We start from the raw sequence: 57,671 nt of genomic DNA on the forward strand, positions 1-57,671 counted from the left end.
TTACAGAAGTATTCGGTGGAGCGGTAGTTCAGTCGGTTAGAATACCTGCCTGTCACGCAGGGGGTCGCGGGTTCGAGTCCCGTCCGTTCCGCCACCTATTTAAACTAAGCCTGCTTTATTAGCAGGCTTAGTGGTAAGAAATTTAGGGGCGTAGCTCAGTTGGTAGAGCACCGGTCTCCAAAACCGGGTGTCGCGAGTTCGAGTCTCTCCGCCCCTGCCATATAAAGGATCCTTTGCTTCGGCAAAGGATTTTTTTTTGCGTCTAAGAAAGCCCAAACTTCCCTTTTTTAACCTCTTTGCGTTGCGTCCCTGCAACATTTCTCTTAATCCATCACATTGATTTTAAGCAGATCTTTAATTTGCCCTTGCTTGTCACTGTTCTGTAGCCAGATGGCATACAGTGGCCTCTGGAGCAGGACTGAATCCGTCACCGTATACAGGCCGGATTTCTGACTCGCCCAGCGCTGTGGTAACCAGGTGCAGCCTTTTAGCGATGCCAGTTGCTGGCAGGCTATCTCAGCGGAACTGGTGGTCAGGACCGGCACATCATCAATGGCAATCAAACCCGCCTCATGCGGCTGGAAATCAGGTCCCCACTCTAGTCGCAGATAATTCAGGTCGCTCTTCATGGCCGAAGGTTCAGCCGCATAAAGCCCCAAGGTAAATTGCCCGAGGATCTGGCTGCTAAATTCATCCATTTTCGGTGCTTCGGTGGTGATCAGCAGATCCAGCTGTCGTTCATGTAACTGCTTTACCAGCGACTGCCGCTGCGCAATGCGCGCCTCGAACTGTAGCTGCCCATAAGAGCGATACAAACGGCTAAGCCAGGGGCTTAGCATGCATTCCCACAAAGAGGCACTGGCACCAATAGAAAACTCATTATGCTTTGAGGTATGAGCTACTTCTTTACGCGCGGCCTGCCAGGTGTTCATCAGAGTCTCTGCATAGGGCAGAAGTTTTTCACCTGCGGGCGTTAAGCGAATGTTGTTGCGATGACGAGTGAAAAGGTTCACCCCAAGCTGATTTTCAAGCTGACGAATACGAAAGCTCACCGCCGACTGAGTCAGATAAAGCGCTTCTGCGGCGCGCCCGAAGTGGCGAGTTCTGCTCACTTCGAGGAAAGTTTTTAGCAATTCCGTATCCACGGTTTTCTCCGCAAAATAATTTGTCGTTATGATTTAAATGTTTTGTTGGACGCTCTGTCAAGCGTAACTAATACTCCGCGCCATAAATAGCTCGGCCAAAGATATAGGAGCGTGTAGGATGGCGGAAAGCTTTACGACGACTAATCGTTTTTTCGACAATAAAAATTATCCACGCGGATTTTCTCGCCATGGTGATTTCACCATCAAAGAAGCACAACTGCTTGAGCGCCACGGTTATGCCTTCAATGAACTGGATTTGGGAAAACGTGAACCCACCACTGAAGACGAAAAATCGTTTGTAGCCGTCTGCCGTGGCGAGCGTGAGCCGGTAACGGAAGCGGAGCGCGTATGGATCAAGTATATGGGCCGTATCAAGCGTCCAAAACGGTTCCATACTCTGTCTGGTGGTAAACCACAGATGGAAGGTGCAGAAGACTACACCGAGTCAGACGATTAAGAAAAAGGGGCTACGGCCCCTTTTTTCATCTCAGCATCTTTTGCAGGTGCAGCAGCAAGCGATCGATAGCGCGATAGCTCAGGGCTTCCTGCAGGTGCCTGCGTTCAATCGTTTCACTCTCTTCCAGATCGGCAATCGTACGGGCCACCTTCAACAGCCGCTGCCAGGCACGCACCGACAGGCCAAATCGGGTAAGGGTCTCTTCCAGCCACAGGGCGTCTTCTGCCGCAAGTAAGCAATACCTGCGTATCTCCGCATTATCCAGGTGAGCATTGAGTTTATGTTGTCTTACCCGCTGTCGCTCCTGCGCAGCAATCACTCTGTTTCGCACGGTGATGCTGGATTCTCCTTTGGTATGCGTCTGGCTTAATAACCCTGGCGGCGGTAGCGGAATCTCAAGCGATAAATCGAAGCGATCCAGAAATGGCCCCGATAAGCGCCCCAGATAGCGAAGCGTCTGCTCTGGCGAACAGCGATTATGGTTGCCTTGATAGTGCCCCGTTGGGCTGGGATTCATGGCGGCGATAAGCTGAAAGCGAGCGGGATAACTGATCTTTGCGCGGGTGCGGGAGATATTTATCTGCCCGGATTCGATAGGCTCGCGTAAGGCATCCAGTACACGTCTTTCAAACTCAGGTAACTCGTCCAGAAAGAGAATGCCGTTATGCGCCAGTGAGATCTCACCCGGCACGGGAATCGCGCCCCCGCCCACCATGGCCACGAGCGAGGCGCTGTGGTGCGGTGCGCGAAAAGGGCGCTGACGCCACTGCTTATACATCGATGAGGCGTTAACGAGGCTCAGGATTGCCGCACTCTCCAGCGCTTCATGGTTGCTGAGTGGCGGGAGCAGGCCATCAAGTCGGCTCGCGAGCATGGTTTTACCGGTACCAGGGGGGCCAATCAGCAGCAGATTGTGCGCGCCAGCCGCAGTGATCTCCAGCGCCCGTTTACCTTGTTCCTGACCGATGATATCTCTGATGTCCCGGTCGCTCTTTTCTATCGCGAATGGCTCCTGAACGGGCGCAGCCAGCTCGTGTCGGCCTTCAAGAAAGGCGCATACCTCCTGCAAATGCCCGGCCACCAGACAGCCTTTTTGTTCAATAAGGCTAACTTCGGCAGCATTATCATTGGCGACAATAATCTCTCTGCCAGCCTGAATGGCCGCCAGGGCACCCGATATTGCGCCGGGAACCCCTCTTAATGCGCCTGTAAGCGCCAGCTCACCCACGAACTCGTATGTGCTCAGTCTGGAACAGGAGAGCTGCTCAGAGGCAGCGAGAAGCGCAATGGCGATAGGTAAATCATATCGCCCGCCTTCCTTGGGTAAATCGGCAGGCGCCAGGTTGATGGTGATCTTTTTGGCCGGAAAGGTATAACCGCTATTGATGATTGCGCTGCGTACCCGGTCTCTGGCTTCCTTGACGGTGGTTTCTGGCAGGCCGACCAGGGTTAAGCCCGGCAGGCCATTACTGAGGTGAACCTCAACGGAAATCAGCGGCGCTTTGACGCCTAACGCAGCGCGGGTATAAACAACCGACAGTGACATAAAGACCCTCCTTGAAGCGCCACTATGTCACGGTGATGTGATGACTTTTACCGGCAAAGGGTGTTTTTACACGGCCTGTTCCTGAATATTTTTACGAAATTGTAATCTTTTCATCGTCATGGAAGCCCGCTCGCAGATCGTAATAAGCATTTCTTCTCGCCTCTCCTGCGCACAAAAAAGTGAAATTAATTCATTTTCTATTTTTGTCATAAAAAACAATGATATTTATCTAAATTATTAGCGAAATAAGAAAGTGGATTATAAAAAAATGTTGTGTTCGGTTCGATATCTGTGATAACTCTTTAGGTATTCCTTCGAACAAGATGCAAAAAGAACAGAAAATGACAGCCCTTCTACTAGTGATTAGCCTGGTCGTGATTAGCGTGGTGGTGATTATTATCCCACCGTGCGGGGCTGCACTTGGACGAGGAAAGGCTTAATAATCAAGCCTTAACGAACTAAGACCCCCGCACCGAAAGGTCCGGGGGTTTTTTTATGACCTTAAAACATAAGCGAGGAGCAGAACATGAGTAGTAGCACAAAATTCTGTTTCTCTCGATTTACGACGGGGAAGTAACTATGAATGGCGCACAGTGGGTAGTACATGCGTTGCGAGCGCAGGGAGTCGATACCATCTTCGGTTACCCGGGCGGCGCAATTATGCCGATTTACGATGCTTTGTATGACGGCGGCGTGGAACATCTGTTGTGCCGACACGAGCAGGGTGCAGCGATGGCGGCCATTGGCTATGCGCGTGCAACCGGGAAAACCGGCGTCTGCATGGCGACCTCCGGCCCGGGCGCAACCAACCTGATCACCGGTCTGGCTGATGCACTGCTTGATTCTGTTCCCGTGGTGGCCATCACCGGCCAGGTCGCTTCCCCTTTCATCGGCACCGATGCTTTCCAGGAAGTGGACGTTCTCGGTTTGTCACTGGCTTGCACAAAACACAGCTTCCTCGTGCAATCCCTGGAAGAGCTGCCGCGCGTCATGGCGGAAGCCTTTGAGGTGGCAAACTCAGGCCGTCCAGGCCCGGTGCTGGTTGATATCCCGAAAGATATCCAGGTTGCGTTAGGGGATCTGGAGCCGCACTTCTCCACCGTTGAGAATGATGATGCGTTTCCATTTGCAGAAGTCAGCGAGGCCAGCCAGATGCTGGCCCATGCGCAAAAGCCGATCCTCTATGTAGGCGGCGGAGTAGGGATGGCGCAAGCGGTTCCGGCCCTGCGCGAATTTATTGCCACTACCCGGATGCCCGCTGCCTGCACGTTAAAAGGGCTGGGCGCGGTGGATGCCGATTACCCGTACTACCTTGGCATGCTGGGGATGCACGGCACGAAAGCCGCCAACCTCGCCGTGCAGGAGTGTGACCTGCTGATCGCCGTGGGTGCGCGTTTTGATGATCGCGTAACCGGCAAGCTGAATACCTTCGCACCGAATGCCAAAGTCATTCATATGGATATCGACCCGGCAGAGATGAATAAGCTCCGCCAGGCACACGTGGCCTTGCAGGGCGATCTCAACGCACTGTTACCTGCGTTACAACAGCCTTTAGCGATCGATGCGTGGCGGCAGCATGCGGCAGAAATGCGCCGCGAACACGCCTGGCGTTACGACCATCCTGGCGACGCGATCTTCGCGCCGTTGCTGCTCAAGCAGCTGTCGGATCGCAAACCGGCCAACAGTGTTGTGACCACCGACGTGGGCCAGCATCAGATGTGGTCAGCGCAGCACATGACTTACATGCGCCCGGAAAACTTCATCACTTCAAGCGGCTTAGGCACGATGGGCTTCGGTTTACCAGCCGCGGTAGGTGCCCAGGTGGCGCGCCCGGACGATACGGTGATCTGTGTCTCTGGTGATGGCTCCTTCATGATGAACGTGCAGGAGTTGGGCACCATCAAGCGCAAGCAACTGCCGGTGAAGATCGTACTGCTGGATAACCAACGTTTAGGCATGGTGCGCCAGTGGCAGCAGCTCTTTTTCCAGGAGCGTTACAGCGAAACCACCCTGACCGATAACCCCGATTTCCTCGTTCTGGCCAGCGCCTTCGGCATTCCTGGCCAGCACATCACCCGTAAAGACCAGGTTGAAGCGGCACTTGATGAAATGCTGTCAAGCAAGGGGCCTTACCTGCTTCATGTCTCAATCGACGAACTTGAGAATGTCTGGCCGTTGGTGCCGCCCGGCGCCAGTAACTCACAAATGCTGGAGAAATTATCATGATGCAACATCAGGTCGCCGTGCAGGCTCGCTTCAACCCGGAAACGTTAGAACGTGTATTACGCGTGGTGCGCCATCGTGGGTTCCAGATATGTTCGATGAACATGGAAACCGCCACCGACGCGCAAAACATAAATATCGAATTGACCGTTGCCAGCCAGCGCCCCGTCGAATTACTGTTTAGCCAGTTGAGCAAACTGGTCGACGTCGCCCGGGTCGATATCCAGCAGCGTGCCGCTACATCACAAACACAACAAATTCGCGCCTGAGCGCAAAGGAAGAAAAATGACGACGAAAAAAGCTGATTTCATTTGGTCCAATGGTGAGATGATTCGCTGGGAGGACGCTAAAGTCCACGTGATGTCCCACGCGCTTCACTACGGTACGTCTGTTTTTGAAGGCATCCGTTGCTACGACTCACACAAAGGTCCGGTTGTGTTCCGTCATCGCGAACACATGCAGCGTCTGCGTGATTCAGCCAAAATTTATCGTTTCCCGGTTTCCCAGAGCGTGGATGAGCTGATGGAAGCTTGCCGCGCCGTCCTGCGCAAAAACAACCTGACCAGCGCCTATATTCGTCCTCTGGTATTTGTGGGCGATGTGGGTATGGGCGTCAACCCGCCAGCCGGTTACACCACTGATGTGATCATCGCCGCGTTCCCGTGGGGAGCCTACCTCGGCGCAGAAGCGCTGGAGCAGGGGATCGACGCGATGGTTTCCTCCTGGAACCGTGTGGCACCAAATACCATCCCGACCGCAGCAAAAGCGGGCGGTAACTACCTCTCTTCCCTGCTGGTTGGCAGCGAAGCCCGTCGCCACGGCTATCAGGAAGGTATTGCCCTGGATGTGAACGGCTATATCTCTGAAGGTGCAGGTGAGAACCTGTTCGAAGTGAAAGATGGCATTCTGTTCACGCCGCCGTTTACCTCCTCAGCCCTGCCGGGCATCACCCGTGATGCCATCATCAAGCTGGCGCAGGATCTGGGCATCGAAGTGCGCGAGCAGGTTCTGTCCCGTGAATCGCTGTACCTGGCCGATGAAATCTTTATGTCCGGTACCGCGGCAGAGATCACGCCAGTGCGCAGCGTTGACGGCATCCAGGTGGGCGAAGGCCGCCGTGGTCCGGTGACCAAACGTATCCAGGAAGCATTCTTTGGCCTCTTTACCGGTGAAACCGAAGATAAATGGGGTTGGTTGGATCAGGTTAATCAATAAGCATAAATATGGGACGGCACGCACCGTCCCATTTACCAGATAGACGGGAGTAAATAACGCATGCCTAAGTACCGTTCCGCCACTACCACTCACGGCCGCAATATGGCGGGCGCCCGCGCGCTGTGGCGCGCCACCGGAATGACCGACGCCGATTTCGGCAAACCGATTATCGCCGTGGTCAACTCTTTCACCCAATTTGTACCGGGTCACGTGCACCTGCGCGATCTCGGGAAGCTGGTTGCCGAGCAGATTGAAGCCTCTGGCGGCGTAGCGAAAGAGTTCAATACCATCGCCGTGGATGACGGGATCGCAATGGGGCACGGGGGCATGCTTTATTCACTGCCGTCGCGCGAGCTGATTGCCGACTCGGTGGAGTACATGGTTAACGCCCACTGTGCCGATGCGATGGTCTGCATCTCCAACTGCGACAAAATCACCCCGGGGATGTTGATGGCCTCCCTGCGCCTGAACATCCCGGTGATCTTCGTCTCCGGCGGTCCGATGGAAGCGGGTAAAACCAAACTGTCCGACAAGATCATCAAGCTCGACCTGGTTGACGCGATGATTCAGGGTGCTGACCCGAAAGTCTCCGACGAGCAGAGCGAGCAAGTTGAGCGTTCGGCGTGTCCGACCTGCGGCTCCTGTTCCGGTATGTTCACTGCGAACTCAATGAACTGTCTGACCGAAGCGCTGGGTCTGTCTCAGCCGGGTAACGGCTCGCTGCTGGCGACCCACGCCGATCGCAAAGAGCTGTTCCTTAACGCCGGTAAACGCATTGTTGAGCTGACCAAACGCTACTACGAGCAGGACGATGCCAGCGCGCTGCCGCGCAATATCGCCAGCAAAGCGGCGTTTGAAAATGCCATGACTCTGGATATCGCCATGGGCGGTTCCACCAACACCGTTCTGCACCTGCTGGCCGCGGCCCAGGAAGCAGAAATTGATTTCACCATGACCGACATCGACCAGCTGTCCCGCAAAGTGCCGCAGCTGTGTAAAGTTGCGCCGAGCACGCAGAAATACCACATGGAAGATGTTCACCGTGCGGGTGGCGTGCTGGGGATCCTCGGGGAGTTAGATCGCGCAGGGCTGATGAACCGTGACGTGAAAAACGTGCTCGGTCTGACGCTGCCGCAAACGCTGGATCAGTACGACGTGATGCTGACCAAAGACGAGTCCGTCAAAAAAATGTTCCGCGCCGGCCCGGCAGGTATCCGTACCACGCAGGCGTTCTCGCAGGACTGTCGCTGGGACACCCTGGATGACGATCGCGCGGAAGGCTGCATTCGCTCGCTGGAAAATGCCTACAGCAAAGATGGCGGCCTGGCGGTGCTTTACGGTAATTTCGCGGAAAACGGCTGTATCGTTAAAACGGCAGGCGTGGACGACAGCATCCTGAAATTCACCGGTCCGGCAAAAGTCTACGAAAGTCAGGATGATGCGGTGGAAGCGATCCTCGGCGGCAAAGTTGTGGCTGGCGATGTCGTGGTGATCCGCTACGAAGGACCGAAAGGCGGGCCGGGGATGCAGGAGATGCTCTACCCAACGACCTTCCTTAAATCTATGGGTCTCGGTAAAGCCTGTGCGCTGATCACCGACGGTCGTTTCTCAGGGGGGACATCCGGTCTCTCAATCGGTCACGTTTCGCCGGAAGCGGCCAGCGGCGGTAACATCGCGATCATCGAAGATGGCGATCTGATCGAAATCGACATTCCGAATCGTGGTATTCAGCTGAAACTGAGCCCTCAGGAAATTGCTGCCCGCCGTGAAGCACAGGACGCGCGTGGGGACAAAGCCTGGACGCCGAAAGATCGTCAGCGCGAAGTCTCCTTCGCCCTGCGTGCTTACGCTACCCTTGCCACCAGTGCGGATAAAGGCGCGGTGCGCGATAAATCCAAACTTGGGGGCTGATGATGGCCGAATCCCAACCTTTATCGTCTGCCCCTGAGGGGGCAGAATATCTCCGGGCGGTGCTGCGTGCGCCGGTCTATGAAGCGGTGCAGGTTACGCCGCTGCAAAAAATGGACAAGCTTTCTTCGCGGCTGGATAACGTCATTCTGGTGAAGCGTGAAGACCGTCAACCGGTACACAGCTTCAAACTGCGCGGTGCCTACGCGATGATGGCCGGGTTGACCGACGAGCAAAAAGCGCGGGGTGTGATCACGGCATCCGCGGGCAACCATGCCCAGGGCGTGGCGTTCTCTGCTGCGCGACTGGGGCTGAAAGCCCTGATCGTCATGCCAGTGGCAACGGCAGATATTAAAGTCGATGCGGTGCGCGGATTTGGCGGCGAAGTGCTGCTCCACGGTGCCAATTTTGACGAAGCGAAAGCCAAAGCCATCGATCTGGCGCAGCAGCAGGGCTTTACCTGGGTGCCGCCCTTTGATCATCCGATGGTGATTGCTGGCCAGGGCACGCTGGCGCTGGAGCTGCTGCAGCAGGATGCCCATCTCGATCGGGTGTTTGTTCCGGTCGGTGGGGGCGGGCTGGCGGCAGGGGTCGCGGTGCTGATCAAACAGCTGATGCCGCAGATCAAAGTCATTGCCGTGGAAGCGGAAGACTCTGCCTGCCTGAAGGCGGCGCTGGATGCCGGTCATCCGGTGGATCTCCCGCGCGTCGGGCTGTTTGCCGAAGGCGTGGCGGTGAAACGCATCGGGGATGAAACCTTCCGCGTCTGCCAGGAATATCTCGACGACATCATCACCGTTGATAGCGACGCTATCTGCGCGGCGATGAAGGACCTCTTCGAGGATGTGCGCGCGGTGGCAGAGCCATCCGGTGCGCTGGCGCTGGCGGGGATGAAGAAATACATCGCGCAGCACAACATTCGCGGCGAGCGTCTGGCCCACGTGCTCTCTGGCGCGAACGTTAATTTCCACGGTCTGCGCTACGTTTCCGAGCGTTGCGAGCTGGGGGAGCAGCGTGAAGCGTTGCTGGCGGTGACCATCCCGGAAGAGAAGGGCAGCTTCCTGAAGTTCTGCCAGCTGTTGGGTGGTCGTTCGGTGACGGAGTTCAACTACCGCTTTGCCGATGCCAAAGACGCCTGCATTTTTGTCGGGGTGCGCTTAAGCCGCGGTCTGGACGAGCGAAAGGAGATCCTCTCCTTGCTGCATGAAGGCGGTTACAGCGTAGTAGATCTCTCTGATGACGAGATGGCGAAGCTGCACGTTCGCTACATGGTAGGCGGGCGTCCGTCGAAACCGTTACAGGAGCGTTTGTTCAGCTTCGAGTTCCCGGAATCACCGGGTGCATTGCTGAAGTTTTTGCATACGCTGGGCACGCACTGGAACATCTCCCTGTTCCATTACCGCAGCCACGGCACCGATTATGGCCGCGTGCTGGCGGCGTTCGAACTGGGTGAGCATGAACCGGATTTCGAAACGCGCCTCAATGAGCTGGGTTACGACTGCCATGACGAGACCCATAACCCGGCGTTCAGGTTCTTCCTGGCAGGGTAAACGGCTCGTAGCCGGATAAGGCTCCGGCTAGTGGTTGGGCAGAATTTTCCAGAACGCATCAATAAGCGGCTCATGCAGCCGCTTTTTTTGTGCGCACACGCCAAGCTCGAACGGCGTTTTCTCGTCGCTGCGCTCTAAAATCATCACGCGATTGCGCACCGGTTCCGGGCTGTTCTCCAGCACCACTTCCGGCAGCAGCGCCACGCCGCAGCCGAGCGCCACCATCGAGACCATCGCCTCATGCCCGCCCACCGTCGCGTAAATCGAGGGATTACTGATTTTCTGCCGACGAAACCACAGCTCGATGCGGCGGCGTACCGGTCCCTGATCGGCCATGATAAAGGGCACCGTTGACCAGTCTGGTTTTTCCACCGAGACCTGATTGCGCACCGGACAAGGCAGCGCCGGGGCAATAAGCACCACCGCCAGATTTTCCAGCATCGAAAACGCCACTGCGCCCGGCAGGGTTTCCGGTTTCCCGGCAATGGCCAAATCCGCTTCGCCTGTGACCACTTTTTCCATCGCGTCGGCGGCATCACCGGTGGTGAGTTTGATCTCTACCGACGGATGTTCGGCGCGGAAGCGATCGAGAATAGGCGGCAGGTGGCTGTAGGCGGCGGTAACGGAACAAAAAATATGAAGTTCACCGGAAAGCGATGGCCCTTGCTGGTCGATGGTGTGGCGCAACTGCTGATACTGCAACAAGGTTTGCTGGGCGAACGTGCGCAGCTCTTCTCCGGCTTCGGTAAGCGTCACCGTGCGGTTGTCGCGCACAAACAGCGGCTGGCCAAGATCCTCTTCCAGGCGCTGGATCTGGCGGGAAAGCGTGGAGGGGCTGACGTGCATGGCGCGTGCGCTGCGGCCAAAGTGACGGCTTTCCGCCAGATGCAGGAACAATTTCAGATCGCGTAAATCCACTGATTCCACTCCCCGTTTTTACATTGCAGAAATTGCAACATGACGTTGTGAATATATCAATTTCCGCAATAAATTTCCTGTTGTAATGTGGGTACATTCTCGCTGAAAAGCGAACCGAACAATAAGACACACAACATCACGAGGTATCACCCATGGCTAACTACTTTAATACACTGAACTTGCGCCAGCAGTTGGCGCAGTTGGGCAAATGCCGCTTCATGGCGCGCGATGAATTTGCTGATGGCGCGAGCTACCTTCAGGGTAAAAAAGTGGTCATCGTCGGCTGTGGCGCACAGGGTCTGAACCAGGGCCTGAACATGCGTGACTCCGGTCTGGATATCTCCTACGCCCTGCGTAAAGAAGCCATTGCTGAGAAGCGCGCTTCATGGCGTAAAGCGACCGAAAACGGCTTCAAAGTAGGCACCTACGAAGAGCTGATCCCGCAGGCGGATCTGGTGGTTAACCTGACGCCAGACAAACAGCACTCTGACGTTGTACGTTCCGTACAGCCGCTGATGAAAGACGGCGCAGCGCTGGGCTACTCCCACGGCTTCAACATCGTTGAAGTGGGCGAGCAGATCCGTAAAGACATCACCGTGGTGATGGTAGCGCCTAAGTGCCCGGGTACTGAAGTGCGTGAAGAGTACAAACGTGGTTTCGGTGTACCAACGCTGATCGCGGTTCACCCGGAAAACGATCCGAAAGGCGAAGGCATGGCGATTGCCAAAGCATGGGCAGCGGCTACCGGTGGCCACCGTGCGGGCGTTCTGGAGTCTTCTTTCGTTGCGGAAGTAAAATCTGACCTGATGGGCGAGCAGACTATCCTGTGCGGTATGCTGCAAGCCGGTTCTCTGCTGTGCTTCGACAAGCTGGTGGAAGAAGGCACCGACCCGGCATACGCTGAGAAACTGATTCAGTTCGGCTGGGAAACCATCACCGAAGCGCTGAAGCAGGGCGGTATCACCCTGATGATGGATCGCCTCTCTAACCCGGCCAAACTGCGTGCATTCGCGCTGTCTGAGCAGCTGAAAACCATCATGGCACCGCTGTTCCAGAAACACATGGACGACATCATCTCCGGTGAGTTCTCTTCCGGCATGATGGCTGACTGGGCGAACGACGACAAAAACCTGCTGACCTGGCGTGAAGAGACCGGCAAAACCGCGTTCGAAACCGCTGCGCAGTACGACGGCAAAATCAGCGAGCAGGAGTACTTCGATAAAGGCGTTCTGATGATTGCGATGGTGAAAGCAGGCGTTGAGCTGGCCTTCGAAACCATGGTTGATTCCGGCATCATCGAAGAGTCTGCTTACTACGAATCACTGCACGAGCTGCCGCTGATCGCGAACACCATCGCCCGTAAGCGTCTGTATGAAATGAACGTGGTAATCTCGGATACCGCGGAGTACGGTAACTACCTGTTCTCTTACGCATGCGTACCGCTGCTGAAAGAGTTCATGACCACGCTGCAGACCGGCGACCTGGGTAAAGCGATTACCGAAGGCGCGGTAGATAACGCCCAACTGCGTGACGTAAATGAAGCGATTCGCAGCCACGAGATCGAGAAAGTGGGCCAGAAGCTGCGTGGCTACATGACCGACATGAAACGCATCGCGGTAGCAGGCTAAAAGCGCACGTCGGGTGGCATTTTGCTTACCCGGCCTGCAAAAGAGTTACAGTCCGGGTAAGGCGCAGCCGCCACCCGAAAAAAAGCCCGGAGTTCAAACTCCGGGCTTTTTATTAGTTACGGTACAGCACCTTAATGATGTGGTAACCGAACTGGGTGTGCAGCGGGCCGGTTGGCTCCAGCACCGGGCAAGAGAACACCACTTTATCGAACGCCGGAACCATCTGGCCCTGACGGAATTCACCTAAGTGACCGCCTTTTTTACCTGATGGGCAGGTGGAGTGCTTTTTCGCCAGCTTCTCGAAGTCGCCGCCGTTCTTGATCTGCTCCAGAAGCTCCAGAGCCAGTTTCTCTTCTTTTACCAGGATGTGCATTGCTGCCGCTGTTTTAGCCATGATCGTGCCTTGAAGGGTTGAGTTAAATCGGGGCGCAATATACCACGCGTTAGCTGCGGTACAGCACCTTAATGATATGGTAGCCAAATTTGGTTTTCACCGGGCCGTAAGGCTTGAGTAGCGGACAGCTGAAGACCGCCTGATCGAAGGGGCCGACCATCGCACCCTGCTTAAACTCACCTAAATCGCCGCCGTTGCGCCCGGAGGGGCATTTTGAATAGCGTTTTGCCAGGTGATCAAAGCTGATACCGCGCGCCAGTTTGGCGAGGATCTCCTGCGCCAGTTTTTCTTCTTTTACCAGAATGTGCAGGGCCGCTGCGCTCTTTTTCATGGTTCTGCTCTCGGGGTTGATCGCGTTTTCTTCACTTTATCATTAGCCGGTAAATCTGCGCCCGGCTTTCTGCTACAATCCCCACCCCGTTCGAAGATTGAGCAATATTCCCATGCGTTTAAACCCTGGACAACAACAAGCGGTCGAATTCGTTACTGGACCATGCCTGGTGCTGGCAGGGGCGGGTTCCGGTAAAACCCGCGTCATCACGAACAAGATCGCCCACCTGATCCGCGGCTGCGGCTATCAGGCACGCCATATCGCGGCGGTGACCTTTACCAACAAAGCGGCGCGCGAGATGAAAGAGCGTGTCGGGCAGACGTTGGGGCGTAAAGAGGCGCGCGGCCTGATGATCTCCACCTTCCATACCCTGGGGCTGGATATCATTAAGCGCGAATATGCGGCGTTGGGCATGAAGTCGAACTTCTCCCTGTTCGACGATACCGACCAGGTGGCGTTGCTGAAAGAGCTTACCGAAGGGCTAATCGAAGACGACAAAACGGTACTGCAGCAGTTGATCTCTACGATCTCCAACTGGAAAAACGATCTGATGAACCCCGAACAGGCCGCGGCAAGTGCCAAAGGCGAGCGGGATCGGATCTTCGCCCACTGCTATAGCCTGTATAACGATCATCTGAAAGCCTGTAACGTGCTCGATTTCGACGATCTGATCCTGCTGCCTACGCTGCTGCTGCAGCGCAATGAAGAGGTGCGCGAACGCTGGCAGAACAAGATCCGCTATCTGCTGGTGGATGAGTATCAGGACACCAACACCAGCCAGTACGAGCTGGTGAAGTTGCTGGTCGGGCAGCGCGCGCGTTTTACCGTGGTAGGCGATGACGATCAGTCGATCTACTCCTGGCGCGGTGCCCGTCCGCAAAACCTGGTCCTGCTGAGCAAAGATTTCCCGGCACTACAGGTGATCAAGCTGGAGCAGAACTACCGCTCATCCGGCCGTATTCTGAAGGCGGCAAACATCCTGATCGCCAATAACCCGCACGTCTTTGAAAAACGCCTCTTTTCTGAGTTGGGTTATGGCACTGAACTTAAAGTGCTGAGCGCCAATAACGAAGATCACGAAGCTGAACGCGTGGCGGGTGAGCTGATTGCTCATCACTTTGTGAATAAGACCAACTATAAAGATTACGCCATTCTTTATCGCGGGAATCACCAGTCGCGCGTCTTTGAAAAGATGCTGATGCAAAACCGCATTCCGTACAAAATCTCCGGCGGTACCTCGTTCTTCTCGCGCCCAGAGATCAAAGATCTGCTCGCCTACCTCCGCGTGCTGACTAACCCGGATGACGACAGCGCGTTTCTGCGCATCGTGAATACGCCGAAGCGGGAGATAGGCCCGGCAACGCTGCAAAAACTGGGCGAGTGGGCGATGACCCGTAATAAGAGCCTGCTGACTGCCAGTTTCGATATGGGTCTGAGCCATACCTTAACCGGGCGTGGCTATGAATCACTGACCCGCTTTACCCATTGGCTGCGCGAGATCCAGCAGTTGAGCGAGCGAGAGCCGATCGCAGCGGTGCGCGATCTGATCCGCGGCATCGACTATGAATCCTGGCTGTATGAAACCTCCGCCAGCCCGAAAGCGGCAGAGATGCGGATGAAGAACGTCAACCAGCTTTTTAGCTGGATGACCGAGATGCTGGAAGGGTCCGACATCGACGAGCCAATGACCCTGACCCAGGTCGTCACCCGTTTTACCCTGCGTGACATGATGGAGCGCGGCGAAAGCGAAGAAGAAGCGGATCAGGTGCAGCTGATGACCCTGCATGCCTCGAAAGGGCTGGAGTTCCCCTATGTCTATCTGGTGGGCATGGAAGAGGGCATTCTGCCGCATCAGAGCAGTATCGATGAAGATAACGTCGACGAAGAGCGCCGTCTGGCGTATGTGGGCATTACGCGAGCGCAAAAAGAGCTGACCTTTACGCTGTGTAAAGAGCGCCGTCAGTACGGGGAACTGGTGCGCCCGGAGCCGAGCCGCTTCCTGCTGGAATTACCTCAGGATGATGTGCTTTGGGAGCAAGAACGCAAAGTGATTACCGCTGAAGAGCGGATGCATAAAGGCCAGGCCAGTATCGCCAATATTCGCGCGATGATGGAGAAAGCAAAAAATCGTTAGTTAACAGGCCCGGTAAGCGTAGCGCTGCCGGGCATGTCATCAGGGTTATTGCGCGTCAAGTATCCAGTGCACATAGCTTTGCCACTGGCACTCCTGCACCAGCATTTCTGCCCCCAGCGGATGATTATCCAGCCACTTTTCCGGCAGGTTCAACGTCAGCTTTTCGCCTTCCGCCGTCAGGGTGATGGCGGGCAGCAAGTCGTCACGCCGACGGCTGGCAAAGAGGATCGCCAGACGCAGCAGGCGGCAGAGATGTTCCGCGACGCGCGGTGGTACCGCATTTTGCTGGTGGAGCGAAGAGAGATCGACAGGATTGGTCTGGTTCAACAGCAGCGTGGCTAACAGTTTTTTCTGCGCCGGAGTATAGCCGGGCAGATCGAGATTGCGTACCAGGTAGGCGGCGTGCAGCGGCGCCTGTTTGAAATCGACGCTCAGGCCGATCTCGTGCAACTGGCATGCGCTAACCAGCAGTTCGCGGCTGACCGGCTCCAGATGCCACTCGTTATCGACCTGATCGAGGAAACTGACCGCCAGGTTCGCAACCCGATGCGCCTGTTCGATATCCACCATAAACCGGCGCTGAATATTGCGTAGCGTATGGTTACGAATATCCTGATCGACGGCCAAATGCAGCATGCCGTAGACCAGACCTTCCCGTAACGCACCGCCCGCAAGGGTCATGCACTGAATATTCAGTTCGGTGAAGATGGCAATCAGGATCGCCAGCCCGCTGGGGAAAACCAGGGCGCGCTCAAGAGTTAGCCCTTCAATTTCCAGCTCTTCAAGACGGCCACAGTGGATTGCGCGCTGCTTTAACTGCTGCAGTTTCGCCAGCGTGATGCGCTCATCCATCCCTTGAGCCATCATGATTTCCTGTAGCGCCTGGACGGTACCGGACGCGCCAACGCAGACCTTCCAGCCGTGATAACGCAGCTCATCCGCCACCGGGCGCAGCACCTCGCGGGCAGCTTTTTCTGCCTCATCGAAGTTCTCTTGCGCCAGGTTGCGATCGCTAAAGTAGCGCTCAAGCCAGGTGACACAGCCCATTGATAAGCTGTTCAGGGAGGTGGCCTGGGCGCCGATACCCGTGACCAGTTCGGTGCTTGCGCCGCCGATATCCACCACCAGACGACGTTCGTCCCCGCCTGTGGTGTGCGCCACGCCCTGATAAATCAGGCGAGCTTCTTCTTCGCCGCTGATCACCTGCACCGGGCAGCCGAGGATCGCCTGCGCGGTGGCAATAAACTCACCGGCATTCACTGCCAGACGCAGGGTTGCGGTAGCAACGACACGGATTTGCTGAGGAGGAATGTCCTGCAGACGTTCGGCAAAGAGACGCAGGCATTGCCAGCCGCGCTCCATGGCTTCAGGAGAGAGATGATTATCCGCACTCAGGCCCGCCGCGAGACGGACCTTGCGCTTAATACGCGTTAGCGTCTGTATACTTCCCGCCACCTCGCGTACAACCAGCATATGAAAACTATTCGAACCTAAATCAATAGCTGCATAGAGCGAGGTGGACCGGAGCATAGTTTTTAGCCTGAACGACGACGGTTACGCGGTGCGCTGTTACGGCGCGGGCCATTGCCGGAACGGGCGCGCGTCAGGCGCTTCGCTGGCGGCAGTTCGCTTAATAGCGCTTCCGGGTTGTATTTACTCTGCGGAATCGAGTGACCGATATAGGTCTCAATCGCTGGCAGGTTCAGAGCGTACTCTTCACAGGCGAGGCTGATAGAGTGACCGCTGGCGCCCGCACGACCGGTACGACCGATACGGTGAACGTAATCTTCGCAATCATCCGGCAGGTCGTAGTTAAAGACATGGGTCACTGCCGGGATGTGCAGGCCGCGTGCCGCCACGTCCGTCGCCACCAGAATATCCAGGTCGCCACGGGTAAATTCTTCAAGGATGCGCAGGCGTTTTTTCTGCGCGACGTCGCCGGTCAACAGACCTACACGATGTCCATCCGCAGCCAGGTGGCCCCAGATATCTTCACAGCGGTGTTTGGTGTTGGCGAACACGATAGCGCGATCTGGCCACTCTTCTTCGATCAACGTTTGCAGTAAACGCATCTTTTCTTCGTTCGACGGATAGAAGAGTTCTTCTTTAATACGGTGGCCGGTTTTCTGTTCCGGTTCCACTTCGACGTATTCGGCGTTGTTCATCTGTTCGAACGCCAGCTCACGGACGCGATACGACAGCGTTGCCGAGAACAGCATGTTCAGACGCTGGTTAGCGGCAGGCATGCGACGGAACAGCCAGCGGATATCTTTAATAAAGCCGAGATCGTACATGCGATCGGCTTCATCCAGCACCACAACCTGGATAGCGCTGAGGTTGATGTGGTTCTGTTTAGCGTAATCGATCAGACGGCCGGTGGTGCCGATCAGAATATCGACGCCGCTTTCCAGCACTTTCAGCTGTTTGTCATAACCGTCACCGCCGTAGGCCAGGCCGAGTTTCAGGCCGGTGGACTGTGCCAGTGGCTCTGCGTCAGCGTGGATCTGTACCGCCAGTTCTCGCGTCGGGGCCATAATCAGCGCGCGCGGCTGGTTAACTTTGCGGTCAGCAATTGCCGGGTGAGAAAGTAAATAATGAAACGTTGACGTTAAAAACGCCATCGTTTTGCCAGTACCGGTTTGCGCCTGCCCTGCAACATCGCGACCTGCCAGCGTTAGCGGGAGGGCGAGAGCCTGAATAGGCGTGCAGTTATGAAACCCTTTATTTTCAAGGGCTTCGATGACTTTTGGGTGCAGGGCGAAGTCGGAAAACTTCTGTTCTGTTAAATGTGTTTTGCTCATAGTGTGGTAGAATATCAGCTTACTATTGCTTTACGAAAGCGTATCCGGTGAAATAAAGTCAACCTTTAGTTGGTTAATGCTACATCAACAGGTCGTTGATGGAAGCGAGATCAACGCGCCAGGCTTATTCCTGTGGAGTTATATATGAGCGATAAAATTATTCACCTGACTGACGACAGTTTTGACACGGACGTACTAAAAGCTGACGGGCTGATCCTCGTCGATTTCTGGGCTGAATGGTGCGGTCCTTGCAAAATGATCGCCCCGATTCTGGATGAGATCGCTGACGAATATCAGGGCAAACTGACCGTTGCTAAACTGAACATCGACCAGAACCCGGGCACCGCGCCTAAGTATGGCATTCGCGGTATCCCAACTCTGCTGCTGTTCAAAAACGGTGAAGTTGCGGCGACCAAAGTGGGCGCACTGTCCAAAGGTCAGCTGAAAGAGTTCCTGGACGCCAACCTGGCGTAAGGTTCTCGTCTGAGCGTCCAGAGTTTCTAAATTGTTTGGATCTCTGGACGCCCGGCTTGAGTCATGCTAAGTTACCTATGACTTCGTTTTAAACATACCTTGTTGTTTGAATCTTGTTTTACCCGATACTTCCCGTTGTTTCCTTTAAACAGTGCGTGAAGTGGATAGATTCCGGGCTTGTCACTCAATCCGTCTTGTCGTTTCAGTTCTGTGCTTTCCCTGTGACCAGACAGCGAACAGACATGAGTCGATGGCCGCTAACAGGCATGGATGACCCTGCCATACCATTCACAAATTAAGTTCGAGTATCACCCCGAGTTTAAGAACCCACACCATTATGAATCTTACCGAATTAAAGAATACGCCGGTTTCTGAGCTGATCACTCTCGGCGAAAATATGGGACTGGAAAACCAGGCTCGTATGCGCAAGCAGGACATCATTTTTGCCATCCTGAAGCAGCACGCAAAGAGTGGCGAAGATATCTTTGGCGACGGTGTGCTGGAGATATTGCAGGACGGATTTGGTTTCCTCCGCTCTGCAGACAGCTCCTACCTCGCCGGTCCTGATGATATCTACGTTTCCCCCAGCCAAATCCGCCGTTTCAACCTCCGCACTGGTGACACCATTTCAGGTAAGATTCGTCCTCCTAAAGAGGGTGAACGCTACTTTGCGCTGTTGAAAGTTAACGAAGTTAACTACGACAAACCAGAAAACTCGCGCAATAAGATCCTGTTTGAAAACTTAACGCCGCTGCACGCGAACTCGCGTCTGCGCATGGAGCGTGGTAACGGTTCTACCGAAGACTTAACCGCTCGCGTTCTGGATCTGGCGTCTCCGATTGGTCGTGGCCAGCGTGGTCTGATTGTGGCACCGCCAAAAGCGGGTAAAACCATGCTGCTGCAGAATATCGCGCAGAGCATCGCTTACAACCACCCAGACTGTGTGCTGATGGTGCTGCTGATTGACGAACGTCCAGAAGAAGTAACCGAGATGCAGCGTCTGGTGAAAGGTGAAGTTGTGGCTTCTACCTTCGACGAACCAGCATCCCGCCATGTTCAGGTTGCGGAAATGGTTATCGAGAAGGCGAAGCGTCTGGTTGAGCATAAAAAAGACGTTATCATCCTGCTCGACTCTATCACCCGTCTGGCGCGTGCTTACAACACCGTGGTTCCGGCTTCTGGTAAAGTGCTGACCGGTGGTGTGGATGCCAACGCCCTGCACCGTCCGAAGCGCTTCTTCGGTGCTGCGCGTAACGTGGAAGAGGGCGGTAGCCTGACCATCATCGCAACGGCGCTGATCGATACCGGCTCGAAGATGGATGAAGTTATCTACGAAGAGTTTAAAGGTACAGGCAACATGGAACTGCACCTGTCTCGTAAGATTGCAGAAAAACGTGTCTTCCCGGCGATCGACTACAACCGTTCCGGTACCCGTAAAGAAGAGCTGCTCACCACTCAGGAAGAGCTGCAGAAAATGTGGATCCTGCGCAAAATTATCCATCCAATGGGTGAAATCGACGCAATGGAATTCCTCATTAACAAACTGGCGATGACCAAAACTAACGACGATTTCTTCGATATGATGAAGCGCTCGTAAAGTAAATAAACCGCCGAAACGCCACGTTTTTACGTGGCGTTTTTCTTTTCTGACTTATACGCTGTTACAGTGCGCTGTAGAATTATTCTGCGAGAGACGAAAATCGGAATGTTCGTCAAAGCAGAAAATTAATTGTTTGAAAAATAAACAAAGGGACTTGGGCGAGGCCTGCTTTTTCCTTCTGAAGCCGAGCCTTCAAGGTTATACTTCCGGGATTAACATTTGTTGAGAGTATCCATAGTGAATCTACTCACCGCGGTGACTGAGCTAATCAGTATTTTTCTTTTCACCACCTGCTTTTTATTTCTCGCCCGTAAGGCGGCAAAAAGAGTCGGTTTGGTGGATAAGCCCAATTATCGTAAACGCCATCAAGGCTTGATTCCGCTGGTTGGCGGAATCTCTGTTTATGCGGGCATCTGCTTCACCTTCAGTATTGCGGATTACTATATCCCGCATGCGGCGCTCTATTTGTCGTGTGCCGGTGTGCTGGTACTGGTGGGGGCGCTGGACGACAGGTTTGATATCAGCGTGAAATTCCGCGCTGCGGTTCAGGCGGCTATCGGCGTCATCATGATGGTTGTCGGCAAACTCTATCTCAGCAGCCTCGGCTACATCTTCGGGACCTGGGAGATGGTGTTAGGGCCGTTCGGCTACTTCCTGACGCTGTTTGCGGTGTGGGCGGCGATTAACGCCTTCAACATGGTGGATGGCATTGACGGCCTGTTGGGTGGTCTCTCCAGCGTGTCGTTTGCCGCGATCGGCATCATCCTGTGGTTCGACGGACAATACAGCCTGTCGATGTGGTGCTTTGCGATGATTGCCGCCATTCTGCCTTATATCTGCCTGAACCTGGGCGTGCTGGGGCGCCGCTATAAAGTCTTTATGGGCGATGCCGGGAGTACGCTGATTGGTTTTACCGTCATCTGGATCCTGCTGGAAACCACCCAGGGGAATACCCACCCGATCAGCCCGGTGACGGCGCTGTGGATTATTGCCATCCCGCTGATGGATATGGTGGCGATTATGTACCGTCGCCTGCGTAAAGGGATGAGTCCGTTCTCGCCAGACCGCCAACATATTCACCATCTCATTATGCGTGCCGGCTTCACCTCACGTCAGGCCTTTGTCTTAATTACGTTGGCCGCTGCGCTGCTCGCAGGTATTGGTGTCGCCGCAGAGTATGCTCATTTCATTCCTGAATGGGTAATGTTGGTATTATTCTTGCTAGCATTTTTCCTGTACGGCTATTGTATTAAGCGCGCATGGAAAGTGGCGCGATTTATTAAACGCGTGAAACGCCGTATGCGTCGAAATAATGGCAATAACCCAACTTTAACCAAGTAAATCGGGACTGTAATGACTCAACCGTTGGCGGGAGCAAAATCAGTGGTAACTGAGAATGAGCTGGATGTTCGTGGCTTGTTCCGCGTGTTATGGGCGGGCAAGTTTTGGATTGCAGGAATTGCGCTGGGCTTTGCACTTATCGCCCTGGCTTATACTTTTTTCGCCAGACAAGAGTGGAGCGCGACGGCGATTACTGACCGTCCGACGGTGAACATGCTGGGAGGGTTCTACTCCCAGCAACAGTTTTTGCGTAACCTGGATGTGAAAGCGAATCCCGCCTCCGCCGACCAGCCGTCAGTGATGGACGAATCGTACAAAGAGTTCATCATGCAGCTGGCTTCCTGGGATACACGTCGTGATTTCTGGAACCAGACCGACTATTTCAAACAGCGTATGGTGGGTAACAGCAAGGCGGATGCCGCCCTGCTGGATGAGCTGATCAATAATATCCAGTTTATGGCAGGCGATCCGCTGCGCAACATCAACGACAGCGTCAAACTGATCGCGGAAACCGCGCCGGATGCCAATAACCTGCTGCGTCAGTACGTTGCTTTCGCCAGCCAGCGTGCGGCAAGTCATCTGAATGATGAACTGAAAGGGGCCTGGGCGGCGCGTACCGTACAGATGAAAGCGCAGGTCAAACGTCAGGAAGAGGTCGCGAAAGCGATCTTCAACCGCCGGGTTCATAATATTGAACAGGCGCTGAAGATTGCGGAGAAGAGCAACATCTCCCGCAGCGAAACTGACGTACCCGCAGACGAACTGCCGGACTCTGAAATGTTCCTGCTGGGTCGCCCGATGCTGCAGGCGCGTCTGGAAAACCTGCAAGCCGTGGGGCCAGATGTAGACCTCGACTACGACCAAAATCGCGCCATGCTAACAACCCTCAACGTCGGTCCGACACTGGATCCACGTTTTCAGACCTATCGTTATTTGCGAACTCCTGAAGAACCTGTAAAACGCGATAGTCCACGTCGCGCATTCCTGATGATTATGTGGGGGATTGTGGGTGCTTTGATTGGCGCTGGCGTGGCATTAACCCGTCGTCGCAAAAATTAAGAACGCCATCTACGATGAAGGCCTGTGGCCTTCATCGCCTAATCGAAGAGAATCGATGTGAAAGTACTAACCGTCTTTGGTACGAGGCCGGAAGCCATCAAGATGGCGCCTCTGGTACACGCGCTGGCAAACGACCCTTATTTCGAGGCGAAAGTTTGCGTTACCGCCCAGCATCGGGAGATGTTGGATCAGGTCCTTAACCTCTTTTCTATTGTTCCCGATTACGACCTCAATATTATGAAGCCGGGGCAAGGATTAACTGAAATTACCTGTCGTATTCTGGAAGGGTTAAAACCTATTCTGGAGTCGTTCATGCCTGATGTCGTACTGGTACACGGCGATACCACCACCACCATCGCCACCAGTCTGGCGGCGTTTTATCAGCGTATTCCTGTGGGGCATGTCGAAGCCGGATTGCGTACCGGCGATCTCTCTTCCCCGTGGCCTGAAGAGGCAAACCGTACCCTGACCGGGCATCTGGCGATGTATCACTTCGCGCCGACGGAGAACTCCCGTCAGAACCTGCTGCGCGAGAACGTTAATGACCAGCATATCTTTGTCACCGGCAACACGGTGATCGACGCCCTTATCTGGGTGCGCGATCGGGTCCTGACCAGCGATACCCTGCGTGGGGAACTGGCCGAGCGGTATCCCTTCCTGGCCAATGGCAAAAAGATGATTCTGGTCACCGGCCACCGTCGGGAAAGTTTTGGTCAGGGCTTCGAGCAAATCTGCCACGCGCTGGCAGAAATCGCCGCCCTGAATGAAGATGTGCAGATTGTCTATCCGGTACACCTGAACCCGAACGTCAGTGAGCCGGTCAACCGCATCCTGGGCCATGTCGAAAACGTCATCCTGATTGAGCCGCAGGATTATCTGCCTTTCGTCTGGCTGATGAATCACGCCTGGCTGATCCTGACGGACTCTGGCGGTATTCAGGAAGAGGCGCCTTCCCTGGGCAAACCGGTGCTGGTGATGCGTGAAACCACCGAACGCCCGGAAGCGGTTAAAGCCGGAACGGTGCGGCTGGTGGGCACCGATTCGCGCGCCATCGTGGAAGAGGTGACGCGCCTGCTGCACGACGATAAAGAGTATCAGGCCATGAGCCGCGCCCATAATCCGTATGGTGATGGCCAGGCCTGTGACCGTATTTTGTACGCACTCAAACACAATCGGGTATCGCTATGAGTTTTACGACCATTTCTGTCATTGGGCTTGGCTACATTGGGCTGCCAACGGCGGCGGCATTCGCCTCCCGTCAAAAACAGGTAGTGGGTGTGGATATCAACCAGCATGCGGTTGCCACCATCAACAAAGGTGAAATCCACATTGTGGAGCCGGATCTCGACAAGGTGGTAAAAACCGCCGTTGAGGGAGGATACCTGAAGGCAAGCACCACGCCGGTGCCCGCCGATGCCTATCTGATTGCCGTGCCTACGCCGTTCAAAGGCGAGCATGAGCCGGATATGGTGTATGTCGAAGCGGCTGCAAAATCCATTGCCCCGGTGCTAAAAAAAGGCGCGCTGGTGATCCTGGAGTCAACCTCTCCGGTGGGCGCCACCGAGCAGATGGCACAGTGGCTGGCCGAAGCACGCCCGGATCTCACCTTCCCGCAGCAGGCGGGCGAGCAGGCTGATATTAACGTCGCCTACTGCCCGGAGCGTGTGCTGCCAGGACAGGTGATGGTCGAGCTGATTAAAAACGACCGTGTGATTGGTGGCATGACGCCTGTCTGTTCTGCCCGTGCCAGCGAGCTGTATAACATCTTCCTGGAAGGCGAGTGCGTCGTGACTAACTCCCGTACCGCCGAGATGTGCAAGCTGACGGAAAACAGCTTCCGTGACGTCAACATCGCGTTTGCTAACGAACTGTCGCTCATTTGTGCCGATCAGGGGATTAACGTCTGGGAATTGATTCGCCTGGCGAACCGCCATCCGCGCGTCAATATCCTGCAACCTGGCCCGGGCGTAGGCGGCCACTGCATCGCGGTTGACCCGTGGTTTATCGTGGCGCAGAACCCACAGCAGGCGCGTTTAATCCGTACGGCCCGCGAAGTGAACGACAGCAAACCACACTGGGTACTGAACCAGGTGAAAGCCACGGTGGCTGATTACCTGACGCAGAGCGGCAAGCGGGCAAACGAAGTGACTATCGCCTGTTTTGGTCTTGCCTTTAAGCCGAACATTGACGATCTGCGCGAAAGCCCGGCGATGGAAATTGCTGAGATGATTGCCGACTGGCACAGCGGCGAAACGCAGGTAGTTGAACCCAATATTCATGAGTTGCCGAAAAAGCTGGCCGGTCATTGCACTCTGACATCTGTAGAGGATGCACTGGCTACCGCCGACGTGCTGGTACTGCTGGTGGATCACAATGCGTTTAAAGCGATTCCGGGCGATGCCGTTCGTCAGGAGTTTATCGTTGATACCAAAGGCGTCTGGCGTTGAGTCAGCTGCGTGGCGCGTTACAACCGCTGGACTGGGAAAGTCAGTTCTTTGCCCTGCCCACGGCCATTGTGCGCCTGTCTGAAGACGCCCCGTTACTGGCGGCCGATGATTTAGCCGCCTGGCAACGCCTGCAGGCCAAAATTCCGGCCACCCACGCCGACTGGCTGGATGCGCTTCAGCAGCAGGGTTTCAGGCTGGTCGAGGGTGAAGTCGATCTCGCGATCAACGTGACGCAGCACGCCTGCCCTGGGGCAGAAATTGCGACAGAGCAGGATATTCCGGCGCTGCGCCAGCTGGCCGCGCAGGCTTTTGCGCAGAGCCGGTTCCGCGCGCCCTGGTACGCCCCGGACGACAGCGGCCGCTTCTATGCCCAGTGGATCGAAAATGCGGTCAAAGGCAGCTTCGACCATCTCTGCCTGGTGTTTCGTGCGCCGGATAGCACCATCAAGGGATTTGTCTCCCTGCGTAAACTGAATGACACCGACGCGCGTATCGGCCTGCTGGCCGGGCGCGGCATGGGCGAGCAGTTAATGCAGGCGGCGCTGTGCTGGTCCCAACAACAGCAGCTTTCTACTTTGCGGGTGGCGACCCAGATGGGCAACACCGCCGCGCTTAAACGTTATATCGCAAGCGGCGGCAACATCGAAACGACCGCTTACTGGCTATACAGGTGACAAGATGATCCCATTTAATGCGCCTCCTGTGGTGGGCACCGAACTTGATTACATGCAGTCTGCGATGGGCAGCGGCAAACTCTGTGGCGATGGCGGCTATACGCGCCGCTGCCAGCAGTGGATGGAGCAGCGTTTTCAAAGCGCGAAGGTCCTGCTGACGCCGTCCTGCACCGCCTCACTGGAGATGGCAGCCCTGCTGCTGGATATCGGTCCTGGCGATGAAGTGATTATGCCAAGCTACACCTTCGTCTCGACCGCTAACGCCTTCGTGCTGCGCGGGGCGAAAATCGTCTTTGTGGATATCCGCCCGGATACCATGAACATCGACGAGACGCTGATTGAAGCGGCCATCACCGATAAAACTCGCGCCATTGTGCCGGTACACTATGCCGGTGTAGCGTGCGAGATGGACACCATCATGGCGATCGCCAAAAAACACAACCTGTATGTGGTGGAAGATGCCGCGCAGGGGGTGATGTCTACCTATAAAGGCCGCGCCCTGGGCACTATTGGTCATATTGGCTGCTTTAGCTTCCACGAAACCAAAAACTACACCGCAGGCGGTGAAGGCGGCGCGACCCTGATTAACGATCGCGCCCTGGTGGAGCGCGCGGAGATCATCCGCGAGAAAGGCACCAACCGTAGCCAGTTCTTCCGCGGGCAGGTGGATAAATACACCTGGCGTGATATCGGCTCCAGCTACCTGATGGCGGATCTACAGGCGGCGTACCTGTGGGCGCAACTGGAAGCGGCAGATCGCATTAACCAGCAGCGTCTGGCCCTGTGGCAGACCTATTACGATGCGTTGGCCCCGTTGGCGCGCAAAGGTCGTATCGAGCTGCCGACCATCCCGGCAGAGTGCGTGCATAACGCGCATATGTTCTACATCAAGCTGCGGGATAACGACGATCGCGGCGAGCTTATCGCGTACCTGAAAGAGGCTGAGATCCTGGCGGTGTTCCACTACATTCCGCTGCACTCCAGCCCGGCAGGGGAAGCCTTTGGCCAGTTCGTTGGCGAAGACCGTTTCACCACTAAAGAAAGTGAGCGGTTACTCCGCTTACCGCTGTTCTACAACCTCGCTGCGGTCAACCAGCGCACGGTCATTAATACCCTTCTGAGTTATTTCGGCTGATATGTCTCTGGCGAAAGCATCGGTGTGGACCGCCGCGTCCACACTCGTCAAGATCGGCGCGGGACTGCTGGTCGTCAAACTACTGGCCGTCTCATTTGGTCCGGCGGGCGTCGGGCAGGCGGGTAACTTCCGTCAGCTCGTCACCGTGCTGGGCGTGCTGGCCGGGGCGGGCATCTTCAACGGCGTCACCAAATATGTCGCGCAATATCATGATGATAAAGCGCAATTACGCACGGTGGTCGGAACCTCATCCGCGATGGTGCTGGGCTTTTCCACCCTGCTGGCGATTATCTTTTTACTGGCCGCCGCCCCCATCAGTCAGGGGCTGTTTGGTCACACCGGCTATCAGGGCCTGGTGCGGCTGGTCGCATTGGTGCAGATGGGTATCGCCTGGGCAAACCTGCTGCTGGCGCTGATGAAGGGCTTTCGCGATGCCGCTGGCAATGCGCTGGCGCTGATCGTCGGCAGCGTGATTGGGGTGATTGCCTATTACGCCTGCTACCGTCTCGGCGGCTATGAAGGCGCACTGCTGGGGCTGGCGCTGGTGCCTGCGCTGGTGGTGATCCCGGCGGCGGGAATGCTGATGCGCAGAGGCACGATTCCGCTGCACTACCTCAAGCCGAAATGGGACACGCTCCTCGCGGGACAACTGGGCAAATTCACCCTGATGGCGCTGATCACCTCCGTCACCCTGCCGGTGGCTTATGTGATGATGCGAAACCTGCTGGCAGCACACTACAGCTGGGATGAGGTGGGGATTTGGCAAGGGGTCAGCAGCATCTCGGACGCCTACCTGCAGTTTATTACCGCCTCCTTTAGCGTCTACCTGTTGCCAACGCTCTCAAGGCTCACCGCCCGACAGGAGATCACCCGCGAAATCCTCCGTTCCCTGCGCTTCGTTTTACCGGCGGTGGCGGCGGCCAGCTTTACCGTCTGGCTGCTGCGTGATGTCGCCATCTGGCTGCTGTTCTCGGACAAATTTACCGCGATGCGCGATCTGTTCGCCTGGCAGCTGGTGGGCGATGTACTGAAAGTAGGCGCTTACGTCTTTGGTTATCTGGTGATCGCCAAAGCGTCGCTGCGGCTCTATATTCTCGCGGAAATCAGCCAGTTCACGTTGCTGACGGCGTTCTCGCACTGGCTTATCCCGACGCACGGCGCATTGGGGGCGGCCCAGGCCTATATGGCTACCTACATTGTCTATTTTGCTGCCTGTTGCGGCGTCTTTTTACTTTGGCATAAACGCGCATGACTGCACTGATTCACGTCCTGGGATCGGATATCCCACACCATAACCAGACCGTACTGCGGTTCTTTAATGATGAGCTGGCACCCGGCAGCGCCCTGGCGCGCGAATTTATGGTGGTGGGTAACGATACCGGCCTGAGCGCCGCCTGCCCGGCACTGAACCTCACCTTCTGGCCGGACAAAGCTTCGCTTGCCAAAGCGGTGATCGCCAGAGCAAAAGCGAACCGCCAGCAGCGTTTCTTTTTCCACGGGCAGTTCAATACCGGCCTGTGGCTGGCGCTGCTGAGTGGGAGCATTAAGCCTGCGCAGTTCAACTGGCATATCTGGGGTGCCGACCTGTATGAAGTGTCCCAGGGCTGGAAGTTCCGTCTGTTCTACCCGCTGCGCCGCATGGCTCAGGGGCGCGTAGGGTGTATTTTTGCCACCCGCGGCGATCTGAACTATTTCGCCCAACGTCATCCGAATGTTCGCGGGGAGTTGCTCTATTTTCCTACCCGCATGGACCCCGCGCTGAACGGTTTAGCCAGGGACGTGAAACGCGAGGGCAAGCTGACGATTCTGGTCGGTAACTCCGGGGATCGCAGTAATGAGCATATTGCGGCCCTGAAGGCGGTGCATCAGCAATTTGGCGATACGGTTAACGTGATTGTGCCCATGGGCTATCCTGCTAATAACGCGGCGTATATTGATGAAGTCCGTCAGAGCGGGCTGGCGCTGTTCAGCCCGGATAACCTGCAGATCCTCAGCGATAAGCTGGCCTTTGACGACTACCTCGCCTTGCTGCGCCAGTGCGATCTGGGCTACTTCATCTTCGCGCGCCAGCAGGGGATTGGTACGCTGTGTCTGCTGATCCAGGCGGGCGTGCCCTGTGTGCTTAATCGCGACAACCCGTTCTGGCAGGATATGGCGGAGCAGCACATTCCGGTGCTGTTCACCACTGATGATCTTAATGAAGAGGTCGTGCGTGAAGCACAGCGACAGCTGACGCAGGTGGACAAAAACGCCATCGACTTCTTCAGCCCGAACTACCTCACGCCGTGGCACCAGGCGCTGCGGATCGCCTCAGGGGAGAAAGCATGAGCCAGTTGCAATTTAGCGGACTGTTGGTCATCTGGCTTCTGAGCGCGCTGTTTATCGCCACCCTGACCTGGTTCGAGTTCCGGCGGGTGCGCTTTAACTTCAACGTCTTCTTCTCGCTGCTATTTCTGCTTACCTTTTACTTTGGCTTCCCGCTCACCAGCATGCTGGTGTTCCGCTTCGATGTGGCCGTTGTGCCGCCGGAGATCCTGATGCAGGCGCTGCTGTCGGCCACCTGCTTCTATGGGGTGTACTACGTCGCCTATAAGACGCGGCTAAGGCCCGCCCGCCCTGACGTTGAGCGACGGCCGCTATTTACCATGAACCGGGTTGAGACCCACCTGACCTGGGTGATGTTGATGGGGATTGCGCTTGTCACCGTCGGTATCTTCTTCATGCATAACGGCTTTTTGCTGTTTAAGCTGCACTCCTACAGCCAGATCTTCTCCAGTGAAGTCTCCGGGGTGGCGCTTAAGCGCTTCTTCTACTTCTTCATTCCGGCGATGCTGGTCATCTATTTCCTGCGCCAGGACGCACGGGCGTGGCTGTTTTTCCTCGTCAGTACCGTGGCCTTTGGCCTGCTGACCTACATGATTGTCGGCGGTACGCGCGCGAACATCATCATTGCCTTCGCCATCTTCCTGTTTATCGGCATCATTCGCGGCTGGATCTCATTATGGATGCTGGCTGCTGCGGGCGTGATGGGGATTGTGGGTATGTTCTGGCTGGCGCTGAAGCGCTATGGCATGGACGTCAGCGGCGATGAGGCGTTTTACACCTTCCTGTACCTTACCCGCGACACTTTCTCGCCGTGGGAAAACCTCGCTCTGCTGCTGCAAAACTACGACAAAATCGACTTCCAGGGGCTGGCGCCCATCGTGCGCGATTTTTATGTCTTTATCCCCACCTGGCTATGGCCGGACAGGCCGGGCGTGGTCCTGAACACCGCCAACTACTTTACCTGGGAGGTGCTGAACAACCACTCCGGGCTGGCGATTTCACCGACGCTGATCGGCTCGCTGGTGGTGATGGGCGGCGGCTGGTTCATCCTGCCGGGGGCGATCGCCGTTGGGCTGATTATCAAATGGTTCGACTGGCTCTATACGCTGGGCAATCAGGAGACCAATCGCTATAAGGCAGCGATTTTGCATAGTTTCTGTTTCGGTGCCATTTTCAATATGATCGTGCTGGCGCGAGAGGGGCTGGATTCATTCGTCTCGCGCGTGGTCTTTTTCATGATGGTTTTTGGCGCCTGTCTGCTGATGGCGAAGCTGCTGTACTGGTTGTTCGACACCGCCGGGTTAGTGCGCAAGCGTGAACCGGCAAGCGGCAGGACGCTTTCGCGAGTCTGAGTAAGGATAATAATGACTGACAATACCTCTGCGCCGCAGTATGACCTGCGGGGCCTGAAGCTGATCGGCTGGCGTGATATGCAACATGCCCTGGACTATCTCTGCGCGGGAAACGAGATAAGAACCGGCACGCTGGTGGCCATCAATGCAGAAAAAATGCTTACCATTGAGGATAACGCTCAGGTCCGGGAACTGATTGAGGCGGCAGAATTTAAATATGCTGATGGGATCAGCGTGGTGCGTTCGGTACGCAAGAAATACCCGGATGCGAACGTCTCCCGTGTGGCAGGAGCCGACCTCTGGGAAGCGCTGATGGCGCGGGCGGGGGCAGACGGTACGCCGGTCTTCCTTATCGGCGGCAAACCGGAGATTCTGGCGCAAACCGAGCAGAAGCTACGTGCCCAATGGCAGGTGAATATCGTCGGTAGCCAGAACGGTTATTTCAACGTAGATGAGCAGCAGGCACTGTTTGCCCGTATTCGTGACAGCGGGGCGAAGATTGTCACCGTGGCGATGGGTTCCCCGCGCCAGGAGATCCTGATGCGCGACTGCCGTCAGGTATACCCGGACGCGCTCTATATGGGCGTTGGCGGCACCTATGACGTCTTCACCGGCCATGTGAAGCGGGCGCCAAAGGCCTGGCAGAACCTCGGCCTGGAGTGGCTGTACCGCTTGTTATCACAGCCCAGCCGCATCCGCCGCCAGTTGCGTCTGCTGCGTTATCTCGCCTGGCACCATTCCGGTCGGCTTTAAGAGCTTATTTGCAGCGCGATCTGTTGTTCGCGCTGCAACCTGCCAGCAAATCTGCTGCTTTTCTGTGCAATACATTCATTTTTTTAACGCATCGTTTGCCATTTCACAAAATTTAAGAAACCATTCCTCCCCTCATTACCGTACCAGGCTGTTTTTGCATCAACCGTTAACATAAACGGTCCATAACGCACAGCCCGTGATAGCACATCTGTACCTATAACAATAACCGGCTCAGGCCGGGAGAGTCGCAAGCACAACCGAGGATTTATGGCAGAGAAAAAACCGGAGCTTCAGCGTGGGCTGGAAGCTCGTCATATAGAACTTATCGCCCTGGGCGGGACGATTGGTGTGGGCCTGTTTATGGGGTCTGCCAGTACCCTGAAATGGGCAGGGCCGTCGGTCCTGCTGGCGTATATTGTTGCCGGACTGTTCGTCTTCTTTATCATGCGCTCAATGGGTGAAATGCTGTTCCTTGAACCGGTTGCCGGTTCATTCGCCGTCTACGCGCACCGCTATATGAGTCCATTCTTTGGCTATCTCACGGCCTGGTCGTACTGGTTTATGTGGATGGCGGTAGGGATATCGGAGATCACCGCTATCGGGGTCTACGTGCAGTTCTGGTTCCCGGAGATGGCGCAATGGATACCCGCCCTGATCGCCGTGGGGCTGGTGGCGCTGGCTAACCTCGCGGCTGTGCGTCTGTACGGCGAAATCGAATTCTGGTTCGCGATGATTAAAGTCACCACCATCATCGTGATGATCGTTATCGGGGTAGGGGTCATCTTCTTTGGCCTGGGCAACGGTGGGCAGGCGATTGGCTTTAGTAACCTGACCGAACACGGCGGGTTCTTTGCTGGCGGCTGGAAGGGCTTCCTTACGGCGCTGTGTATCGTGGTAGCGTCCTATCAGGGTGTGGAGCTTATCGGTATCACCGCAGGCGAAGCCAAAAACCCGCAGGTGACCCTGCGTAGCGCGGTTGGCAAAGTGCTGTGGCGTATTCTGATTTTCTACGTGGGCGCGATTTTTGTCATTGTCACCATCTTCCCGTGGAATGAGATTGGCACCACCGGCAGCCCGTTTGTGCTGACCTTTGCCAAAATCGGTATTACCGCGGCGGCAGGCATCATCAACTTTGTGGTACTGACGGCGGCGCTGTCCGGCTGTAACAGCGGTATGTATAGCTGCGGGCGTATGCTTTATGCCCTGGCGAAGAACCGTCAGCTTCCTGCGGTGGTGGGGAAAGTCTCCCGCGCCGGCGTGCCAGTGGCGGGTGTGGCTATCTCGATTGCCATTCTGCTGGTGGGGTCCTGCCTGAACTACATCATTCCGAACCCGCAGCGTGTCTTTGTCTATGTGTACAGCGCCAGCGTTCTGCCAGGTATGGTGCCATGGTTTGTGATCCTGATTAGCCAGCTGCGTTTCCGTCAGGCACATAAAAAAGCGATCGCCAGCCATCCGTTCCGCTCCATTCTGTTCCCGTGGACGAACTATCTGACGATGGCATTCCTGATCTGCGTCCTGGTCGGCATGTACTTCAATGAAGATACCCGCATGTCACTGTATGTCGGGATGATATTTATCGCTGCCGTGAGCCTGGGATATAAGCTTTTTGGCTTGGGTCGGCACGTCGAAAGGACAAAAACGCAGTAATATGCGGCAAAATGCGCAAACTGTAATCAAACGCGCATTTATTTTAAAAAAGCACTAGACAGCAGAGCGAGACCTCCGTAATATCCAGCCCCGCAACGGCGCTAAGCGCCCGTAGCTCAGCTGGATAGAGCGCTGCCCTCCGGAGGCAGAGGTCTCAGGTTCGAATCCTGTCGGGCGCACCATTTACCCGGTGCTGGAGCTGCGGTGGTCTGTTAAGTAGGCAGAACCGCGTGGAAGTAAAGAATTAAGTCGTGGTGGCTATAGCTCAGTTGGTAGAGCCCTGGATTGTGATTCCAGTTGTCGTGGGTTCGAATCCCATTAGCCACCCCATTATTTAAAGAGTTGTGAATTGCGAAGGTGGCGGAATTGGTAGACGCGCTAGCTTCAGGTGTTAGTGTCCTTAGGATGTGGGGGTTCGAGTCCCCCCCCTCGCACCACGACTTTTAATGAATTGAACTAAAAATTCAAAAAGCAGTACAACGGCGAGTAGCGCAGCTTGGTAGCGCAACTGGTTTGGGACCAGTGGGTCGGAGGTTCGAATCCTCTCTCGCCGACCAATTTTGAACCCCGCTTCGGCGGGGTTTTTTGTTTTCTGCTATTCCTGATTCTGCTCCTATTTCTGCTTCTGCTTCTGCTTCTGCTTCTGCTTCTGCTTCTGCTTCTGCTTCTGGCCTTGTTTCTGTACCTGCTACTGTCCTTGTTGCTGTTGCTGTTGCTGTTGCTGTTGCTGCTGCTGTTGCTGTTGCTGCTGCTGTTGCTGTTGCTGTTGCTGTTGCTGTTGCTGTTGCTGTTGCTGTTGCTGTTGCTGCTGCTGTTGCTTATTGCCGACAGCCACACTCCAGCCTGTCGCGAATAAGTGACACTTAACCACCTGAAAAATAAAGATATATCTCTTTAATTGCCGCAATGTCGTTCTCAGGAGACACTTTGCCCCCCATCCTGAGGCATTTTGCCGCCCAATGCCTGCCCGAATGCCATAATTTCCTTTTATCTTAAAAAGTTGGAGACCGGACAACTTCCCTGTGCAACTTTGGCATGTTGCATGCAATAATATACGTGTAGATGCTCATTCCATCTCTTATGTTCGCTTTAGGGCCTCATAAACCCCGGAATGATGCAGAGCCATTTACGGTGCTTATCGTCCACTGACAGATGTCGCTTCGGCCTCATCAAACACCATGGGCACAACGTTGAGTGAAGCACCACAAGTTGTCGAACAGACCTGTTTAACGCCTGCTTTTTAGCAGGCGTTTTTTTATGCCTCATTTGCCGTAGCGCGTCAGGATCCCCACCACCATCAGCAGCGCACAGCCCGAAACGCCATACAGCGCCTGTAGCGGCCCCAGCACGTCAGCGACCAGCGCCGTGATGCAAGTAAAGAGTGATGCGCTGGCGGTTTGCCATCGCCATGCTTTGCCGCTGGCAGAGGAGACCTGGCTGGCCTGAAAACTGCTCAGCAAGCTAAATGTGCCTGCCGCAAAAACGATGTTCGAGGCCAGATGGGCGATGAACACCAGCGCCAGCGCCAGCGTCACCGATAACAGCGGGATTGTTCCGTAGGCGAGGAGAAAGAGGCCAAGGCAGGTCAGCAGTAGGCGATTTTGCCCGGCGTAGCGGGACAGACTCTCTCTGTTCAGCAGCAGCGGGCCGCACAGCTGTCCCATGCTGCGGGCAAAGAGCAGTGGCAGGGCCAGCCCGGCGGCATCATCCGGTTCGATGTGCTGCGCCAGGGCAGGCAGCAGCGCCATAGCGGGCGAACCGACGGCCGCCAGAACGGGGAGTAATAACAGGCTGCGTTTTTGCCGCGGGGCCAGCGCCTGCCAGCGCACCGCCATTGGTCTGTCGGTTTCCGCTGCCTGCTCTGGCGCCAGGGAGGGCAAGGCGTTGCCAGCGAGGATCAGCATCACCAGAGAGCCATTAAACGTGAGCGCATCAATCCCCAACAGTGCCAGGGCAGGCAGATGATGGAACAGCACCATACCCAGCCCGGTCCCCAGCAGCACCTGCGAAGCAAAAATCACCGTCTCCAGGCATGTTGCTGCAGGCAGCTCGGATTCCGACAATCCTTGCCGGAATAGCAGAGTCAACGCGGGCCAGCTCATGCCAGCCAGGAAGGCCTCGGTGGACTGCACCGCCAGCAGCGCCACCATGCTGTGAAACTGAATGCCAAGCAGAGGAAACAGCAGGGCGAGCAGACCCAGCCACTCGGTGAGGATCAGCAGGCGGATGGGCGAAAAGCGCATACAGAGCTTCTCCCCGACGAGGCTGCCCAGAAATCCGGGTAGCGTGGCAAACAGGTATGCCAGAGTCAGTAACGAGGCAGGGGCATGCCAGTCCAGCAGCAGGCCAAAGACCATCACCTGGGTTAAGCCATTCCCCACAGAGGTAAACAGAAAAGCGCAGGCCAGCAGACGCAGCCAGCGATGGCTGCGGAGCGCGCGAAAAAGCGCAGATAAAAGCGTGTTCATGAAACGATCCTTTCAAAAACAGTTGAGTCCACGCCGCAAAGGCGTGTGCAGGAAAAATGTTTAATGAAAGGAGGTCGTTACATTGGTGAAGGCGGTCTCATGAAGATGATGCAAAGAATGTAGCAAATAAAAAAGGAGGCCGTCAGGCCTCCTGTAAAATTATTGCTGCGGGGGATTGTTCTGCAACGTCAGCAGTAGGCCATCGCGACGCATCGCGGCGGCTTCCTCTGGCAAATGCAGCTTGTCCAGCGTATCCGCCAGCCAGGCGTAGTCGAAAGCATCCGGGCGCTGTTTTAACGCCGCGCGGAAGGCGAGGCTAGCCTCTTTCCATTCGCCATGTTTTGCCAGCGACTGACCAAGGGTGCTCCACAGCAACGGTCGATCGCCCACGGTTTTGATCTGCTGGCGAAGCATTTTCTCGATCTGCTCCGGGTTATTGGTTTTCAGACGCGGGATCACCATCACCAGCCGATCGTCATACTGACGCTTCAGGCCATCAACGATAATGCTCTGCGCGGTATCGTGATCGTCACACTCGATGAGGTGCTCCGCCATTGCCACCTGCAGCGGCACCTGCTGGCGCGTTTTGCGGCTCTGATTTTTCCACCAGGTCTTCAGGCCATCGCTGCCCTGATCGGCACGCGCCTGGTCCATAAGACCGATCCAGGCCTGACGTTGCAGATTGTCGCGCTGTTCATCGTCACCCACGTCGGCTTTTGCCATCGACGGGATGATGTCCAGCAGCGAACCCCAGGCGCCGGTGCGGATATAAGCCTGCTCTGCCAGACGCAGTACCTCTGGATGACGCGGGGCGATCTCCAGCAGACGATCGACGCCGTGTCGGGCGGCATGATTTTCGTTACGCGCCAGCTGCAGGCGCACCCGGGTGATCTCCACCGGGATCGGGTCGTTTTCGGCCAGTTCGGAGGCGCGCTCCAGATGCTGATTGGCCCGCACCTCGTCGCCGCGCTGCTGGGCGGCTTCGGCAGCCAGCAGGTAGTTGACCACCGGCTGTTCCGCGTGATCGGCGTTCTTCGACATCAGCTTCTCAACCTGCTGATAGTCGCCTTCGGCCAGTTTGAGCAGCGCCTGTTCGGTCTGCTTGCGGGCGCGGCGGCGCTTACGGCCAACGAACCAGCTACGGGTATGCGCCCCGGTACGGAAGATGCGGCGCAGGATCCATTCGATCGCCAGAAACGCCACCATCGCCAGGATCAGAATGATCACCAGTCCGGTCACGCTGGTTTCGATATTGTAGTTATCGGTCTGGATCAGCACGTAACCCTGATGACCAGCCAGCATAGGACCGAGCACGATCCCGGCGATCAACAGTGCGAAGAGTAATAAGACTTTTAACATAATTACTCTCCTTGCGGCGCGCTGTCAGGAGCCGGAGCGGAAGCGGGGGCTTCTTGCTCTGCGGCCACGCCAGGCTGTGCCAGCAGGTTGCGCACGCGCGTCTGCATCAGCTTCTCCAGAATCGGCTGGCTCGCCAGCTTATCCGGGACGTTCATGGTGATGTTCTGTTGGCTCAGCTTGTCCACATCTTCGAGGAAGGCCGTGGTGGTGGCATCGTCGGTATCATAGTACGCGCGCACCCAGGTTGAGACGTTATCCAGCGCCTGCTTATAGGTTTCTTCCTGATGGCGAGGAACCGCCTGGGCGGCCACCAGCAGACGTGAACGCAGGTTTTCACGCAGATAGACGTCCTGATTCGGGGCTAACAGCGGCACGGCAGTCTCATCGCGGCGGCGGACGGTGATAAAGCTGTCCATAAAGTTCTGCCAGCTTTTTTGCAGGTTGATGCGCCACTCGCTCAGCGAGCTGGAGAGTTCGCCGCTGTCGGAATCCATCGGGGAGTCGTCGTCGTTATTGTCTGCCAGACGCAGGTTGTCGATCTGGTTCGACAGCTGGTTCACTTTCAGAATGATGCCGTCGTAATCCACCTGCGAGACGGTCGCCAGGCTGGCGATATCTTCGGTAAGGGCGCGACGGGCAGTGATCAGGCTCGGGTCGTTCATGTCGCCCAGGCTGGCGTCGGCGCTTTTCAGCAGCGCGGCGGCGGTGGTGACGTCCTGATCGCTCCACAGCTTACGTCCAGCCAGTTTGACCAGGAAATCAGCCTGCGCCAGCAGCCAGGTTTTGGCATCGGTGCCGGAGATGGTCGCCACTTTTTGCTGCATCTCATCCAGTTGCTTCGTCAGTTCAGCCTGCTGACGGTTCGCGTCGGCCAGTTGGGCTGCCTGCTGTTTGATCACCGCATCCAGCTCGGCTTTCTGCGTCTGCTGTGCCTGCTGCAGAGCGGTAACCTGAGTAACCAACGCATCGCTGGTGGCGGTCTGGTTAGTGGCTTGTTTTTTCACCAGACCGTACAGGCCGATACCTGCGGCCAGCGCAATGGCGATAGCAATCGCGCTTAACGCCAGACTGGTTTTATTGCTGCCATGTTTTTTCTCTGTCGTTTCTGGCTGTGGCGTGGTGTCCACAGTCTCGTTGGTCTCTTCAACCACGGCGGAGGATTTTTCGTGTTCCGTCATTATGGCTTCCCATTATGAGAGTTATTGTAATGCGCGCAGCAGCGCATCGTTGTCGGCGTTATCAGCGATCCGAATATCTTGCCAGCCCAGTTCCCGGGCGAGGTTCGCCAGACGCTCACTGACGACCAGAAGCCGACAGCGGAGTAACCAGTTTTCACGATACCATTGTGGGATCAGCGACCAGAGGTGTTGCAGCATTTCGCCGCTGGTCACCACCAGGGTGGTGACGCCGCGAGATTGCCAGCGCATCGCCTCTTCCGCACCGTCATAGTGTTTATTACAACGTTGATAACATTCACAAAATGTCACTTCTGCTCCGCGTTCACGCAGCGTGTCGCCCAGCAGTTCTCGTCCACCGTTGCCGCGCAAAATCAGGGCGCGCTTCCCCACAACGTTTTGTAATTCAGGTAATTGTAGCAACACTTCGCTGATTTCCCGATCCAGCGGATAGCGAATGTCTTTACCACTTTCAGTATGCAGTGCCAGGGCGGTGGTTCTGCCGATGGCAAAATAGCCTGGCGCATCCGGCCAGCGCTGGCCTTCCTGTTGCAGCCGGGCGTGGGCAAACTCCACCGCATGCTGCGACAAGGCAAACAGCATGTCACCGGCCTGCAGTGCGGCAAGATGGCTGGTGAGCAGGGAAAGCTCCCGACCCGGGGAAAACTCAATCAGCGGAAAGCTCCACGCCACCTGCCCCAGTGTGCGCAGACGGCTCACTAACTGATCTCCTGCGGGAGAAGGGCGGGTGACGAGAATACTCATGCCGGGGGTTCTCCATTATAGACGTCCGCGAGAATTTCACGGGCGCCGTTATTCAGCAGCTCTTCTGCCAGCGAAATACCCAGCTGTTCTGCATCCTGGGGGTTACCACGGCGTTCGCCGCGCACCATTTGCGAACCGTCCGGCGCGCCAACGAGGGCACGCAACCACAGTTCGCCATCTTTTAATTCAGCATAGCTGCCAATCGGCACCTGACATCCCCCTTCCAGGCGGGTATTCATGGCGCGCTCCGCCTTGACGCGAGTCGCGGTCTCATCATGATTGAGCGGTGCAAGCAGCGCATGAGTGCGTTGATCGTCGAGTCGACACTCAATGCCCACTGCGCCCTGGCCTACGGCCGGGAGAGACTGCTCCGGGGATAATGCCACCTTAATACGCGATTCCAGATCCAGGCGTTTCAGGCCGGCAACTGCCAGAATGATGGCGTCGTACTCACCGTTATCCAGCTTGCCGAGACGGGTGCCGACGTTACCGCGCAGCGAGCGGATAACCAGATCCGGCCGGGACTCGGCCAGTTGGCACTGGCGTCGTAAACTTGACGTGCCAACAATGCTGCCCTGTGGCAGGGCATCCAGTGAGTCATAGCGGTTTGAAACAAAGGCGTCGCGCGGATCTTCGCGCTCGCAAATGGTCACCAGGCCCAATCCCTGCGGAAAATCGACCGGGACGTCTTTCATGGAGTGAACCGCGATATCGGCGCGCCCCTCAAGCAGTGCCAGCTCGAGTTCTTTCACGAACAGGCCTTTACCGCCCACTTTCGCCAGCGGGGTATCAAGAATGACATCGCCGCGCGTGACCATTGGCACCAGCTCAACACGCAGGTCAGCATGGCAGGCTTCGAGGCGCTGCTTAACATAATGTGCCTGCCATAGCGCGAGGGGGCTTTGGCGTGTGGCAATTCTTAAAACATTGTCTAACATGCTTGTTACCGTCTTAATCATCTACTGACCATCCTAACATTGTTGTCTTGGGACTGTCAGGTTTACGGACGTTGAGGGGTTCAGGACAGGGCAGCCATAGACGTTGCCTTCTGCCGTATTCAGGAATTTACACGTACGGAAGGGTGCTACACTTGTATGTAGCGCATCTTTCTTTACGGTCAATCGGCAAGGTGTTAAATTGATCACGTTTTAGACCATTTTTTCGTCTCCGAGACCATAAAGATAAGGGCGAAAAAGGGTGACGGTTACTTTCGAAATACTGTGAACGCGTAATCCTCGGTCTTGTTGAAGATTAGCGCTTTCTGAACATCAGGCGATACGTCTTGTACCTCTATATTGAGACTCTGAAACAGAGACTGGATGCCATCAACCAACTGCGTGTCGATCGCGCGCTTGCTGCAATGGGTCCTGCTTTCCAGCAGGTTTACAGTCTTCTGCCGACATTGTTGCACTATCACCACCCACTGATGCCGGGTTACCTCGACGGTAACGTTCCCAAGGGCATCTGCCTTTTCACGCCTGATGAAACCCAAGAACACTACCTTAAAGAGCTGGAGCTCTACCGTGGCATGCCGCCGCAGGAGTCCCCAAAAGGGGAACTGCCTATCACCGGCGTCTACACCATGGGCAGCACCTCTTCAGTAGGACAAAGCTGTTCTTCGGATCTGGATATCTGGGTCTGCCATCAATCCTGGCTCGATAATGACGAGCGCCAGCTGTTGCAGCGTAAATGCAGCCTGCTGGAGAGCTGGGCAGCATCGCTCGGTGTGGAAGTAAGCTTCTTCCTGATTGATGAAAACCGTTTCCGCCATAACGAAAGCGGCAGTCTGGGTGGTGAAGACTGCGGCTCGACACAGCACATCTTATTGCTGGATGAGTTCTACCGTACCGCCGTACGCCTGGCCGGGAAACGTATTCTCTGGAGTATGGTGCCGTGCGACGAAGAAGAGCATTACGACGATTACGTCATGAAGCTCTACGCCCAGGGCGTCCTGACGCCAAACGAGTGGCTGGATCTGGGCGGCTTAAGCTCGCTGTCTGCTGAAGAGTATTTCGGCGCGAGCCTGTGGCAGCTGTATAAAAGTATCGATTCCCCGTACAAAGCAGTGCTGAAAACTCTGCTGCTTGAAGCCTATTCGTGGGAATACCCGACGCCGCGTCTGTTGGCGAAAGACATTAAACAGCGTCTGCATGATGGCGAGATCGTCTCTTTCGGTCTTGATGCCTACTGCATGATGCTTGAGCGCGTTACCGAATATCTGAAAGCCATTGACGATCCGACCCGTCTGGATCTGGTCCGTCGATGTTTCTATCTCAAAGTCTGTGAGAAGCTCAGCCGTGAACGGGCATGCGTCGGCTGGCGTCGTGAAGTGGTTAGCCAGTTAGTTAAAGAGTGGGGATGGGACGAAGAGCGTCTGTCGATGCTTGATAACCGCGCCAACTGGAAAATCGACCAGGTGCGTGAAGCACACAATGAACTGCTCGATGCCATGATGCAGAGCTACCGTAATCTGATCCGCTTTGCCCGTCGTAATAACCTCAGCGTTTCTGCCAGCCCGCAGGATATCGGTGTTCTGACCCGTAAACTGTATGCTGCATTTGAAGCGCTGCCGGGTAAAGTGACGTTGGTGAACCCGCAGATTTCGCCAGACCTGTCTGAACCGAACCTGACCTTTATCTATGTGCCGCCGGGACGTGCGAACCGTACCGGGTGGTATCTGTATAACCGTGCGCCAAGCATGGACTCGATCATCAGCCATCAGCCGCTGGAATATAACCGCTACCTGAATAAGCTGGTGGCCTGGGCCTGGTTTAACGGCCTGCTGACATCACGTACCCGCCTGTTTATTAAAGGCAACGAGATTGTCGATCTCGCTAAACTGCAGGAAATGGTGGCCGATGTGTCGCACCACTTCCCGCTGCGTCTGCCTGCGCCGACGCCAAAAGCGCTCTACAGTCCGTGCGAAATTCGCCATCTGGCGATTATCGTCAACCTGGAATACGACCCGACGGCGGCGTTCCGCAATCAGGTGGTGCATTTTGATTTCCGTAAGCTGGACGTGTTCAGCTTTGGCGAGCAGCAAAACTGCCTGGTGGGCAGCGTTGATCTGCTGTACCGCAACTCGTGGAATGAGGTGCGTACCCTGCACTTCAACGGCGAGCAGGCGATGATCGAAGCGCTGAAAACCATTCTCGGCAAGATGCACCAGGATGCGGCGCCACCGGACAGCGTCGAGGTGTTCTGCTACAGCCAGCATCTGCGCGGCCTGATCCGTACCCGCGTGCAGCAGCTGGTCTCCGAATGTATCGACCTGCGTCTCTCCAGTACCCGTCAGGAAACCGGTCGCTTTAAAGCGCTGCGCGTCTCCGGGCAAACCTGGGGTCTGTTCTTTGAACGTCTGAACGTTTCAGTGCAGAAGCTGGAAAACGCTATCGAATTCTACGGTGCCATTTCGCACAACAAACTGCATGGCCTGTCGGTCCAGGTTGAGACTAACCACGTCAAACTGCCGCAGGTGGTGGATGGTTTTGCCAGCGAAGGGATTATTCAGTTCTTCTTTGAAGAGTCGGGCGACGATGCCGGTTTCAATATCTATATCCTTGATGAAACCAACCGCGCCGAAGTGTATCACCACTGTGAAGGCAGCAAAGAGGAGCTGGTGCGCGACGTCAGCCGCTTCTACTCGTCCTCACACGACCGCTTCACCTACGGCTCAAGTTTTATTAACTTCAACCTGCCGCAGTTCTACCAGATTGTGAAGGTCGATGGCCGTGCGCAGGTGATCCCGTTCCGCACGCAGGTGATTGCAGCTGCACCGGCCAATCAGGATGCGAATGCTCCGCTGTTGCAGCAGTATTTCTCCTGAGCCGCTGAGCCGCTGAGCCGCTGAGCCGCTGAGCCGCTGAGCCGCTGAGCCGGATGCGCTTTACTTATTCGGCCTGGTGTCTTTGCCTCAACCTTCTCCCACAGGGAGAAGAGGTAAACCCCAAAAAGCGTCTCCTGAAGAGACGCTTTTTGTTATTAGCCGCGGAAGCTAACTTCTTCGCCCGACTGTGCGGTCGCTGCCTGCTCCAGCAGATCCCAGAATGCTTCGCCGCTGCGGTCGCAAATCCACTCGTCGCCTTTCAGATCAAAATGGTAGCCGCCCTGTTTGGTGGCCAGCCACACCTGGTGCAGCGGTTCCTGACGGTTAATAATAATTTTACTGCCGTTTTCGAAGCTTAAGGTCAGCACGCCGCCGTTGATTTCACAATCGATGTCGCTGTCGCCATCCCAGTCGTCAATACGTTCTTCGATGGTTTGCCACAGGTTATCGGCAAAGCGATGGAATTCACTGTCATTCATGGTTCTGTTCCTGTTTTTCGTGATGGCGGCAGTATAACGCTAAATAATTCCGGTTGCAGGTTAGCGGCAAACTCTTGCTTTTGCGCCTTCTCCTGCGATGATAGAAACAGAAAGCATGAACTTACAGGCAACCTGATAATGAAAAACGTTTTTGGAACGCTTGCCGTTCTCCTCGCACTGTTTAGCCTGAGTGGCTGTGGTCTGAAAGGGCCGCTCTATTTCCCACCAGCAGATAAAACCGCGCCGCCACCGACCAAAAAAGTGGATAGCCCTGTGCAAACCACCATGCCAGATCGTAACGATCGCGGCGGCAATGGCGGCCCAAGCCAGGTTAACTACTGACGCGCGTTGCGAACCGCGCAATGGAGTAAATGATGCAGTTCTCTAAAATGCATGGCCTTGGCAATGATTTTATGGTCGTCGACGCGGTAACGCAGAATGTCTTCTTTTCGCCGGAGCTGATCCGCCGTCTGGCCGATCGGCACCTTGGCGTAGGCTTTGATCAGCTGCTGGTGGTTGAACCGCCTTACGATCCCGATCTCGATTTTCACTATCGCATTTTTAATGCTGACGGCAGTGAAGTCTCCCAGTGTGGCAACGGCGCGCGCTGTTTTGCCCGCTTTGTCCGGCTGAAAGGGCTGACCAACAAGCGCGATATTCGCGTCAGCACCGCCAATGGGCGGATGGTGCTGAGCGTCACCGACGACGAACTGGTGCGGGTCAACATGGGCGAGCCGAACTTTGAGCCGTCGCAGGTGCCGTTCCGCGCCAACAAAGCGGAAAAGACCTATATCATGCGCGTCGCAGAACAGACAGTCTTGTGCGGCGTGGTCTCGATGGGGAACCCGCACTGCGTGATTCAGGTTGATGATGTTGCGACCGCGCCCGTTGAGACGCTCGGTCCGGTGCTGGAAAGCCATGAACGCTTTCCTGAGCGCGCCAATATTGGATTTATGCAGGTCATCACGCGCGATCACATCCGTCTGCGCGTCTTTGAACGCGGGGCGGGCGAAACACAGGCGTGCGGCAGCGGTGCCTGTGCGGCCGTCGCGGTGGGGATTGCGCAGGGATTACTGGCGGAAGAGGTTCGCGTGGATTTACCAGGCGGCCGTCTTGATATCGCCTGGAAAGGCCCGGGTCAGCCGCTCTATATGACTGGCCCGGCGACACAAGTTTACGACGGGTTTATCCATCTATGAAACAACCAGGAGAAGAACTGCAGGAAACGCTGACGGAGATGGACGACCGGGCGGTTGTTGATTATCTGCTGCGCCATCCTGAGTTTTTCATTCGCAATGCCCGTGTGGTTGAAGAGATGCGCGTACCGCATCCCGTGCGCGGAACGGTCTCGCTGGTCGAATGGCATATGGCCCGCGCGCGCAATCATATCAACCACCTTGAAGAGAACATTTCGCTGCTGATGGAGCAGGCTACCAGTAATGAAGGCCTGTTCTACCGCCTGTTGCACCTGCAATCGCGACTGGCCTCTGCCAGCAGCCTGGACGAATTTCTGCTCCGTTTGCATCGCTGGGCTCGCGAGCTGGGTCTGGCCGGGGCAACCCTGCGCCTGTTCCCGGATCGCTGGCGCATTGGCGCGCCCTCTGGCTTTACCCATCTGGCGTTGAACCGCCAGGCCTTTGAGCCGGTGCGCATTCAGCGTATGGGGTGTGAGAACCATTATCTTGGGCCGCTGAATGGCCCGGAACTGCTGGTTGTCCTGCCGGAAGCCAAAGCGATTGGTTCGGTGGCAATGTCGCTGATGGGACGCGATGGCGATCTCGGGGTGATCTTGTTTACCAGCCGCGATCCGCAGCACTATCAGCAGGGACAAGGGACGCAGCTAATACAGGAGATCGCGCAGATGCTGCCCGAGCTGCTGGAACGCTGGATTGAACGCGTATGACCGATGCGCTGCTGGCCCCTGCTGTAACGCGTTTTCTGCGCTATCTGGGCGTTGAGCGTCAGCTCAGCCCGATCACCCTGCTCAACTATCAGCGCCAGCTTGATGCCATCATGCAGCTGGCTGACGAGATGGGCCTGACCAGCTGGCAGCAGTGTGATGCCGCCTCGGTGCGTGCCTTTGCCGTGCGCAGTCGCCGTAAAGGGCTTGGCCCTGCCAGCCTTGCGCTGCGTCTGTCTGCTCTGCGCAGCTTCTTCGACTGGATGGTGAGCCAGGGCGAGCTGAATGCCAACCCGGCTAAAGGCATCGCCGCGCCAAAAGCGCCGCGCCACCTGCCAAAAAATATCGATGTCGATGACGTTAACCGCCTGCTGGATATCGATCTGAACGATCCGCTGGCGGTACGCGATCGGGCGATGCTGGAGGTGATGTACGGCGCGGGATTACGTCTTTCCGAGCTGGTGAACCTCGATATCAAACATCTCGATCTGGATACCGGCGAAGTCTGGGTGATGGGCAAAGGCAGCAAAGAGCGCCGCCTGCCCATTGGCCGTAACGCCGTGGCGTGGATAGAACACTGGCTCGATCTGCGCGGCCTGTTTGGCACCGAAGATGATGCCCTGTTCCTCTCGAAGCTTGGGAAGCGAATCTCGGCGCGAAACGTGCAAAAACGCTTTGCCGAGTGGGGGATCAAGCAGGGGCTGAACAGCCATGTCCATCCGCACAAACTTCGCCACTCATTCGCTACCCATATGCTGGAATCCAGCGGCGATCTGCGTGGGGTGCAGGAGCTGCTGGGCCACGCCAATTTGTCCACTACCCAAATCTATACCCATCTTGATTTTCAACACCTTGCCTCGGTGTACGACGCGGCGCATCCACGCGCCAAACGGGGGAAATAATGCGTTTTTATCGTCCATTAGGCCACATCTCAGCACTGACGTTCGACCTTGATGACACCCTTTACGACAACCGCGAGGTGATCCTGCGTACCGAGCAGGAAGCGCTGGCGTTTGTGCAAAACTACCATCCGGCGTTAAAAACGCTGGAAAACAAAGAGTTCCACCGTTTACGCCAGGCGTTACGACAAACCGAGCCGGAAATCTATCACGACGTAACTGAGTGGCGTCGTCGCGCCGTGGAGCAGGCGATGCTGAATGCCGGCCTGACCGCCGCAGAAGCCGCGCTTGGCGCTGAAGCGTCAATGGCCCACTTTGCCCAATGGCGCAGCCGCATCGACGTGCCCCAGGAGACCCATGACACGCTGACGAAACTGGCAGAGAAGTGGCCACTGGTGGCCATCACCAACGGCAACGCCCAGCCGGAGCTGTTCGGCCTGGGTGACTATTTCGAGTTTGTGCTGCGCGCAGGCCCGCACGGACGCTCCAAGCCGTTCAACGATATGTATCATCTGGCGGCGGAGAAGCTCGGTCTGCCGCTGGGAGAGATCCTGCACGTGGGCGATGACCTGACCACCGACGTCGCAGGCGCGATCCGCTGCGGGATGCAGGCCTGCTGGATCAAGCCGGAAAATGCCGATCTGATGCAGACTTCTGACAGCCGCCTGCTGCCCCACATCGAAATTTCACGGTTGGCATCCCTCACCACGCTGATATAATCACCAGTAATATTGTATAAATTACCAGGGTTTTGCAGTCGTAGGCCCGGTAAGCAAAGCGCCACCGGGCGCTTTGCAGTGTTCCTGATTACTACGTGACGGTGCCAATGGACGTTTCTTACCTGCTCGACAGCCTTAATGACAAACAGCGTGACGCGGTTGCCGCGACGCGCACCAATATGCTGGTGCTGGCAGGGGCGGGCAGTGGTAAGACACGTGTGCTGGTACACCGTATCGCCTGGCTGCAAAGCGTGGAGAACTGCTCGCCGTACTCCATTATGGCGGTGACCTTCACCAACAAAGCGGCGGCAGAGATGCGCCACCGTATCGCCCAGCTGATGGGTACAAGCCAGGGCGGCATGTGGGTCGGCACCTTTCACGGGCTGGCACACCGTCTGCTGCGTGCGCACCATCTGGACGCCAATCTGCCTCAGGACTTTCAGATCCTCGACAGCGAAGATCAGCTGCGCCTGCTCAAGCGCCTGATCAAGGCCATGAATCTCGATGAGAAACAGTGGCCGCCGCGTCAGGCCATGTGGTACATCAACAGCCAAAAAGACGAAGGGCTGCGTCCACATCATATCCAGAGTTTTGGTAACCCCATTGAACAGACCTGGCAGAAGGTTTATCAGGCCTATCAGGAAGCCTGCGATCGCGCCGGGCTGGTGGATTTCGCCGAGCTGCTGCTGCGCGCCCACGAGCTGTGGCTCAACAAGCCGCACATCCTGCAGCACTATCGCGAACGCTTCACCAACATCCTGGTGGACGAATTCCAGGATACTAACAACATTCAGTACGCGTGGATCCGCCTGCTGGCGGGCGACTCCAGCAAGGTGATGATCGTCGGGGACGATGATCAGTCGATCTACGGCTGGCGCGGCGCGCAGGTGGAGAACATCCAGCGTTTCCTTAAGGACTTCCCTGGCGCAGAGACCATTCGCCTCGAGCAGAACTACCGCTCTACCAACAACATTCTGAGCGCGGCCAACGCCCTGATTGAAAATAACAACGGGCGACTGGGTAAAAAGCTCTGGACCGAGGGCATCGACGGCGAGCCGATCTCGCTTTACTGCGCGTTTAACGAGCTGGACGAAGCCCGCTTCGTGGTTAACCGGATCAAAACCTGGCAGGACAACGGCGGCGCGCTGGAGAAGTGCGCCATTCTCTATCGCAGCAACGCCCAGTCACGTGTGCTGGAAGAGGCGCTGCTGCAGGCCAGCATGCCGTACCGCATCTATGGCGGGATGCGCTTCTTTGAACGCCAGGAAATTAAAGACGCGCTCTCTTATCTGCGCCTGATTGCCAACCGTAACGATGACGCGGCCTTTGAGCGCGTGGTTAACACCCCGACGCGCGGCATTGGCGATCGTACTCTGGACGTGGTGCGTCAGACCTCCCGCGATCGCCAGCTGACCCTGTGGCAGGCGTGTCGCGAGCTGCTGCAGGAGAAGGCTCTTGCCGGACGTGCGGCCAGCGCACTACAACGCTTCCTGGAGCTGATCGAAGCCCTGGCACATGAAACCGCCGATATGCCGCTGCACGTTCAGACCGACCGGGTGATCAAAGACTCCGGCCTGCGCATGATGTACGAGCAGGAGAAGGGCGAGAAGGGCCAGACCCGTATCGAGAACTTAGAGGAACTGGTGACAGCCACGCGCCAGTTCAGTTACAACGAAGAAGACGAAGATCTGATGCCGCTGCAGGCATTCCTGTCCCATGCCGCGCTGGAAGCAGGCGAAGGGCAGGCTGACACCTGGCAGGACGCGGTTCAGCTGATGACCCTGCACTCGGCCAAAGGGCTGGAGTTCCCGCAGGTGTTTATCGTCGGCATGGAAGAGGGGATGTTCCCGAGCCAGATGTCGCTGGATGAGGGCGGGCGTCTCGAAGAGGAGCGCCGCCTGGCCTATGTGGGCGTGACCCGCGCAATGCAAAAGCTGACCCTGACCTATGCGGAAACCCGTCGTCTGTACGGCAAAGAGGTTTACCATCGGCCGTCGCGTTTTGTCGGTGAACTGCCGGAAGAGTGCGTGGAAGAGGTCCGTCTGCGGGCCAGCATCAGCCGTCCGGTTAGCCATCAGCGCCTGGGTGCACCGATTGCTGAAAACGACAGCGGATTCAAGCTCGGCCAGCGTGTGCGCCACGCCAAATTTGGTGAGGGCACGATTGTGAATCTGGAAGGCAGCGGGGAACATAGCCGTCTGCAGGTGGCATTCCAGGGGCAGGGGATCAAATGGCTGGTGGCCGCTTACGCCCGGCTGGAAGCAGTGTAACTTTCCGAAAAATATCACTATTTTTTAATAAGCTGCCAGGCTTAAACGTTGAAGGGCATTTTAAGTTCTTCAGCGTTCCGTTGCGTGTTGACGCCGCTGTGACTGCTGGCGTAACATGCGCGCACGATTACGCTAAGAGGACATTCGCCTTGGACACACCCAGTAGATACTGGCTCAATTCCCTGTCATCCAGGAACAACTCCTAAGGCTATCTCCTCACGCTGATGCCCTTAGTGGTTGTCAGCGACAGTTATTCCCGTCGCGCTGAGTCAGGCTGTTTAATGGTCTGAAACCCAATTTGTTTCTGTGTGCCCACCGAACTGTCCGATATTTATTGCATTGGGAGTCCCGGTCATGCTGAGCGCATTTCAACTGGAAAAGAACCGACTGATTCGGCTTGAAGCTGAAGAGTCACAACCCCTCATTGATGCCGTTTGGGTGGATCTGGTCGAGCCGGACGACGACGAACGCCTGCGCGTACAATCTGAGCTAGGACAAAGCCTGGCCACCCGCCCGGAACTGGAAGACATCGAGGCGTCGGCCCGTTTCTTCGAAGACGAAGACGGTCTGCACATCCACTCCTTTTTCTTCTTCGAAGATGCGGAAGATCACGCCGGTAACTCCACCGTCGCATTTACCATTCGCGATGGCCGCCTGTTTACCCTGCGTGAGCGTGAACTGCCTGCATTTCGTCTCTACCGCATGCGTGCCCGTAGCCAGGCGATGGTGGACGGCAATGCCTATGAGCTGCTGCTTGACCTGTTTGAAACCAAAATCGAACAGCTGGCAGATGAAATTGAGAACATCTACAGCGATCTGGAAGAGCTGAGCCGGGTGATCATGGAAGGCCATCAGGGCGATGAGTACGACGAAGCGCTTTCGACCCTGGCAGAGCTGGAAGATATCGGCTGGAAGGTGCGTCTGTGTCTGATGGATACGCAGCGTGCGCTGAACTTCCTGGTGCGTAAGGCGCGTTTGCCGGGCGGCCAGCTGGAGCAGGCGCGTGAGATCCTGCGCGATATCGAATCCCTGCTGCCGCACAACGAATCCCTGTTCCAGAAAGTTAACTTCCTGATGCAGGCGGCGATGGGCTTTATCAACATCGAGCAGAACCGCATCATCAAGATCTTCTCGGTGGTCTCGGTCGTGTTCCTGCCGCCTACGCTGGTGGCCTCCAGCTACGGGATGAACTTTGAGTTTATGCCGGAGCTGAAATGGAGCTTTGGTTATCCGGGCGCGATTGTCTTTATGGTACTCGCCGGGCTGGCACCTTATCTCTACTTCAAGCGCCGTAACTGGCTTTAAGTGTTATGCCGGGTGGCGATTACGCCTTACCCGGCCACACATTTCCTGTCCATTCTCTGACACGGCCCGAGAGGATTACAGACGCGTTTTTCGGCGCTGGGTATAAATCGCATCCGCGACGAAAATCGCCAGTGCCACCCAGATAAACCCAAACGTCACCATCTTATCCGCACCCGGCACTTCGCCGTAGAACAGCACCGCCAGCAGGAACATCAGCGTCGGACCGATGTACTGGAAGAAACCCAGCGTCGACAGGCGCAGACGTGTTGCCGCTCCGGTAAAGCACAGCAGCGGGATGGTGGTAACGACACCGGCCGCCATCAGCATCACGTTCAGCGTCCACGGATTACTGCCCATATGGCTGGTGCTGCTGTCGGCAATGCCGAACAGGTAAATCGCAGCCACTGGCAGCAGCCACAGGGTTTCAAACAGCATCCCGGTTTGAGCTTCCACGGCGATTTTCTTGCGTACCAGGCCATAGAAGGCGAAGCTAAACGCCAGCCCCAGCGCAATGATCGGCAGCGAGCCAAAGGTCCACAGCTGAACCAGAACGCCGCAGAGGGCGAGGATCACCGCCAGCCACTGCATCCGACGGAAGCGCTCCCCGAGGAACAGCATCCCCAGCACGATATTTACCAGCGGGTTAATGAAGTAGCCGAGACTCGCTTCCAGCATGTGATGGTTGTTGACCGACCAGATAAACAGCAGCCAGTTGCCGCCAATCAACACGGCAGAAAGCGCCAGCAGGAAAATTTTCTTCGGCGTTTGCAGGAGCGTTTTCACCCCTGACCACTGACGGCTTACGCTCATCAGCGCCACCATAAAGAAAAACGACCAGATCACACGGTGGGTAAGAATTTCGTCAGCGGGAACGTAGTGAATCAGCTTGAAGTAGGCAGGCGCAATACCCCAAATAAAATAGGCGGCAAGAGCGAGTAGAACACCCTGCCGCGTCTGTTTAGCATCCATCAGGAAAATCCGTTACAAAAAAGTAACGCAATTTTACCCGATTTTACCTTCTCAACCCACCATATAAGTGGCGGTTGCGCTGGCGATATAAACCTGCTCTTCGTTGTGCAGCTCCACGCGCGCGACCGCAACTTTATTGCCCGCACGCAGCAGGCTGCTGCTGGCGGTAAAGCGATTCCCACGGCCGGGACGCAGATAATCGACGCGCAGATCGATGGTGCCCATCCGCGACAGGCGCTGGCGCAGCTCGTCTTCATTAATGGTGTCGTGGCGGGTCAGGGTACTGCCGACGCAAACCAGCCCGGCGGCAACGTCGAGGGCCGAGGCGATCACCCCGCCATGGAGAATGCTTTGCGCCCAGTTACCCACCATCATCGGCTGGTTACTAAAGCTCAATTGGGCAAAATCTTTCTCGTAGCGCTCCAGCTCTAGCCCCAGCGCACGGTTGAACGGCATATGGTAGACGAAGATCTCACCGACCAGCTTCAGGGCCTGGTCAGCAGTTAGCGTGGCAGACATAGCACGTCACATCCTTATTGTTAAAAGGATGTTGATTTTATGCCTCATCAATGTGAATTTCCAGATTCAGAGTGCAGGTGAGGCGGCTATTAATTAAATATGTTAAAAGGGAACAAAATAATTCTTCATTAAAACAATTTCGCAGGAGAGCATCACCGATGCGGATATATCAGGCCGGGTTCCTGGCGGCGGTTACGCTGCCCTCTATGGCATTCGCCCAGGAAGCGGTAACTCAGGAAGCGCCTGCCGTGCGCGGCAGCATCATCGCTAACTTATTGGAAGAGCACGATAATCCTTTTACGCTCTACCCCTATGACAGCAACTATTTAATTTACACCGCCACCAGCGACCTCAATAAAGAGGCGATCCGCACCTATGACTGGGCTGACGATTCGCAAAAAGATGAAGTGAAGTTTCAGCTGAGCCTTGCCTTCCCGCTATGGCGCGGCATTCTGGGGCCGAACTCGATTCTGGGTGGCTCCTACACGCAAAAATCCTGGTGGCAGCTGTCGAACAGCGATGAATCTTCGCCGTTTCGTGAGACCAACTATGAGCCACAGCTGTTCCTCGGCTTCGCCACCGATTACTCGCTGGCGGGCTGGACGCTGCGGGACGTGGAGTTTGGCTACAATCACATGTCTAACGGCCGCTCCGACCCAACGTCGCGCAGCTGGAACCGTCTCTATACCCGCCTGATGGCGCAGAACGGTAACTGGCTGGTGGAGGTCAAACCCTGGTATGTGGTGGGCAATACCGACGATAACCCGGATATCACCAAATACATGGGCTACTACCAGCTGCGGGTGGGCTATCAGCTGGGCGAAGCGGTGCTTAGCGTGAAGGGTCAGTACAACTGGAATACCGGCTACGGCGGCGCGGAGATGGGCGTCAGCTATCCGCTGACTAAGCATGTTCGTTTCTACACCCAGATCTACAGTGGCTACGGCGAATCGCTCATCGACTACAACTTCAACCAGACCCGCGTCGGCGTGGGCGTGATGCTGAACGATCTTTTCTAGCCCTCTCGAATGTTTTTGTCTTAAACGTTGAAGTTTCTCTCGCAGGCGCTGAAAATAGCGCCTGTTTTTATTTCAGGCAAATGGGGTTGATGTGGTGCAGGCGGAAGTCGTAAATCAGGAGTTGCTGGCTAAACAGGTTTTGCATGAAACCTTTGGCTACCAGCAGTTCCGCCCGGGCCAGGAAACCATCATTAACACCGCCCTCGCGGGCCGTGACTGTCTGGTGGTAATGCCGACCGGCGGCGGGAAATCGTTGTGCTATCAGGTTCCCGCGCTGGTACTGAACGGCCTGACGGTGGTGGTGTCACCGCTGATCTCGCTGATGAAAGATCAGGTTGACCAACTGCTGGCGAATGGCGTGGCGGCGGCCTGTCTCAACTCCACCCAAACCCGCGAGCAACAGCAGGAAGTGATGGCCGGGTGCCGTACCGGGCAGGTGCGTCTGCTGTATATCGCCCCGGAACGCCTGATGCTGGATAACTTCCTTGAGCATCTGGCGCACTGGAATCCGGTGCTGCTGGCAGTGGATGAAGCGCACTGTATTTCCCAGTGGGGCCATGATTTCCGCCCGGAATATGCCGCGCTCGGTCAACTGCGCCAGCGCTTCCCTGAACTGCCGTTTATGGCGCTTACCGCCACCGCCGACGATACCACCCGGCACGATATTGTGCGTCTGCTGGGCCTTAACGATCCGCTGATCCAGGTCAGCAGCTTCGACCGTCCAAACATCCGCTACATGCTGATGGAAAAGTTCAAGCCGCTGGATCAGCTGTTGCGCTATGTCCAGGAGCAGCGCGGCAAGTCGGGCATCATCTATTGCAACAGCCGGGCAAAGGTGGAAGACACCGCTGCGCGGCTGCAGAGCCGGGGCTTCAGCGCCGCGGCTTATCATGCCGGGCTGGAAAACCACGTTCGCGCCGAAGTACAGGAGAAGTTCCAGCGCGACGATCTGCAAATCGTGGTGGCGACCGTCGCCTTTGGGATGGGTATCAACAAGCCGAACGTGCGCTTTGTGGTGCATTTCGACATTCCGCGCAATATTGAATCCTACTATCAGGAGACGGGCCGCGCCGGGCGTGATGGCCTGCCCGCAGAGGCGATGCTGTTCTACGATCCGGCTGACATGGCCTGGCTGCGTCGCTGCCTCGAAGAGAAACCTGCCGGGGCGCTGCAGGATATCGAGCGCCACAAGCTCAACGCGATGGGCGCGTTTGCTGAAGCGCAAACCTGCCGCCGTCTGGTACTGCTGAACTATTTTGGCGAAGGTCGCCAGGAGTCGTGCGGTAACTGCGATATCTGTCTCGATCCGCCGAAGCAGTATGACGGGCTAATGGACGCGCGTAAGGCGCTCTCCACCATTGGCCGCGTCAACCAACGCTTTGGCATGGGCTACGTGGTGGAAGTGCTGCGCGGCGCCAACAATCAGCGCATCCGCGAGATGGGCCACGACAAGCTGCCGGTGTACGGCATTGGACGCGATCAGAGCCATGAGCACTGGGTCAGCGTCATCCGTCAGCTGATCCACCTGGGCTTTGCGACCCAGAACATTGCCCAGCACTCCGCGCTGCAACTCACCGAAGCTGCCCGCCCGGTGCTGCGTGGCGTCGTGGAGTTGCAACTGGCGGTGCCGCGCGTGGTGGCGCTAAAACCGCGGGTGATGCAGAAATCCTACGGCGGCAACTACGATCGCAAGCTGTTTGCCAAACTGCGTAAGCTGCGCAAGGCCATCGCGGATGAAGAGAATATCCCGCCGTATGTGGTGTTTAACGATGCGACGCTGATTGAGATGGCCGAGCAGATGCCGCTCAGCGCCAGCGAAATGCTCAGCGTCAACGGCGTTGGTACACGTAAGCTAGAGCGTTTTGGTAAAGAATTTATGGCGCTGATTCGTTCCCATACGGATGGCGATGATGAGGAGTAGTCAGTCCGGCAAAAAAGTGCCAGGATGATGACTCCCTGAACTATTTCCCCGCGAGTTAATTATGTTAACCCTGTTTCTGACCGTGGCGCTGGTGCACATCGTGGCGCTGATGAGCCCTGGCCCTGACTTTTTCTTCGTCTCACAAACGGCGGTGAGCCGCTCCCGCAAAGAGGCGATGATGGGCGTGCTGGGTATTACCCTTGGCGTAATGGTCTGGGCAGCGCTGGCGCTGCTGGGCCTGAACCTGATCCTCGATAAAATGGCCTGGCTGCATAACATCATTATGGTGGGCGGCGGTCTGTATCTGTGCTGGATGGGCTACCAGATGCTGCGCGGGGCATTTAAGAAAGAGGGCAGCGAGGCACCTGAGCCAAAAATGGAGCTGGCCGCCAGTGGGCGTAGCTTTGTGAAAGGGCTACTGACTAATCTCGCAAATCCCAAAGCGATTATCTATTTCGGTTCAGTATTTTCACTGTTTGTGGGTGAAGACGTCGGGGCCGGTGCACGCTGGGGCATTTTCCTGCTGATCGTGCTGGAAACCTTCGCCTGGTTTACGGTCGTGGCGAGCCTGTTTGCGCTCCCGTCGATGCGTCGCGGTTATCAACGTCTGGCGAAGTGGATTGATGGCTTTGCCGGCGCGTTATTCGCCGGCTTCGGTATTCACCTGATCCTGTCCCGATAAGGACGGTAACGTTAATCACAGGCCGGATCAGCGGCATCCGGCAATGTGATTAAGCATGCCTCGCTGACGCCAGCAGCGCACCTACCAGCATAAACAGCGAACCGAACACTTTATTCAGGGCCTTCATCTGACGAGGCCCTTTAATCCATGTCGCAATCCGGGTTGCCAGCGTCGCATAGCCAATCATCACAATAATATCGACCACAACGGTGGTTACACCGAGCACCACGTACTGCATGATCTGCGGCTGATGCGGCACGATAAATTGCGGAAACAGGGCGGCCAGGAAGACGATGCTTTTCGGGTTGGTCAGGTTTACAAATACCGCACGCTTAAACAGGCGGCCCCGGCTCTGGGTCTGAGCAAGCGTATTCAGATCCAATGCACCTGCGGCGCGCCACTGCTGGATCCCCAGCCAGATAAGATAGGCCGCACCGGCCCATTTCAGCACTTCGAAAGCCAGCACCGAGCGGGAGAAGAGCGTTCCGAGTCCTATGCCGACCAGCACGATGTGAATGGCCAGCCCGGTCTGCAATCCGGCAATAGACGCGGCGGCGCCGCGATAGCCGTGGTTCATGGCGGTGGTCATGGTGTTAATGGCCCCGGAACCCGGGGAAAGGCTGAGGATGATGGATGTCAGCAGGTAGGCGAACCACCACTCGAAGGTCATTTGAAGCTCCCGAATCGTCTATTTTTATGCCACAATACGCTAATGTTGCGACATTTTACGACCTGTCACGAAAAAACGATATTCCTTGGCTTACAGGGGTGTAAACCCGATGTTTCAGCAGAATAAGGACTGGGAAACGCGAGAAAAGGCTTTTGCTGCTTTCTCCATGGGGCCGTTGACCGATTTCTGGCGCCAGCGCGAGGAAGGCGGTTTCGCAGGCGTCGATGATGTTCCTGTGCGCTTTGTTCGTTTTCAGGCCGAAGCCCATGATTCGGTGATAGTCATCTGCCCCGGGCGAATCGAAAGTTACGTCAAGTATGCCGAGCTGGCCTACGATCTCTTCCGGCTGGGTTATGACGTGCTGATTATCGATCATCGCGGTCAGGGGCGCTCCGGGCGAATGTTGTCCGACACGCACCGCGGTCATGTGAGTCAGTTCAGTGATTACGTCGATGATTTTGCCGCCTTCTGGCAACAGGAAGTGCAGCCCGGTCCGTGGCGAAAACGGTTTATCCTGGCGCACTCGATGGGGGGCGCAATCGCCACGCTGTTTTTACAGCGCCACCCGCAGCACCAGTGTAATGCCATTGCCCTGAGCGCCCCGATGTTTGGCATTGTCATGCGCTTCCCGGACTGGATGGTACGCCATATTCTCGACTGGGCTGAGGGCCATCAGCGCATTCGGGAGGGCTATGCCATCGGCACCGGGCGCTGGCGCGCACTGCCGTTTGCCATTAACGTGTTAACTCACAGTCGGCAGCGTTATCGCCGCAACCTGCGCTTTTATGCCGATGAACCGCGTTTACGCGTCGGCGGGCCAACTTACCACTGGGTTCGCGAAGGGATTCTGGCAGGGGAAGAGGTACTGGCGAATGCCAGTCAGGACAATACGCCCACGCTTATCCTTCAGGCAGAAGAGGAGCGGGTAGTGGATAACCGCATGCACGACCGCTTTTGTGAACTGCGAGCCGCAGCCGGTCACCCTTGCGAAGGGGATAAACCGCTGGTCATAAACGGCGCGTACCATGAGATCCTTTTTGAAAAGGACGCCATGCGCTCAGTCGCACTCCACGCCATCGTCGACTTTTTCGGCAGGCATAACTGATATTCACCAGAGGTTAAATTTTCCTATGTACCAGGTTGTCGCGTCTGATTTAGATGGCACGCTGCTCTCTCCCGACCACACCTTATCGCCTTACGCGAAAGAGACCTTAAAACTCCTGACTGCCCGTGGCGTGAACTTTGTCTTCGCCACCGGTCGCCACCACGTTGATGTGGGGCAGATCCGCGATAATCTGGAGATCAAATCCTATATGATCACCTCCAACGGTGCCCGCGTGCACGATCTGGACGGGAATCTGATCTTCACCCATAACCTCGATCGCGATATCGCCACCGATCTGTTCGGTATCATGCATAACAACCCCGATATCATCACCAACGTCTATCGCGACGATGAATGGTTTATGAACCGTCACCGCCCGGACGAGATGCGGTTCTTCAAAGAGGCGGTCTTCAACTACTCGCTGTACGAACCCGGCCTGCTGGAGCCAGAAGGCATCAGCAAAGTGTTCTTCACCACCGAAACTCACGAAGCGCTGTTGCCGCTGGAGCAGGCGATCAATGCCCGCTGGGGCGATCGGGTTAACGTCAGCTTCTCCACGCT

Annotated in this window: 54 protein-coding genes and 6 tRNA genes (1 of these 60 running past the window's edge); 43 read left to right on the forward strand and 17 right to left on the reverse strand. The window is 56.1% G+C overall.

All coding sequences use genetic code 11. The features are described from left to right. Positions 1-17 precede the first annotated feature (17 nt). Both ABIE02_RS21575 and ABIE02_RS21580 read left to right on the forward strand, forming a co-directional pair. A tRNA-Asp gene (locus ABIE02_RS21575) sits at positions 18-94 on the forward strand. Between the two features lie 50 nt (positions 95-144). Further along, a tRNA-Trp gene (locus ABIE02_RS21580) sits at positions 145-220 on the forward strand. Positions 221-323: 103 nt separating this feature from the next. On the opposite strand, the gene hdfR is transcribed toward ABIE02_RS21580, so the two are convergent. After that, a complete protein-coding gene (gene hdfR, locus ABIE02_RS21585; protein WP_032615217.1) occupies positions 324-1,145 on the reverse strand; it encodes an HTH-type transcriptional regulator HdfR in 822 nt (273 codons plus the stop codon). Between the two features lie 118 nt (positions 1,146-1,263). On the opposite strand from hdfR, the gene ABIE02_RS21590 reads away from it, so the two are divergent. Next, the gene (locus ABIE02_RS21590) at positions 1,264-1,602 is read left to right on the forward strand and encodes a DUF413 domain-containing protein (RefSeq protein ID WP_032615215.1); all 339 of its coding nucleotides are present in this window, start codon (positions 1,264-1,266) and stop codon (positions 1,600-1,602) included. A 25-nt stretch (positions 1,603-1,627) separates the two neighbouring features. Here the strand turns inward: ABIE02_RS21590 and ABIE02_RS21595 are convergent, their stop codons facing one another. Next, the gene (locus tag ABIE02_RS21595) at positions 1,628-3,148 is read right to left on the reverse strand and encodes a YifB family Mg chelatase-like AAA ATPase (RefSeq protein WP_230431069.1); all 1,521 of its coding nucleotides are present in this window, start codon (positions 3,146-3,148) and stop codon (positions 1,628-1,630) included. A gap of 341 nt (positions 3,149-3,489) precedes the next feature. Here ABIE02_RS21595 and ilvL point away from each other — a divergent pair, with 341 nt between their 5' ends. The 7 genes from ilvL to ilvA all read left to right on the forward strand — a co-directional run bounded on the left by ilvL (position 3,490) and on the right by ilvA (position 10,044). Further along, positions 3,490-3,588, forward strand: coding sequence for an ilv operon leader peptide (ilvL, locus tag ABIE02_RS21600; RefSeq protein WP_023620831.1), 99 nt, complete (start codon positions 3,490-3,492; stop codon positions 3,586-3,588). Between the two features lie 86 nt (positions 3,589-3,674). Continuing rightward, positions 3,675-3,725 (forward strand): peptide IlvX, encoded by a 51-nt coding sequence (ilvX, locus tag ABIE02_RS21605; RefSeq protein WP_196221615.1) that lies wholly within the window; start codon positions 3,675-3,677, stop codon positions 3,723-3,725. Positions 3,726-3,727: 2 nt separating this feature from the next. Then, on the forward strand, positions 3,728-5,374 hold the full coding sequence (gene ilvG / locus ABIE02_RS21610; protein WP_336995235.1) for an acetolactate synthase 2 catalytic subunit: 1,647 nt from the start codon (positions 3,728-3,730) through the stop codon (positions 5,372-5,374). Beyond that, a complete protein-coding gene (gene ilvM / locus ABIE02_RS21615) occupies positions 5,371-5,640 on the forward strand; it encodes an acetolactate synthase 2 small subunit (protein ID WP_032615208.1) in 270 nt (89 codons plus the stop codon). The genes ilvG and ilvM overlap by 4 nt, the downstream gene beginning before the upstream one ends. A 16-nt stretch (positions 5,641-5,656) precedes the next feature. After that, complete coding sequence (ilvE, locus tag ABIE02_RS21620; protein WP_032615204.1) at positions 5,657-6,586, forward strand: branched-chain-amino-acid transaminase; 930 nt, start codon at positions 5,657-5,659, stop codon at positions 6,584-6,586. Between the two features lie 60 nt (positions 6,587-6,646). Beyond that, entirely contained in the window at positions 6,647-8,497 is a 1,851-nt protein-coding gene (gene ilvD / locus ABIE02_RS21625) for a dihydroxy-acid dehydratase (RefSeq protein WP_032615201.1), read from the forward strand. Positions 8,498-8,499: 2 nt separating this feature from the next. Continuing rightward, positions 8,500-10,044 (forward strand): threonine ammonia-lyase, biosynthetic, encoded by a 1,545-nt coding sequence (gene ilvA, locus ABIE02_RS21630; RefSeq protein ID WP_098946308.1) that lies wholly within the window; start codon positions 8,500-8,502, stop codon positions 10,042-10,044. A 27-nt stretch (positions 10,045-10,071) separates the two neighbouring features. Here the strand turns inward: ilvA and ilvY are convergent, their stop codons facing one another. Beyond that, a complete protein-coding gene (gene ilvY, locus ABIE02_RS21635) occupies positions 10,072-10,962 on the reverse strand; it encodes an HTH-type transcriptional activator IlvY (protein WP_164541149.1) in 891 nt (296 codons plus the stop codon). Between the two features lie 152 nt (positions 10,963-11,114). On the opposite strand from ilvY, the gene ilvC reads away from it, so the two are divergent. Further along, a complete protein-coding gene (gene ilvC / locus ABIE02_RS21640) occupies positions 11,115-12,590 on the forward strand; it encodes a ketol-acid reductoisomerase (protein WP_280713608.1) in 1,476 nt (491 codons plus the stop codon). A 112-nt stretch (positions 12,591-12,702) separates the two neighbouring features. Here the strand turns inward: ilvC and ppiC (ABIE02_RS21645) are convergent, their stop codons facing one another. Together ppiC (ABIE02_RS21645) and ppiC (ABIE02_RS21650) are read right to left on the reverse strand one after the other, a co-directional pair. Next, positions 12,703-12,984, reverse strand: a complete 282-nt coding sequence (gene ppiC / locus ABIE02_RS21645) for a peptidylprolyl isomerase PpiC (protein WP_032615193.1) — start codon at positions 12,982-12,984, stop codon at positions 12,703-12,705. Positions 12,985-13,033: 49 nt separating this feature from the next. Continuing rightward, positions 13,034-13,315 (reverse strand): peptidylprolyl isomerase PpiC, encoded by a 282-nt coding sequence (ppiC, locus tag ABIE02_RS21650; protein WP_032615191.1) that lies wholly within the window; start codon positions 13,313-13,315, stop codon positions 13,034-13,036. Positions 13,316-13,427: 112 nt separating this feature from the next. On the opposite strand from ppiC (ABIE02_RS21650), the gene rep reads away from it, so the two are divergent. Further along, positions 13,428-15,449: a DNA helicase Rep gene (rep, locus tag ABIE02_RS21655; protein ID WP_077227600.1), complete on the forward strand. Its 2,022-nt coding sequence runs from the start codon at positions 13,428-13,430 to the stop codon at positions 15,447-15,449. 45 nt (positions 15,450-15,494) lie between these two features. Here the strand turns inward: rep and gppA are convergent, their stop codons facing one another. Both gppA and rhlB read right to left on the reverse strand, forming a co-directional pair. Further along, positions 15,495-16,979: a guanosine-5'-triphosphate,3'-diphosphate diphosphatase gene (gene gppA / locus ABIE02_RS21660; RefSeq protein ID WP_032615186.1), complete on the reverse strand. Its 1,485-nt coding sequence runs from the start codon at positions 16,977-16,979 to the stop codon at positions 15,495-15,497. Positions 16,980-16,984: 5 nt separating this feature from the next. Continuing rightward, positions 16,985-18,250, reverse strand: coding sequence for an ATP-dependent RNA helicase RhlB (gene rhlB, locus ABIE02_RS21665; RefSeq protein ID WP_032615184.1), 1,266 nt, complete (start codon positions 18,248-18,250; stop codon positions 16,985-16,987). A 144-nt stretch (positions 18,251-18,394) separates the two neighbouring features. Between rhlB and trxA the strand changes: the two genes are divergently transcribed. The 17 genes from trxA to ABIE02_RS21750 all read left to right on the forward strand — a co-directional run bounded on the left by trxA (position 18,395) and on the right by ABIE02_RS21750 (position 33,617). Next, positions 18,395-18,724 (forward strand): thioredoxin TrxA, encoded by a 330-nt coding sequence (gene trxA, locus ABIE02_RS21670; protein WP_006179218.1) that lies wholly within the window; start codon positions 18,395-18,397, stop codon positions 18,722-18,724. Positions 18,725-19,061: 337 nt separating this feature from the next. Then, the gene (gene rho, locus ABIE02_RS21675) at positions 19,062-20,321 is read left to right on the forward strand and encodes a transcription termination factor Rho (protein ID WP_001054528.1); all 1,260 of its coding nucleotides are present in this window, start codon (positions 19,062-19,064) and stop codon (positions 20,319-20,321) included. Between the two features lie 240 nt (positions 20,322-20,561). Next, complete coding sequence (wecA, locus tag ABIE02_RS21680; RefSeq protein WP_032615180.1) at positions 20,562-21,665, forward strand: UDP-N-acetylglucosamine--undecaprenyl-phosphate N-acetylglucosaminephosphotransferase; 1,104 nt, start codon at positions 20,562-20,564, stop codon at positions 21,663-21,665. 12 nt (positions 21,666-21,677) lie between these two features. Further along, on the forward strand, positions 21,678-22,724 hold the full coding sequence (gene wzzE, locus ABIE02_RS21685; protein WP_032615178.1) for an ECA polysaccharide chain length modulation protein: 1,047 nt from the start codon (positions 21,678-21,680) through the stop codon (positions 22,722-22,724). 57 nt (positions 22,725-22,781) lie between these two features. Next, positions 22,782-23,912 (forward strand): non-hydrolyzing UDP-N-acetylglucosamine 2-epimerase, encoded by a 1,131-nt coding sequence (gene wecB / locus ABIE02_RS21690; RefSeq protein WP_032615176.1) that lies wholly within the window; start codon positions 22,782-22,784, stop codon positions 23,910-23,912. Continuing rightward, on the forward strand, positions 23,909-25,171 hold the full coding sequence (gene wecC, locus ABIE02_RS21695; protein ID WP_032615174.1) for a UDP-N-acetyl-D-mannosamine dehydrogenase: 1,263 nt from the start codon (positions 23,909-23,911) through the stop codon (positions 25,169-25,171). The genes wecB and wecC overlap by 4 nt, the downstream gene beginning before the upstream one ends. Next, the gene (gene rffC, locus ABIE02_RS21700) at positions 25,168-25,845 is read left to right on the forward strand and encodes a dTDP-4-amino-4,6-dideoxy-D-galactose acyltransferase (protein ID WP_130588089.1); all 678 of its coding nucleotides are present in this window, start codon (positions 25,168-25,170) and stop codon (positions 25,843-25,845) included. Before wecC ends, rffC begins: the two co-directional genes overlap by 4 nt. Before the next feature lie 4 nt (positions 25,846-25,849). Further along, a complete protein-coding gene (rffA, locus tag ABIE02_RS21705; RefSeq protein WP_032615171.1) occupies positions 25,850-26,980 on the forward strand; it encodes a dTDP-4-amino-4,6-dideoxygalactose transaminase in 1,131 nt (376 codons plus the stop codon). A 1-nt stretch (position 26,981) separates the two neighbouring features. Next, positions 26,982-28,232, forward strand: a complete 1,251-nt coding sequence (gene wzxE, locus ABIE02_RS21710; RefSeq protein ID WP_032615169.1) for a lipid III flippase WzxE — start codon at positions 26,982-26,984, stop codon at positions 28,230-28,232. Further along, on the forward strand, positions 28,229-29,308 hold the full coding sequence (locus ABIE02_RS21715; protein ID WP_336995236.1) for a TDP-N-acetylfucosamine:lipid II N-acetylfucosaminyltransferase: 1,080 nt from the start codon (positions 28,229-28,231) through the stop codon (positions 29,306-29,308). The genes wzxE and ABIE02_RS21715 overlap by 4 nt, the downstream gene beginning before the upstream one ends. Then, a complete protein-coding gene (wzyE, locus tag ABIE02_RS21720) occupies positions 29,305-30,657 on the forward strand; it encodes an ECA oligosaccharide polymerase (protein WP_130588091.1) in 1,353 nt (450 codons plus the stop codon). The genes ABIE02_RS21715 and wzyE overlap by 4 nt, the downstream gene beginning before the upstream one ends. Positions 30,658-30,669: 12 nt before the next feature. Beyond that, complete coding sequence (wecG, locus tag ABIE02_RS21725; protein WP_336995237.1) at positions 30,670-31,410, forward strand: lipopolysaccharide N-acetylmannosaminouronosyltransferase; 741 nt, start codon at positions 30,670-30,672, stop codon at positions 31,408-31,410. 267 nt (positions 31,411-31,677) lie between these two features. Further along, positions 31,678-33,060, forward strand: coding sequence for a bifunctional threonine/serine APC transporter ThrP (gene thrP, locus ABIE02_RS21730; RefSeq protein WP_032615159.1), 1,383 nt, complete (start codon positions 31,678-31,680; stop codon positions 33,058-33,060). Positions 33,061-33,165: 105 nt separating this feature from the next. Further along, a tRNA-Arg gene (locus ABIE02_RS21735) sits at positions 33,166-33,242 on the forward strand. 72 nt (positions 33,243-33,314) lie between these two features. Next, a tRNA-His gene (locus ABIE02_RS21740) sits at positions 33,315-33,390 on the forward strand. A 21-nt stretch (positions 33,391-33,411) separates the two neighbouring features. Next, positions 33,412-33,497: transfer RNA gene (locus ABIE02_RS21745), tRNA-Leu, on the forward strand. Between the two features lie 43 nt (positions 33,498-33,540). Beyond that, a tRNA-Pro gene (locus ABIE02_RS21750) sits at positions 33,541-33,617 on the forward strand. A gap of 131 nt (positions 33,618-33,748) precedes the next feature. Here ABIE02_RS21750 and ABIE02_RS21755 read toward each other — a convergent pair. The 6 genes from ABIE02_RS21755 to hemC form a co-directional block, all read right to left on the reverse strand. Continuing rightward, positions 33,749-33,895: a hypothetical protein gene (locus tag ABIE02_RS21755; RefSeq protein ID WP_429211438.1), complete on the reverse strand. Its 147-nt coding sequence runs from the start codon at positions 33,893-33,895 to the stop codon at positions 33,749-33,751. A 427-nt stretch (positions 33,896-34,322) separates the two neighbouring features. Beyond that, a complete protein-coding gene (locus ABIE02_RS21760; protein WP_117386884.1) occupies positions 34,323-35,528 on the reverse strand; it encodes an MFS transporter in 1,206 nt (401 codons plus the stop codon). Positions 35,529-35,687: 159 nt separating this feature from the next. Next, the gene (hemY, locus tag ABIE02_RS21765) at positions 35,688-36,887 is read right to left on the reverse strand and encodes a protoheme IX biogenesis protein HemY (protein ID WP_032615154.1); all 1,200 of its coding nucleotides are present in this window, start codon (positions 36,885-36,887) and stop codon (positions 35,688-35,690) included. A 2-nt stretch (positions 36,888-36,889) separates the two neighbouring features. Continuing rightward, positions 36,890-38,065, reverse strand: a complete 1,176-nt coding sequence (gene hemX, locus ABIE02_RS21770; RefSeq protein WP_032615152.1) for a uroporphyrinogen-III C-methyltransferase — start codon at positions 38,063-38,065, stop codon at positions 36,890-36,892. Positions 38,066-38,086: 21 nt separating this feature from the next. Beyond that, on the reverse strand, positions 38,087-38,827 hold the full coding sequence (gene hemD / locus ABIE02_RS21775; protein WP_117386886.1) for a uroporphyrinogen-III synthase: 741 nt from the start codon (positions 38,825-38,827) through the stop codon (positions 38,087-38,089). Beyond that, positions 38,824-39,765 carry a hydroxymethylbilane synthase gene (gene hemC, locus ABIE02_RS21780; RefSeq protein WP_059306983.1) on the reverse strand — a complete coding sequence of 314 codons (942 nt, stop codon included), beginning with the start codon at positions 39,763-39,765 and terminating at the stop codon, positions 38,824-38,826. Before hemC ends, hemD begins: the two co-directional genes overlap by 4 nt. A 344-nt stretch (positions 39,766-40,109) precedes the next feature. On the opposite strand from hemC, the gene cyaA reads away from it, so the two are divergent. Next, entirely contained in the window at positions 40,110-42,653 is a 2,544-nt protein-coding gene (cyaA, locus tag ABIE02_RS21785; protein WP_032615146.1) for a class I adenylate cyclase, read from the forward strand. 155 nt (positions 42,654-42,808) lie between these two features. On the opposite strand, the gene cyaY is transcribed toward cyaA, so the two are convergent. Continuing rightward, complete coding sequence (gene cyaY / locus ABIE02_RS21790; RefSeq protein WP_117386887.1) at positions 42,809-43,132, reverse strand: iron donor protein CyaY; 324 nt, start codon at positions 43,130-43,132, stop codon at positions 42,809-42,811. A 138-nt stretch (positions 43,133-43,270) separates the two neighbouring features. On the opposite strand from cyaY, the gene lptM reads away from it, so the two are divergent. From lptM to corA, 8 genes are all read left to right on the forward strand, one after another. Beyond that, positions 43,271-43,474, forward strand: coding sequence for an LPS translocon maturation chaperone LptM (lptM, locus tag ABIE02_RS21795; RefSeq protein WP_032615142.1), 204 nt, complete (start codon positions 43,271-43,273; stop codon positions 43,472-43,474). Positions 43,475-43,506: 32 nt separating this feature from the next. Continuing rightward, positions 43,507-44,331, forward strand: a complete 825-nt coding sequence (dapF, locus tag ABIE02_RS21800; protein WP_032615140.1) for a diaminopimelate epimerase — start codon at positions 43,507-43,509, stop codon at positions 44,329-44,331. After that, positions 44,328-45,035, forward strand: coding sequence for a DUF484 domain-containing protein (locus tag ABIE02_RS21805; RefSeq protein WP_032615138.1), 708 nt, complete (start codon positions 44,328-44,330; stop codon positions 45,033-45,035). The genes dapF and ABIE02_RS21805 overlap by 4 nt, the downstream gene beginning before the upstream one ends. Next, positions 45,032-45,934, forward strand: coding sequence for a tyrosine recombinase XerC (xerC, locus tag ABIE02_RS21810; protein ID WP_077227589.1), 903 nt, complete (start codon positions 45,032-45,034; stop codon positions 45,932-45,934). The genes ABIE02_RS21805 and xerC overlap by 4 nt, the downstream gene beginning before the upstream one ends. Then, positions 45,934-46,650, forward strand: a complete 717-nt coding sequence (yigB, locus tag ABIE02_RS21815) for a 5-amino-6-(5-phospho-D-ribitylamino)uracil phosphatase YigB (RefSeq protein ID WP_032615135.1) — start codon at positions 45,934-45,936, stop codon at positions 46,648-46,650. The genes xerC and yigB overlap by 1 nt, the downstream gene beginning before the upstream one ends. A 107-nt stretch (positions 46,651-46,757) precedes the next feature. Further along, on the forward strand, positions 46,758-48,920 hold the full coding sequence (gene uvrD, locus ABIE02_RS21820) for a DNA helicase II (RefSeq protein ID WP_032615133.1): 2,163 nt from the start codon (positions 46,758-46,760) through the stop codon (positions 48,918-48,920). Positions 48,921-49,069: 149 nt separating this feature from the next. Then, positions 49,070-49,126, forward strand: coding sequence for a YsgD/CorL family protein (ysgD, locus tag ABIE02_RS21825; RefSeq protein WP_212743980.1), 57 nt, complete (start codon positions 49,070-49,072; stop codon positions 49,124-49,126). Between the two features lie 148 nt (positions 49,127-49,274). Then, positions 49,275-50,225, forward strand: coding sequence for a magnesium/cobalt transporter CorA (gene corA / locus ABIE02_RS21830; protein ID WP_032615131.1), 951 nt, complete (start codon positions 49,275-49,277; stop codon positions 50,223-50,225). 75 nt (positions 50,226-50,300) lie between these two features. Here the strand turns inward: corA and rarD are convergent, their stop codons facing one another. Continuing rightward, on the reverse strand, positions 50,301-51,194 hold the full coding sequence (gene rarD / locus ABIE02_RS21835; protein ID WP_032615129.1) for an EamA family transporter RarD: 894 nt from the start codon (positions 51,192-51,194) through the stop codon (positions 50,301-50,303). Positions 51,195-51,245: 51 nt separating this feature from the next. After that, positions 51,246-51,713, reverse strand: coding sequence for an acyl-CoA thioesterase YigI (yigI, locus tag ABIE02_RS21840; protein ID WP_032615127.1), 468 nt, complete (start codon positions 51,711-51,713; stop codon positions 51,246-51,248). Between the two features lie 158 nt (positions 51,714-51,871). Between yigI and pldA the strand changes: the two genes are divergently transcribed. The 3 genes from pldA to rhtC all read left to right on the forward strand — a co-directional run bounded on the left by pldA (position 51,872) and on the right by rhtC (position 55,335). Continuing rightward, on the forward strand, positions 51,872-52,732 hold the full coding sequence (gene pldA, locus ABIE02_RS21845; protein WP_032615125.1) for a phospholipase A: 861 nt from the start codon (positions 51,872-51,874) through the stop codon (positions 52,730-52,732). Positions 52,733-52,823: 91 nt separating this feature from the next. Next, positions 52,824-54,653 carry an ATP-dependent DNA helicase RecQ gene (recQ, locus tag ABIE02_RS21850; RefSeq protein WP_077227587.1) on the forward strand — a complete coding sequence of 610 codons (1,830 nt, stop codon included), beginning with the start codon at positions 52,824-52,826 and terminating at the stop codon, positions 54,651-54,653. A 61-nt stretch (positions 54,654-54,714) separates the two neighbouring features. Beyond that, entirely contained in the window at positions 54,715-55,335 is a 621-nt protein-coding gene (rhtC, locus tag ABIE02_RS21855) for a threonine export protein RhtC (protein WP_103793460.1), read from the forward strand. Between the two features lie 49 nt (positions 55,336-55,384). Here the strand turns inward: rhtC and rhtB are convergent, their stop codons facing one another. After that, complete coding sequence (gene rhtB, locus ABIE02_RS21860) at positions 55,385-56,005, reverse strand: homoserine/homoserine lactone efflux protein (protein WP_077227586.1); 621 nt, start codon at positions 56,003-56,005, stop codon at positions 55,385-55,387. 109 nt (positions 56,006-56,114) lie between these two features. On the opposite strand from rhtB, the gene pldB reads away from it, so the two are divergent. Continuing rightward, positions 56,115-57,110 carry a lysophospholipase L2 gene (gene pldB / locus ABIE02_RS21865; RefSeq protein WP_059306989.1) on the forward strand — a complete coding sequence of 332 codons (996 nt, stop codon included), beginning with the start codon at positions 56,115-56,117 and terminating at the stop codon, positions 57,108-57,110. 25 nt (positions 57,111-57,135) lie between these two features. After that, positions 57,136-57,671, forward strand: partial view of a sugar/pyridoxal phosphate phosphatase YigL gene (yigL, locus tag ABIE02_RS21870; RefSeq protein ID WP_032615115.1) — the 5' portion only. Its footprint extends 265 nt past the window's final position; the window shows 536 of its 801 coding nt (coding positions 1-536); its start codon is at positions 57,136-57,138; its stop codon lies beyond the right edge, outside the window.

It is taken from the genome of Leclercia sp. 1548 (genome assembly GCF_050435045.1).
GTDB classification, from domain to species: domain Bacteria; phylum Pseudomonadota; class Gammaproteobacteria; order Enterobacterales; family Enterobacteriaceae; genus Enterobacter; species Enterobacter adecarboxylatus.

Coding starts and splice junctions, on each gene's coding strand:
- ABIE02_RS21590 (WP_032615215.1), top strand. CDS start 1,264: ATGGCGGAAAGCTTTACGACGACTAATCGTTTTTTCGACAATAAAAAT.
- ABIE02_RS21595 (WP_230431069.1), bottom strand. CDS start 3,148: ATGTCACTGTCGGTTGTTTATACCCGCGCTGCGTTAGGCGTCAAAGCG.
- ilvL (WP_023620831.1), top strand. CDS start 3,490: ATGACAGCCCTTCTACTAGTGATTAGCCTGGTCGTGATTAGCGTGGTG.
- ilvG (WP_336995235.1), top strand. CDS start 3,728: ATGAATGGCGCACAGTGGGTAGTACATGCGTTGCGAGCGCAGGGAGTC.
- ilvM (WP_032615208.1), top strand. CDS start 5,371: ATGATGCAACATCAGGTCGCCGTGCAGGCTCGCTTCAACCCGGAAACG.
- ilvE (WP_032615204.1), top strand. CDS start 5,657: ATGACGACGAAAAAAGCTGATTTCATTTGGTCCAATGGTGAGATGATT.
- ilvD (WP_032615201.1), top strand. CDS start 6,647: ATGCCTAAGTACCGTTCCGCCACTACCACTCACGGCCGCAATATGGCG.
- ilvA (WP_098946308.1), top strand. CDS start 8,500: ATGGCCGAATCCCAACCTTTATCGTCTGCCCCTGAGGGGGCAGAATAT.
- ilvC (WP_280713608.1), top strand. CDS start 11,115: ATGGCTAACTACTTTAATACACTGAACTTGCGCCAGCAGTTGGCGCAG.
- ppiC (WP_032615193.1), bottom strand. CDS start 12,984: ATGGCTAAAACAGCGGCAGCAATGCACATCCTGGTAAAAGAAGAGAAA.
- ppiC (WP_032615191.1), bottom strand. CDS start 13,315: ATGAAAAAGAGCGCAGCGGCCCTGCACATTCTGGTAAAAGAAGAAAAA.
- rep (WP_077227600.1), top strand. CDS start 13,428: ATGCGTTTAAACCCTGGACAACAACAAGCGGTCGAATTCGTTACTGGA.
- gppA (WP_032615186.1), bottom strand. CDS start 16,979: ATGCTCCGGTCCACCTCGCTCTATGCAGCTATTGATTTAGGTTCGAAT.
- rhlB (WP_032615184.1), bottom strand. CDS start 18,250: ATGAGCAAAACACATTTAACAGAACAGAAGTTTTCCGACTTCGCCCTG.
- trxA (WP_006179218.1), top strand. CDS start 18,395: ATGAGCGATAAAATTATTCACCTGACTGACGACAGTTTTGACACGGAC.
- rho (WP_001054528.1), top strand. CDS start 19,062: ATGAATCTTACCGAATTAAAGAATACGCCGGTTTCTGAGCTGATCACT.
- wzzE (WP_032615178.1), top strand. CDS start 21,678: ATGACTCAACCGTTGGCGGGAGCAAAATCAGTGGTAACTGAGAATGAG.
- wecC (WP_032615174.1), top strand. CDS start 23,909: ATGAGTTTTACGACCATTTCTGTCATTGGGCTTGGCTACATTGGGCTG.
- rffA (WP_032615171.1), top strand. CDS start 25,850: ATGATCCCATTTAATGCGCCTCCTGTGGTGGGCACCGAACTTGATTAC.
- wzxE (WP_032615169.1), top strand. CDS start 26,982: ATGTCTCTGGCGAAAGCATCGGTGTGGACCGCCGCGTCCACACTCGTC.
- ABIE02_RS21715 (WP_336995236.1), top strand. CDS start 28,229: ATGACTGCACTGATTCACGTCCTGGGATCGGATATCCCACACCATAAC.
- wzyE (WP_130588091.1), top strand. CDS start 29,305: ATGAGCCAGTTGCAATTTAGCGGACTGTTGGTCATCTGGCTTCTGAGC.
- wecG (WP_336995237.1), top strand. CDS start 30,670: ATGACTGACAATACCTCTGCGCCGCAGTATGACCTGCGGGGCCTGAAG.
- thrP (WP_032615159.1), top strand. CDS start 31,678: ATGGCAGAGAAAAAACCGGAGCTTCAGCGTGGGCTGGAAGCTCGTCAT.
- ABIE02_RS21760 (WP_117386884.1), bottom strand. CDS start 35,528: ATGAACACGCTTTTATCTGCGCTTTTTCGCGCGCTCCGCAGCCATCGC.
- hemY (WP_032615154.1), bottom strand. CDS start 36,887: ATGTTAAAAGTCTTATTACTCTTCGCACTGTTGATCGCCGGGATCGTG.
- hemX (WP_032615152.1), bottom strand. CDS start 38,065: ATGACGGAACACGAAAAATCCTCCGCCGTGGTTGAAGAGACCAACGAG.
- hemD (WP_117386886.1), bottom strand. CDS start 38,827: ATGAGTATTCTCGTCACCCGCCCTTCTCCCGCAGGAGATCAGTTAGTG.
- hemC (WP_059306983.1), bottom strand. CDS start 39,765: ATGTTAGACAATGTTTTAAGAATTGCCACACGCCAAAGCCCCCTCGCG.
- cyaY (WP_117386887.1), bottom strand. CDS start 43,132: ATGAATGACAGTGAATTCCATCGCTTTGCCGATAACCTGTGGCAAACC.
- lptM (WP_032615142.1), top strand. CDS start 43,271: ATGAAAAACGTTTTTGGAACGCTTGCCGTTCTCCTCGCACTGTTTAGC.
- dapF (WP_032615140.1), top strand. CDS start 43,507: ATGCAGTTCTCTAAAATGCATGGCCTTGGCAATGATTTTATGGTCGTC.
- ABIE02_RS21805 (WP_032615138.1), top strand. CDS start 44,328: ATGAAACAACCAGGAGAAGAACTGCAGGAAACGCTGACGGAGATGGAC.
- xerC (WP_077227589.1), top strand. CDS start 45,032: ATGACCGATGCGCTGCTGGCCCCTGCTGTAACGCGTTTTCTGCGCTAT.
- yigB (WP_032615135.1), top strand. CDS start 45,934: ATGCGTTTTTATCGTCCATTAGGCCACATCTCAGCACTGACGTTCGAC.
- uvrD (WP_032615133.1), top strand. CDS start 46,758: ATGGACGTTTCTTACCTGCTCGACAGCCTTAATGACAAACAGCGTGAC.
- corA (WP_032615131.1), top strand. CDS start 49,275: ATGCTGAGCGCATTTCAACTGGAAAAGAACCGACTGATTCGGCTTGAA.
- rarD (WP_032615129.1), bottom strand. CDS start 51,194: ATGGATGCTAAACAGACGCGGCAGGGTGTTCTACTCGCTCTTGCCGCC.
- yigI (WP_032615127.1), bottom strand. CDS start 51,713: ATGTCTGCCACGCTAACTGCTGACCAGGCCCTGAAGCTGGTCGGTGAG.
- pldA (WP_032615125.1), top strand. CDS start 51,872: ATGCGGATATATCAGGCCGGGTTCCTGGCGGCGGTTACGCTGCCCTCT.
- rhtC (WP_103793460.1), top strand. CDS start 54,715: ATGTTAACCCTGTTTCTGACCGTGGCGCTGGTGCACATCGTGGCGCTG.
- rhtB (WP_077227586.1), bottom strand. CDS start 56,005: ATGACCTTCGAGTGGTGGTTCGCCTACCTGCTGACATCCATCATCCTC.
- pldB (WP_059306989.1), top strand. CDS start 56,115: ATGTTTCAGCAGAATAAGGACTGGGAAACGCGAGAAAAGGCTTTTGCT.